Here is a 57,671-nt window from a genome sequence, read left to right on the forward strand (position 1 = left end):
GTTAATCTTATCGGACATAAAACCAATATTGACAGTACATATAAAATGTTATGATTTATTAAAAACGATAAATTAAATCATACTAATCATTATATAAAAAAGAATAGAAATACACCCAGCTGATGGAAACAAAAAACCGACCGGGACCGATGTGGCCCAGGTCGGCTTCTTCAATCTCAATGCAACTGCTTCCGCAGTTCCTCAATTTGCTCCCGGCTCAAGCCGGTCGCTTTCACGATTACGTCTACGTTGACGCCCTCAGCGAGGAGTTTGATTGCTACCTCTTTACGCCCTTCCTCGCGTCCTTCCTGACGCCCTTTTTGAAAGCCTTTTTCCAACGCTTCTTGCTCAACTTCCTGTACAAGCTCACGAACGACATCCGTCATCCTCATCGTCTCCTTTAGGAGTTGTTTTTGAGCATCAGTTAAATTCCGGCCGCTTAACCCCATAATCAACGCTGTTACGTAGTTTTGCTCAAAGGTATCCGGAATTTTCCTCGTTAACTCGAGTACCTCTTTAAATGCCTCATCACGAGGCCGTTTTTCAAAATGCATATGGAACGCAAAGGCTAAACGAACGCGGTCTTGTTCCGTCCAATCGCCGAAGTCCAAGTGTCGTTTTACGGTATCGAGTGCCCCGTCGCCATCGAGCCGGTTCAGAAATACGTTTTCGACACGGTATATGGCACTGCCAATATCGAGCGTATCCGGTCCAGAATGCACATCGCCGGTATATAGCACGATGGTCCGGATTTTGCGGCCAAAGCGCTCGGCTAAAGCCACGTCATATGCCAAAAACCGATATAGTGTAGTCTCACGACTCGACTGAAACTCAAGGTGCAAAATCTCCCCGGTCTCCAACTCGAACACGATATCCGTGAACTGCTGGCGTATCACGACTTCGTCCAATTCAGTCGGTAAGGCGCGAACAACCGGGGCATGCGAGATGCCAATCACGTCCAAGACACCGTCGGGACATGCGCCCGTCAAGTGCTTGGACAAAACGTCGTTTGCATTGCGCACACTTTTCATTTTCTCACCTGTGTCTCTCAGTATAATCCGAAGCTTTCCCGGTGTCATCGTATCAAACTGAGACTTCCAATAGTTGATCAGTCGGAGCTCACGGGCGGATAAAAGCCGTCCTGGGATACATCAGTGTCCCAGGACGGCATCACTTCGTTAGTTAGCTCATCCTGCGAATCTTCTGCTTCTCGAGCTTGTTCCATTTCACCCGGCGGAGATGCTGCATGAACCGGTCGAGAAACGCCTGTTCCTCGTCGTTAAGGCACCGATTTTGATACCCTCTTGCCTGACGAACGACTCCGTTTTTGATTTCCACCGTGCAAAGCGGAGTGTCAGGATCGGCCACGAGGCGCATAAGGAACAGATCCGTTTGCCCAGCTGCATACCGGGCAGCGTAGCTCCCGACGCAGTGGTTCAGTGCTTTCCCCTCCTCGAACAGCTCGCTGGTACTTCTGGCCGGGCGGATTAAGAAATGTTCATCCGCATAGCTGTACGATTCTAGCTCAGCCAGCCTTTCTTGGATCAGCTGATTGAGGTTTTCGTTCCGCTTTATCCACACTCGGCGCATCATTTTGTCGTGTGCTTCGCGCAGATTCGAGGGGAATATCACATGCTTCTCCGTCAAGGGAATTCCAAGTTCCTCACAGTTACGGAGATAGTCACGCCACTCTACCAAAGCATATGTCGCGCTATTGTAGACTTGTGATTTACGGATTTGCTTGAGAAGGTACTTCGCGATCTCGATTTCCGTACCCAATGCTCGCAGCTCCTCCAACTGCTGCCGATAGTATCTGTCGCTGAATTCCCTCAAAACGTGGGCGTCCATCGGCGACAGATCCCATCCGAGCTTTCTCCAGAAGCGGTAGCTGTACAGCGTCAGAGGTCGTACGGACGACGCTATCTGCTGCAACTGCCGCACTTCCGAGCGTGTCATGCGGAGCACCTTTTCGAGCGACTTTCCGCGCCAATTGACTACTCCATAGGTCTTTTCTCCATCAAGTTTGGCAGTGACTAATCCACTCAGCCCCAACTTGGTCAGGTATTCCACGCACGGGTATTTGGCAGCCAAGTCGAAGAACGTAAGGAGAGTGTAGTAGCGGTCTCGGTATTTTTCCCACTGGCTGTATTGGAGTGGTGTGCCGTCCACAGCTTTTTCGACGCTCTCCCATGAGCACCAAATGTAAATGCTGCGCCAATTCACCATTCCAGCAGGAAGCTGATGCACAGAGCGCATCTGCTTCCACTCGCCGGACCACGTACGTCGAAGCATCCTTCCGCCTCGACCTGGCTCGAACAAATACCGGGCGCGTGGCTCAAACTGAGTTTCGACGTTGTGGTAGTCTCCCGAGTAATCGCGCCAAGCGTAGTACCACGTGGCAACCACAACATGAGGGTCTATCATGGACTTTTCGTACCACACGATGTATGCATGATCGACCAGGTACTTACGTCCGCGGCCTCGTTGCTTGACAACGCATTCGGAACCGCAGTTGAGGCAGGCCGTTTTTTCGTTGTGCTTATAGGCCGCTCGTCCAACACCAAGTTGGTATTCCGCGTGGCAGTGTGTGCAGTACGCCATCTGTACCTTTCCAACACGCCACACGAACAAGTACCGACTTTCGAGAAACACGGTGTCTCTCGCGTACTCGATCAACGCTTGGCTAAGCCGTGCCGGGAAGTGAGCCAAGAACTCGTTGTAACCGTTCATTGCCACTCCCCTCCTTCGGCGTCACCAAAGAGCGAGAGCTGCGTCACGTCGGATGCGGCGGACTTTGCCGAGGTTTTTACCCGAGCAGCCGGTTTTGTGTTCCTAGCCGTGGGTGCCGTACGATTTGGTACTGCAGGTCTTGCAGGCGGTTGCGGCTCCGGCGGAATGTCGAACGGCTCGCCGTCCCAACACTCAAAGTATTGGAGGACTATTCCGTATCCGTCCGCGTCCGAAATCACTGCCATATTACCGACACACTTGGTTTCCGCATATCGTCTCATCGCATCGAGGCTCTTGAGGATGGTCTTGCCTTCGGCAAGTATCTTTTCTGCGTGTTCCGGGTGCTTTTCGAGGTGCGCCAACAAGTATTGCCCAATCATTTGTACATAGGGATGTTTCTCGTTGGCAGCCATCTCGGTCGTCAGTTTCTCAACAGCCTTTTCGTACATATCGGTTCGCCCCTTTGCCCATCCCCGATGTCACGGGGGATGGGCGAATTTAATCCCCGCGTGACTCGGGTTGGATGCAAAGGATGAGTGTTAGAGCGCGAACAACATGATTTGGTTATCCGCGACTTTCTGCTTTTTCACCCGCTTAGCCTTCGGCACCATACCCATCTGCTTACGCCAATCACCGTATGTGAGCGGCGTCTCAGGTTGTGTAGCAGATGTTTCGGGTGCAGGCTCAGGGCGCTCGGCCTTACTGTCCTCCACGTTGTCGGTCACCGCAAACAGTGGGAGTACCGTGACTTCCGCTGGCATTGCAGACGGCGCGACCGATTGCGAAGTCTCGACGACTTGCGTCGGATGCGATTCCTCAACCTCAGTCGGTTCAGGCACACCGGCCAGGCGACGAGTCTCGGATGCGAGCCGCTGCATGGCTTCGTGGATCTCGCGCTTGAAGCGTTCCTCCGCCAACATGACCACTCCGCTCGGAATGTCTTTGTCGGCGAGAGACTTCCACTTTTCCGCCAGGTCCTCCACGTCACCCAAGCAGTTCGCAATTGCATAAGTGGAAGCCGATTTTTCGTCCTGTTGAACGAACTGTGCTACCTCCGACTTGTCGAGACGGCCTTCCAGTAGCATGGCATGGCTTCGCTTTTGGAGCATGCGTTTGAACTGAACCATCTCGTAAGACCGGTTGTAGACATAGTAGAAGACTTTGCAGGTACGATGCTGGCCAATTCTCCAAGCACGGCGACTGGCTTGACGCATCGTCGCGATCTCGTCGGTGAACTGGTAGAACATCAAGGTCGGAAATTCGAGAAGATCAAGGCCCACTTCGACCAGTTTGGCGTTGCAGACCACCACTTCTGTGTCCTTCTCGACCGCCCGTTCCAGCCATTCGACGCGGTCCTCCGGCGATACGCTTGCTTGCAGGACCTGAACGCGGATCCCGTGTTGCTTGAGCACATCAGCTATGCGCCTGTCCTGTTGGACTTCACCGCTATAGCGCACGTACACCACACAACGGCGGTTTTGCGCGAGCTCCGCCTGGATGTCTTCGAGCAAACGCCGTTCTTTCGCGGACAGTTCCTCTGCATCGTAGGTAGGCTCAAACTCGACAAGTTCGTCACCTACCCGTACCTCTTGGGGCATGTGCGGTTGGTTCGCCGCATTGACCACGGCCGGGATGAACTTCGCAAAGGCTTGGCTGTTTCCCATGGCGTACTGCTTGCGCATTACGGTTTCTAGCGTGGAATGGAACGCCTGGTAGGTCAGGCTATGTTGCTCGTCCATGTCCACGAAAATCGGCCGTTCCTCCAGCTCCACCAGCGGCAGGCCCATGTCTCCAAGCTCCAGAAATACTGTCTTGTCCGCCAAGTGATTGACGAACAGCTTGGGCGACAGGCCCGGGATTTCTTTTGGTGGGTTGAGGATCACCTTGCGGGAAGTTGATCCGCCCGCGGATTCCACTTCGTCTTTTGCATATCGTCCGCGCTGCTCCATGGTGCCATACAAGTAAACGAACTTGTTAAGCGAACGATGGTCCAGTCCATCCGCCTTCATCTCATCCGGGCAAATGCGCCACAGCAGATGATAAAGGCTGGATGCTTTCCCATCGCTCAGTGTGCCTGTAAGACCCAGCACGCGCCGGTTGGCTCCAACGATTGCGCCCATTGCTTCTCCTTGGCCGGAGTTGTTCTTGTATTGATGCAACTCATCGACGATCACCAGGTCGAACCATCCGCGCAAGTACCGTTGGATAAACCAAGCCGGTTGCAGACGACGGTGTTTGAGCCCAGAAACTTGCTCGCATTCCGGCACAGTATCGCGCATCAGGTTGGCACCGCACTCCGTGCAGTGGTAATTTGTGACGGACTTCTTGAACATATACTGGGTTCGAATCTTCTTCCGGCCATCAATGCCCCTGCATTTCAAGGAGCGGACACCGGTTGCTAAGTCCTCGAACCCTAGTTTCCGTTCCGCGATTTGCGCGGACTCGTTGTCGTGTTTCCGCGCATCCTTCTCAGCGGTTTTCGTGTGCTTTTGTTGAATGCCACCGCAGTCTGGACAGAGCCAAACATCCTCTATGATCGCAGCTCCGGTGTAGTGGTCATTCCATTTGTTTTTGTCAGGAACGATCCACCGATGTTTGTAGATTAACGCCGGAGCTTTGGGCATCCCCAGCTTCGCGGTATCGCGTGAGAGCAGGACAAATTCCAATCGATCCTTTTGTCCGCGAAGAACCCGCTGATTCCGGTAGCGGATAAGGTCTTTCCAGCTTTCGATGACCGTTACCCGAGCTCCAGGCAGCGTCTTTCCGATCTCGTCCCGAACCCATTTCGGGATTGTAATCCCTGGCACGAGAAGCAACACCGCAAACCCGCGATTCGAGCGTTCAGACAACGCCTTTGCCGTCGCCAGGCTGATGATGCTCTTGCCGGTGCCCATGTCGGACGAGACGATGACGCCCTTGCTCTGCTCCAGACCTTTCAAAATCGCTTGGACGGTATGCGCTTGGGCCGGGAACGGAACACGCTTCATCTGCGCAATCGCTGGATCGATAGGACGATCTAAATCGTGCGCAGGAGTTGCCATCTCCTCAATCGTGGTCGCCAGATGCGGCGCGTACGTTTGGAGATAGTCGATCACGTGGTACTCGCCGTTCTCATCTGGCTGAAGCGCCTCAGAAAGCAGTGGTGCCTCTGTGATCCCTTCTGGAAGTTCGATGGTTCCTGTGGCAAGTAAGTTGCTCAGGATCTCCTTCGCTTTATCCTCGTTGAGTTCTTCGGACACTTCAAATGCGACGAGGTCGTGCCAGTAGGGCACGTTCGGATCCGTCCAGACATCGAGTGCCCGAACGAGTTCCTGCGAGTAGCAGGCTTCCCACACCGCGTCCTTCCAAGCGGGCACATACGGCAGATTGTAGTCGCCGGCAAACCGGCGTAGGAACAAGTCCGCCACGTCTCCGCCGTCCGGCACGATGATGAAGCGCGACTGCTCGGGTTCCAACTGTTCATCCACGGCCGACTTATGCAGGACAATCGCGTGTGTGAGCTTGCCGATCGGCCGCGTCACGAATCGATAGCCGTACTTGTCGGTGTAGATGTTGTCGGCAGTAAAGCTCCTCCGATTCTGCTTTAAACGCAGACGGCTGCCTTTGACAGCATGCGCGACAATGGCTCGCGCAGAGCTATCAAGATCAATCAGACCTGCAGCAATCAGATCGTCTCCGTTGCGTTGAGGATTCTGATTCCGGCGGGTTACGATGAAATGAGCCGCCGCTTCCACGTAATTTTTCTCATCGCTATACACAATGGTCTTCATTCTGTTCGCCCAGCATGCACCACGTCCGGGGGGCGCCCCGGTTTCGTGATGCACCGGGGCCTTCCCCCCTTTATGTGGTTTCGATGTACTTAATTACCGCTGGTAAGCAGAATCATGGTCTGGATGGAGGGATAGAATTCGCATCCAGTCTTCTTCGCGATATGCAACAGCGCGGAATCCCTTTCCAATTCGGAAGCTATACAGACGTTTTCCATTCGGGCCGACCTTTGAATAGATCAATTCCCATTTGAGACCTTTGTCTTTGTACACCTGATCCCAAGACATCTCGGATAGCTTTCTAAGCGTACCAAGTACGAGCAATTGTTCTGATTTCGGCAAAGAGAACAACCCTCGCTGGAACGATGGGTTATTGAGATCGAGCCGAACCCGCTCATTCTGCATCCCGGATCTGCCTCTCTAATTCATCCAGATCACTGTCTTGTGGCGGATTCTGTTCAGCCCAATCAATGGCTTCATTCAATTCATGTTGAACCTTAGGCTCCAATAACCATCGTTCATTATCTGGCACAAATTCGCCAATTTTAACAATGAACACACCAGGTTCAATTTCGTCCAACCATACCAATTTTCCTGCATATTCCTTACCAAGCGAAATCTGACCGTTGCTTCCAACAGTCTTGATCACGCCCACTTTAGCCATGATCCATCACCACCGTTATTTTCGTGCCTTAGTGCTGCACTATTTTGTGTTCATCATATGATGAGAACTATTTTATTGCAAATCTAAAATCGTTCCATCCGGCTGTACGGTGCGCACAGCCGTGACGTAGGATTCGGTGTCGACGATGGTCTCTGAACCGTCTTCGTTGCGAACCACTTCTCGGTTCACAATTTTCCGCGTCAATCCGACCACCATATGCCGATTCTCGCCAATTCCCACCGCACCGTTCAGTGCTCCCGCCGCAATCAGCGTGGCCATGTGTGTACGCCGAAATGGCAGGAGTGGACGGCGGAGTTTGGCGGTAGTGTCGGACGGCATGAGCATGTTGGCCGCGATCTGAAAGGCCTCGGATTGTGCGAGATCGAGCCGCAACTCCTCTTCGTCCAGGATGTATCCGCGGAAGAGAATTGGCGTTTCGATATTCTCCACAGCAGGCACTGTCCATTGCCGACCATCGGGTGCATCCAGGTACGGCATCGGCAGGTTCTCATCCTTGCCATAGGACAGAAGCTCATTCTTCGCTTTACGGTCCTCGTTTGATAGCTCTTTGGCCCTCGTGAGGTTCTTTGAGCGCCTACGTCCGAACACCACGACTTGGCGGAAGGCGGCATACTCTTCGTCGTCGAACCGATACACCGCAATGTCGGTGTATCGGAGCAACAAGACGTTCACCAGTTCCGAGCTGAGTACGTAGCGCGGGATAATGAACACCAGTACGCCGTCCGGAGCCAGGTACTTGCTCAGGTCCCGCAAGAAGATGAGCTCCTTGCGGAAGATGTCCGATTGAACCCCTGATTGAGAATCGTACGGTGGGTTCAGGTAGAGTATCTGCATGCTGGCAGGTTCAACCCTTGCCCGTTCATATCCGCAATGAACGACGTGGTGCAGCCGCTCCTTCGCCTTCAGAGCGCGTTGCCCGTCGAGCTCAATCCCGTACGTTACCGCATCCGATGGTGCTACAGCTGCGAGCGCCTCGCCTTCTCCACAGCACGGGTCGAACCAACGTGCCGGACCGGACGGAATAAGCCGCTTGCGAATCTTGTCCACCATGCTCAGCGGTGTGGGATAGTAGCCCATTTTGCTGATTCCTTCATATCTCATCTCGTCCCTCACGCCGTGCGTTTGGGACGAGAGGTTTCCCCTCCGTCCCAACGTGCAAGACGGAGGGGTTCACCTCCTTACAAGGTCTCTACTCCAACAGACTGCGCAGCAAGGTATAGCTGCTTATCCGTAGTCGCCAATGGGCACTTCAAGCGTTGTGCCAGTTCCAAATATGCCGCGTCATACGCGGTTAGGCCGTTGTCCAATGCCAAGCTTAGAGTTTTATGAAAAACATGGGACGCTGAAACCTCGTCAACCACGATTTCCAAACCCGACAATAGTTTCGTGGCAATCCGAATCTGCTCCAGGTTCATGCGGTTTCGCCTGTGACCGACAAGAAGTGCGTTGGAGACTTCCAACGGCCAGATTGCCGGTACGGTTGCGGTGTCCTGCTTGAACCTGTTCAGAATTCGTGCTGCATAATCGTTTGATTCGTCTGGAAAACACCAACTCAGAGCAACCGAAGCGTCCAAAACAAAGGTCATCAGAAGCGCCGCCCCTCTTCGATCATTTCTTGAATAGACGGCCCCTCTGAACTCACCATTTGCCGAAGGCGCTTGAACCCGTCCGCGATGTCATCCACAGACATTGTTTCATCCCGATATGGAACAATTTTCGCCACTGGTTTTCCACGTCGCGTTACCAAGATGGTTTCGCCATTCATCACTTCATCCAGTAATTCGGCTAAATGAGTTTTTGCTTCGTATGCTCCAACTTCTTTCATACGGATCATCTCCAATAAACCAGTCGTTACGACCAGTTTATTCGAAATGACATCTGTTAACAATCGTGTTTTATCCACCATGTCCCTCGCCTGGGCTTGGGACGAGAGGCTCCCTCCGTCCCAGGCATGCAGACGGAGGGATTCACCTCCTGTTTTTAGATCGCCTTGCGCAACTCCGGCGTCTCTTCCAATGCCCTGAGAATCCGATCCGCCGCCTGCTGAATCCTCGTCCCGCACGCCTTGAGGGCATTCACGGCCTCTTTCCCACTCCATCCGGCGATGTATCCGAACGAGTAGTCCGAGGTATCCAACCCCAACGCGTGTGCGACTACAAAGGCGGTAGATTCAGCCTCAAGCTCGATCCACGGCCGGCAGGATGCATCCAGGGGACCCTGGTTGTGCAGAATCCCATGTGCCCATTCGTGAATCAAGGTTTTTGCCTTGTGCGCCTCGGGCAATGTCTGAACAATCTCGATGTGCTGCGTTCGCAACTCGAATCGACCGTTTGCGCTGCCGAGGGACTTGACTTCACGAATCGGGAACGGGCAGGCCTTATGCAGCTTTCCGTACAGGTCACTCTCACCCGTGAGAATCCGCGGTCTCTCAACTTGCGGCAACGGCTCTCCTTCTGTTTGCGATACGTCGAACACGTACACGACACGATAGCCGTACAACACGCGCTCCGTGTCTTCATCATGTTGCTCTTTCTCTTGTTCCTCTTCGCTTGCCTGTTCCTCGTTCACCGGTTTTGCCTTGGTCTTACGGAACAACGGTGCGAAGATCTCAATCCCGCGCTCACCCTTTTTGACATAGCGGCCAAGCTCCTTCCACCGGTTGTAGCCGGCGACGAGGGTCGCATTGGGCCGCTGGATCATGATGAGCAACGTGTTTGCGAAGCTATATCGATGGAACGTCGCTTGGAACTGCAGAAACTTTCGCCACTCAGCACTATCGAGCAGTGTCTCCAGTCCTTTTTCCAAGCGTTCCATGGCAGCTTTCGTCTTCCCGTTCATTTCGACGCCCCACCCATCAACACCAAAGGGGGCGTCCCCTCTTGGTGCTGACGAGGGGACTTCCTCCCTTCGGATTTAGATTTGGTGGGCCTTACCTTACGCGCTCTTACGCTTACTGGTCGCAGACTGGGCCGGGGCATTCAGCATCGGAGCGATGAGACCCAACCCTGAGCCGTCGACCGGTTTTACCGTGAACGTCTGTTTGGCGTTCGTGAAGCCTGCCTCTACCAACTCCACACCCTCATACGACCGGAGCAAGGCAATCCAGTAGTGAATATTGCAGTGAATGATCATTTCTTCCCCCGTTTGCGTAGACGACTTCACGTCAACGGTGTCCGTTGCGTACCCATATTGTGCTGACTGGGTGAACAACACAACACGCTCGGGAGAAATCCGGAATTCAACTTCATGTTCCGTCTCGGACAAAACCGATACCCGTTCGCATGCTTCCAGCAACGCCTGACGGTCCACAACCACCTTGATGGGCGGATTCTGCGGGATGACGCGGGAGGTGTCGGGATAAACCCCTTCCAACCCACGCATGACCATGCGGTACATATCGTCATCCCAAGACACCGTGCAGGATGATGGGCCGAGCGTCAAAGTGACCTCTTCGTCATCATCCCGCGCCGGTAGAACCGCGACCAACTTGTCCAACAGGACCGCAGGTACTGGCAGGCTCCGTGGTTCTCCACTCACCGACTTGCACACTACGGTGTATTCGGCGAGCCGCATCCCGTCGGTTGCAACCGCGTGAATGCCTGTGTCCGACACGGTCAGGTTCACGCCGGTCAAGACAGGGCGAGCATTTCCTTCATACACTGCGTAGGTCGTCCGTCGAAGTAAACGATGCAGCTCAGGCGCCACGAGTACCACCGTGGTCGTGTCGTCCGGGTTATCGGTGTACGGAGTGAACAGATCCGGTTCGAGACCGGACAGCTCATACTTCGTCTTGCCGAATGCAATTTGAGCTTTCTTCTCACTGCTTGTGAGAGTGATCTGGTCCTTCGCCCTCTTGACGATCTCGAACAGCTCTTTTGCAGGAAGTAGGCATGCACCAGAGCCTTCAATGACGACGGGTGAGTCCGCCGCTTCCTGGTAGAGCGTTCGACGGATGGACATATCCAGGCTGCTCGCATATACGTCCACACGTTCTTCGTCCTTGTCCGCTTTGATGAGGATGTGCTTGAGTACCACCTTGTTTGTCGAGGTCGGCACAACACGAACCACATCACGCAGTACCTTTTCCAGTTCTACATGGTTAAACATCACTTTCATTTCGTTTTCCTCCTTTTGTTTGTCCGAAAAAGTTCAATGAAAAACCAGCCGAGTCCATGCGGGGTGCACTTGAGTAGGCACCTCCAAGACGTCGCCTGGTTGAATTCGTGAGACATCACGGATGTGGTTATGCTGAACAATGGCATCGACCACATACCGCGTATTATTGGATGTATTTTGTTTCTCGGCGATGGACCAAACGGTTTGCCCCGGTTGCACAACGACTTGTTTCCAACCCGTTAACTCAGGCGGAAGAAGTCGAAGCGTAAGGAGCATTTCGACTCCGGCTAGAAGAATGAGTCCAATCGCGCCGTATCCGATGTATCTTATGATTCGCAATGCCATCCCCTCCGTGGGTGTAGTTCACCCACGGAGGCCCGCCGCCCGAGGGTGATTATTCACCCCCGTTGGCGGGCGGGGTGGTTACTTAGTGAATGGACATCATTTCATCAAGGCTTGTCTTTGTGCCAGAAGGCAACGAAAGAGCCATTTGCTCCAACTTGCCAATCAGCAGAAGATCCCAAGCCTTGTTTCCGCAATGGTTGCAGACGATGGTGGGAACACCATCTATCACAACACCGTTCACGGTATCGAAAGTGTCCAATCGTTCCTCTGCTAACTGTCCGCATTTGGGACAATGGGCAGACTCCATGAATTGAATGGGTTCTTTGTAAGCCGCAACAGCTCTTTTTATCAACTCTTGTTTGTCACCGTTCGTCCACAAACGAGCTTTGATTTCTAACACGTTCCATACCTCCTCATTGAGGTTGGCTTTTAGAACTGCATCATTCAAATCTGGGTGCATCATAGGGATCGTTCTCCTTTCAGTTGCACCCATTATATCGAACATTCGTTCATTCCTTTTCTGGTTTCCAACACAATCGGATCGTGTAGGTTTCATCCCATAAATGTGGCGACTGAGACGGATCGTATACCGTTACAACGGTTAAAACTTTGTCCTTGGTATCAGTGGCGATCACCAAGTGCAAAGGCCTATAGACCGTTGGCGCAATTTTAGCGTAACCCAGCCAAAGCCACTTAGTTCCAGACTTTGTGCATGCAAAATGAATGCATTCCCCATTTTCAAATGCTTGGATTGCCTGCCACGGTGGGATATGACGTTGATCTTCCCGATCTTCGACATGGCGCGACCATTCTAACTTATATCCGCTACGCAGAAGTTCACGAAGCTCGTCGCCATGTTCTTCCGCATGTTTTATACCGCGCATCCAAGCTCGTGCTTTGCTTTGACATTCAGGATGTGAGCATGCCATTTTGCTCCCTCCCCGCAGGTCAACTTTCACCCGCGGGGCCCGCCGCCCGAGGGTGATTATTCACCCCCGTTGGCGGGCGGGGTTATCAAAGCTCTTACAATGCGTGCGTGTGTTTGTGTTTCCGTCGCACCGTGATACTGGTTTTCCACTCGTCCGCGGAGTACACAGTAATTACCGTGTTCGGCTTGGCAAGAACCACATGAATTGGTTTGCCATTGATGTCTCCACGCTTCATAACACGGGTTCCGTTCTCTTGCACGGTAACGCCGACCTGGGCGATCTGCTCAACTGCTTCAATGGGCAGCCGGCGTTCGATGATCCGTCGGACAGCGTGTCCGTTGAATACTGGTTTCATCAGGGTCATTCTCATGTGGTTTCACACTCCAATCGTCGATGTGCTCCCGGTATGCCGTGAGCGCGGCAGGGAGCGTGCCATCGAAGTAGTGTTTGAGTATCTGTTTCAGTACGTACGCGTCGTCGTCCGACCGGAAGAACGAGGGGATGGAGAACATTTGCATGTGCTTATCACCCTCATGCAACGGCCGAATCGCCTTCGCGTTTAACGATGAGCTGCGTGTCGGCAACAAACGCTGCGATAACTTGTCCGCTAAATGTCTCGCCGAACAGGTTTTGCACCGATTCGGCATTGTCGACGTACACGGGCATTTCTTCACCGCGGGCGAAGGCCAACACGCGCCCGATCTCGATGTCACACCGCACCTTTTCGGAGAAGGAGAGCAACCGGTACGGACGCCCTTTCCACTCGATGCGGAAAGACTCTCGAATCTCGCCGGTCTCCTTGTTCACGTCCATCAAATGGATGCGGACGTTCTTAAAGAGACCGTTGAGTTTCTCGTGTTGCGCACGGATGTACTCGAATCGGAACTCCTGCAACGCCTTGAGCTTGCTCTGAAGCGATTCGAGGTTTCGACGATCTTGCTCAATCATCGTACGCAATTCTTGCAACTTCTCTTTGGCAGTCTGGTAGCTTTTAAGAGCCACCGCATATTCCGCTTGCTTCTGACGTTCTTCATCGATCGCTGTCTCTACGCGTTCGATGAGTGCTTGGATCGAAGCCTCCAACTTTGGCCGATCCGGCAGAGCTTCAAGGCGATCCAACTCTGCCCGAACCTGCTTGCCTTGCTGGATGACTTCTGCCAGCCGCTCTTTGTATTCTCGCATCGCCTTTTCACGGACGGCCTGCACTTTATCCCCTGGAAGGCGCTGTCCGCATGCGGGGCAGTGAGTATCCACCTTTGGAGGATTCGACTTGATTTCCCGGTATTTTTGCTGGAGCCGAGTATGTTCCACCTTCAGTTCCTTCAACCGAGATTCGCGTACTTCCACTTGTGCTTCAAACTTGATACTAGCCCGCTTGGCCATTTCGTACCGCTGGCGATCTTCTGCGGAAACGAGGGGCTTAAACGGCTTTGGCGGTCCCTGTTCGAGCACGCTCGTGTATGCGCGCATTTCTCCTTCGGCCCGAATGAGTTCCTGTTCCAACTCATGGATTTCGTTGCGCACTTTTTTCGTGGCAACTTCGATGGAATCAATGCCCATGGCAAATTGGTCATGAGCGAGGAGCTCCGCGGATTCTGAAGACATCCGTGTCAGTACTTCCTCTTTGGGAACATCCGGGACACACTTGGCCAGAATGGCTTTTGCGTCTTTTGGCTCCAAAGAACTGAAGTACCCCGGAAGGAAAACCGACAGGAATTCAGAGACCGTTCCGAACATCCCTTCGATCTCCCCGGGCTTAGGCCGCCGGCCGTTCACCGTGAGCACGGAGGCTTTCTTTCCGGCCCGCGTCCGCGCGAGTACGATTTCCTTGCCCGCCGCGTCCACGAGCGTGACCGCGACCGACATGTCCTTGGCTCCCAGGCGCATCAGGCTTTCGTCTTGCTTGGACTTGCCCAGGATGTTGGTGCCGTATAAGCACCACACCACAGCTTCAGCCAATGTGGACTTGCCCGCGCCGTTGTGCCCGTGAATGGTGGTCACAGGGCCAAACTCGACAGTTTGGTGTTCGTAGCAGCGGAAATTCTCGAGGGTGATCGTCTTGATACGCATCGTCATCCATCCTTTCCGTGGATTTGTGGTCACACAAACCCACGGACGGTGCCGGGGCTTGTGTGACATGCCCCGCACACGCGTGCAGGAGGTTCAGATGCTTTTTAGAGAGGTGTCGTGTTGCTCAGATCGTTACCAAGGACGTTTCGTCATGCCAAAGGTCATAAATGAAACCGATCCCCTTGGCCGTAACTAACGTCTGCGTTACGTTGACGACTTTGTCCTTTCGAGTGGTACTGACTTCGCGGACCTTGAAATATCCGCGTTCAAGGTATTCCTGATACGGCAGGTTGTTTTTCATCAAGACCTTCTTCTCTCGCAGGAACTTAAACAGCCGGTTTCGGCCTGTACCCAGTGCTTTCGCAACCTGAGCGATGGTCTGAGCGTTAGCGCCTGACAGAAGTACGCCATACGCTTCCGCCTTCGGCGCGAGCTCTTGGACCTGTTCCTGCAAGCAAAGGCGATCCTTTTCTGTCTCAACGAGTGCCTCCAGTGCCTCCAGGTAGTTCGACGGCAGCTTGCGCCCGTCCACGTACATCCCGGGCTTCACGTACATACCCGTCTTGCGGATCTGAGGGAGCACCTCATGGACTACCCAGCGCTTGAACTGCTTGGCCTCCGGTTTGCGGCTGCGGAGGACCAAAGAATACAACCCAGGCTCGTTGACGACGGTCATTTTCTGGTTCCCACCAGGGGTACTCACAATATGAGTACCCTTTTCGTCATCATCCAAGCCGGCGACACCTCGGTCGACCTTTGCGATTCCAAGCACCTCGCAGACATCTTTCGCGACCCACCAAGGTTCTCCGTTGATCATGATCACTCGGACCTTCTCACTCTGGAAATTGAACTCCATGATCTCTTCCATTTGCATAACCTCCCCGTGAGTTGGGTTTTATGAGAACCACAAGCCCACGGGTAGCGCCGGGGCTTGTGGTGATTGCCCCGCGCGCTATGCGGGATGTAATGAAAAAGACCAACACAATCCAAGGGGAGTATCCCTTCTGGATTCCGTTGGTCTTCCTGAACGAACCGAGGTTCGTTTTCTATTACGTTGTTGGCCGAATGTCAACAGTCAGCTGACTTATTATGAGCCGCCCATTCAGGAAAGGCCTCTTCAAGTTTCTTAATGAGACTTGACACTCCACACGGCTAAAGCCGTGGGATTCTTGGGAGCATCCTCGCAACCGAAGATTCTGCCTTGCGGCTCCAAGCTATCCCCGTGTGTCCCACGGTTGAGTCCGCTTAGGCGGACATATTCAATAGTCGCAATCCTTCTCGAAGAATGTTTCTGGCGGCGTTCACATCGCGATCATGGTGTTCGCCGCAGTTTGCGCACGTCCACTCGCGTACAGACAAATCTTTTGTCTCAGAGTTTCGATATCCGCAATTGGAGCAAAGTTGGCTGGACGGAAACGACGGAGATACGACAGATATCTGTCTTCCGTACCAGACCGCTTTGTATTCTAACTGCCGACGAAACTCAGACCAACTGGCATCTGAAATGTTTTTCGCCAGGCGGTGGTTCTTCTGCATGTTTTGCACGCGCAGGTCTTCCAGACAGATCACTTGGTTCTCGCGAATGAGCCTGGTGGACAGCTTGTGCAGGAAATCCAGCCGGGCGTTGCGTACCTTCTCATGCAGCCTGGCCGCTTTCAGCCTGGCTTTCTCCCGGTTCTTTCCTCCGGACTTCCGCCGGGAAAGAATCTGCTGCCAGCGTTTCAGTTTCTCTTCGTGTTTTCTCAGATGCCGGGGGTTCGGGATCGTTTCCCCGGTGCTGAGAATGGCGAAATCCTTTAACCCAAGGTCGATGCCAACGGCGGTCGTCTCTGGCTTCAAGGATGGAATCTCAGTATCTACCAACACTGAGACAAAGAATTTGCCTGAAGGCGTTAAGCGCACCGTCGCAGAGAGAATTCGTCCTTGCACTTCGCGGGATTTGGCAAACTCCACCCATCCCACCTTCGGAAGCCGAATCCGGTTACCTTCGATACGGATGGTGGCTTTGTCGTCCTCTCGGCCGTTGCGTTTCGACGTATAGGACTGCTTCGGGTGTTTCTTGCTCTTGAAGTGTGGGTAGCCTTTCTTCTCCCGGAAGAACCGCTGAAAGGCGTCGTCTAGTTCTTCCACCGCCCGTTGCAGGGCCGTGGAGTCCACATCCCGAAGCCAAGAGTACTGCTGTTTCAACGCTGGCAACTCGCGCATACAGGCGTATTGGTTCAAGGTGGTGCCGTCCTGCTCGTAGACTTCTTTTCGACGGGCGAGGAAGTGATTGTATACAAACCGACAACAACCTATTGTTCGCCGGATTTGTTGTTCCTGCTCTTTCGTCGGATAGAGACGGAAGGAATAGGCTTTGTGCACCGAAATCACCAAGAAAATGGTACCATATCGCGCTTCATCCCACCCCTAAAGGAGTGGGCTTTCGCGCGCGTTTCTTGTAACTCTTAGCTTCGTTTCCCGTTATCCGTTGTAGAACAGCTTGTCTATCAACGGAAGTGAAATCAACCGAGACATAGGGTTTAACGTGCTCAGCAATGCCATTTCAAAGAGGGTAGCTCCTCTCGCACTATTGAACGAGAAGGGCTCCCTCCTTTCTCCTGGTTGTTAGAACGGAAAAGCAGCATCAGCGGCGTCCGTCGGCAAGTCGTCTGCAAACAGATCGTCCGCAAACGGATCGTCGCCATATGAATCTGACCCTGCTTGCGGTGCCTTTGCTGCCTGTCCTCCACGGCTGTTGCTCTTCTGTTGCTCGTGATTTTGCTGGCTGCGTTCAAGGAAGCGGACACTCTGTGCCACAACCTCGGCCACGCGCACACGCTGTCCTTCGCGATTCTCATAACTGCGAATTTGCAAACGTCCGTCCACTGCGGCCAAGCGCCCCTTGTGCAGGTACTGCGCGCAGTTTTCGGCTGTTTTACCCCATGTGACAATGTTGATAAAATCAGCCTCTTGTTCCCCGTTTTGGTTAGTGTGCATGCGATTCACGGCCAGGGTAAACGATCCGACTGCCGTACCGCTTTGTGTGTATCGTAGTATGGGATCGGCCGTCAGGCGGCCGATCAGTACAACACGATTAAGCATGTTCGGTTCTCTCCTTTAAGACACAATCGCGAAATCGATCAATTCCATACGGTTTTGCCATTTCTGTGATGGAGCCGTTCGGAAGCGAATCGCGGTGCCTTCCTTTATTGGCTTGAGTTGACGGACCAATTTCGGGTCATCCGTTAGAACCTCAAGGAGTTGCCCGTCTATCGTGGCTAACTTCGCTCTAACAACTTCCCGATTGGCTTGATTGCGGCGGCATTCTACTTTTGCCACAGCCGCAATGTCCTCGTCGGTGGACACATTCGTATCAGATTGCGCTGACGATGTATCCTCGTCAGTCACGTGATCAGTGGACTCACCCACGTCTTCCTCGTCCACCAAATTGGCATTGATGAACAAATCCTCAGGGAGTTCATTCTCAGGAATCGGTTCAACATTTGGAGTACTCGCCGCAAGAAGCGGTGTTTGTTTGAGAAAGTCTGTGAGGCGCAGATCGTCGATTCCAAGCGTTAGGACATACACTGTCTTGGATTTGCCATCTGGATTGACGACCTTTGGCACGATCCGCAATTTGAGCGGGATCATCGCGATGCGCCCACCCGTTAACGCTCGGATCATTTGAATGCTTCCGTTGAGATTCACCGTGCTATGGAAACTGGTCGTGTCAATCTGCCAGACTCCAATTCCAGGTACGTCTGGCAAAAAGAACTGAAGACGACCAAGCTCCTTGCACTTCCCTGCCTGATAGATTGGGCAGTCACGATACAGACACTGAATCTGTACCTTTCTGCCTTCTCCATCCGAACGGCGTGCGATTTCACCATCGCCCTGGCAAAACAGTTCGTACCGACCGTTTCCGCCTCGATAGGAGGACAACCACTGCGGAAAGAACTGTTCTGGGTCGTTGGACGGGAAGGCAATGGTGATCTCATCCGGTTTGTCGCCATACACGTCATGGAAGGCTTGAGCCGCCTTCTCGGACGTGGATTCGTCCGGCTTGACAACGAAATAATTCACAGCTTTGGGATATGATTTTCCATTATCATTTGTGGTCCGTACACCCAAGTGAATCTTGCCAACTCGATGAATACGCATAATGTCGCTGAAGCCTTTAATCGGCATTTGTGTTTCCCTCCTTCGCCCCTGAACAACAAAAAACGCCAATACGAAGCCAGCGTGCATGTGTCAGCACACTGTTCTCGTTGACGTTTCCTCGCCCGTTGGGGTGTCAAAAAATTTATGGTGCTTTTACTCGAGATAATCGAGAAGTTGCTCAGGGGTCAGGCTTGCTTGATGCAAAATCTCTTGTAAGGTCCCACGTTTAATGGGGTTATGATTGGGGACGACAACGACGTGCCCATTTGCGTTTTCCAAAATCACGTGAGAACCGGATTGGCGTTTTACTTCAAATCCGGCCTTTTTTAGCGCTGCCAGAACCTCGCGGGCAGACAGTTGTGGAAGCTTTGGCACTTAGTCCACCTCGATTGTAGTCAAGGTGGAAGGTGGCACATCTTCAACAGTCTCTCCCTTGTCCTTCATGTACTGAAGGTACAGGGCGATTGCATCTCGCGCGTTCGACACGGCTTCTTCAAATGTATCGCCTTCCGTAACGCATCCCGGAAGACCAGGAACAGTCACGACATACCCGCCGTCGTCTGGATCAGGCGTTAACACGACGGAGAAAATCCTTTTCAAGTCGAACACCTCCGTGCTGTTTCCTTTAGCACGAAGTATATCCGATATCGTCGACATGGTTCCAGCTTTCACCTCTCAACTTGTTCAAGCATCTGTTGCAGACGCTCGATCTGTTCTCTTTTAAACCTTTCGTGTTCCTTCCACTCGCGCCAAATCCAGTCGAGCTCCGCCTTACGATGACGCCGCCATTGCACGGGATCAATACCGCCAGGTGCAATGCGCCGCGGCGTACGGAGTGTGAATCCAAGCTCAGCCAGTTGGGCTTTGGTGAGGGTTTCAGCAGGGTGCAGCCGGCGTTTGGCTCGCTTTCCACTCTGCGGGTAGAGTTCCGCCTTCGCAGCCTCGAAGCTGATTCCTCGAAGCCACGCGTGGAACGCTATCACGCCGCCTTTTGCGCCACATTTGTGACAAAAGAACGTGTCTTTAACGGAGGATACGTACAGGTGAAACTGCCTGTTCGTATCGCCGCATACTGGACAGTGGGCCTTCCACTGGCCTGGGCGGTACGTCTTGAACAACTGGAGGTTGTTGCGTGAAGCAACTTCCTCGATGCTGATCAATCCGGACCTGCTTGACACGTGATGACGAATCTCAGACCCAACCGACACGACTACCCCCCCCAAGAAACTCAGACTGTACGTGCTGTGCGCAAATCTGTCTGTGATTCTAAAGGAGGTTTTTCGGCAGTTGCGGTCATTTCGAGGGCTTGTTGGACAGTTATCTTTGCGAGGTGCTCTCTGTGGGGATTGTCTCCGTCGCTCAGTGCACGAATGAGCTCCGAGACGTTGCGTGGTTTCATGGACTTTGGCATTTCGATCTCTCTCCCGATATTCTCCCCGCTAAGGCCGCCGGGGAGAAGTGTTTTCTCCCCGCGGCAGGGGATTCGGGATCAAAAAAGGCAAACGCAAGCCTCTCGAACATTGGTCAATCCAAGTTCCAGACGCTTTGAGCGTTTGCCTCTTAACTGCCCTAGAGCATAAATACCCTATGGCAGGATTCCCTTCTTACTTCTAAGTAGTTCTCGTTGCGTGCTCGTTGCCAATACAACTAGCGTTAGATTGTGAGCGAGTCGCATTTCAACGGTTGCGCGACTTACTGCGCCCTGTCACCGGCCGCGCTTGCATTTACGGAAAGCTGACAGGGGAGATTGAACATCTGTCCCTGAATACCGTCTCGATTTGTGAGACCGACTCATATTCAGGTAATCCTATCAAGACAGGCGATAGGAAAATGGTGTTGCAGCCAAAGACTAAACCGACACAACCAGAACGCCTCAACACGACAGTTACTGGAGTTGGCTATGGAAGTCGGCGCGAACTTCCACACCTCTCACCTAGTGAGCTCCAGAACTCCGGCACTCACCCACTTAGGGGCTTCAAGCGTGCCTTCAAATACCTTTGTGATACACTGATATCATACCTCACACTTTTTCTTACTGCAACCGCATTTTATCAAGATGTGCCGTAAGACCCCGAGCTTTAGCTCTGGGGATATAAGGCGCTCGCCGTTAGGCGAAAAATCGAGTACAATTACCTCATAGCCGCAGGGCCTGCGGTGTTAGCCTGTCGATAGATCGTGAGACCTGGGGGGAGTTGCTGGCTGCGGCTCAAACCGCGTAAGATCCCCACAATGGGGATCTTACTGGCGTTGACTTCCTCCCCACGGCTAAAGCCGGGGGATTCCAACGCTCACGCGCTGGATTTCCTGCTTCCTTGAGGCTTGCCTTAGCGTTTCGCAGATAGCTTACGCCCAGGTCTTACGGCCTCTCCACAGGCTAACACCGCCAGCCCGGCGGCTAAGATGTTCTGTGCAGCATTTACATCCCTGTCGTGTTTCTCTCCACATTCAGGACACGTCCATTCCCGAATGTAAAGAGGCATTTTAGGTATGATGTGGCCGCAATCAGAGCACCGTTTACTGGATGGATAGAACTTGTCAATTTTTACGAGTGTTCTACCGTACCAATCGGCTTTGTATTCGAGTTGCCGTATCAGTTCGCCCCACCCCACATCCGCAATGGCTTTTGAGAGATGGTGATTGCGAAGCATGTTCTTGACCTGCAAACTCTCCACGCAGATGACTTGGTTCTCGTTCACCAAACGTGTTGTGAGTTTATGCAGGAAGTCCATGCGCCGATCCGAAATCTTGGCATGGATGCGGGCAACTTTGATACGAGCCTTTTCCCAATTCCGAGATCCTTTCTGTTTGCGCGACAGGCTTCGTTGCGCCTTGGCCAGTCGTTTCTCGTCCTTACGGAAGAAACGAGAGTTGCCGAACTTTTGTCCTGTAGAAAGAATCACGGAATCCAAAAGGCCCAAGTCAATTCCTACTTGAGATTGAACAGGCGCTTTCGGTTCAATCTCTTCTTCAACCAAGATAGAAACAAAATACCGTTCCGCCGCATCTTTTGTGATAGTGACTGTAGAGGGTTTACCAACAAAGCGGCGTGACCATCGAATGTCAAGTGGATCAGACATCTTGGCGATCCAAAGGTTTTGACCATCCCACTTGAACGCAGAAGATGCGAATGTAGCAGACTGTTTACCACGTTTCTTGTGGAATTTCGGGTACTTGGTACGGCCTTCAAAGAAGTTGAGAAAGGCGCGATCCAAGTGCCTCAATTCTTGTTGAAGCGCTACACTGGATACTTCATTGAGCCATACCGTCTCAGGTTGCCGTTTCAATACCGTCAGTTGAGCAGACAAATCCTTGTAATACAAACGTTTCCCTTCGTTGTAATAGGCATCTGTTTTGAGACGCAAACCCCAATTGTAGACATAGCGAACACAACCAAACGTCTTGGCGAGGATTTGCTTCTGCTCTTCTGTTGGGTAGAAACGGTATCGGTAGGCTCTTTTCTTCAGCATACTTACATTATATCGCATTTCGTGTAACTGGAACATATATTCGCCTTGCGGCGAGCGCCTTATATCCCCAGAGCTAAAGCTCGGGGTCTTACGGCGCGTCATGATAATCAAGCTATCCCCTGGGCTGTCTCGTTGAAGCAGGAACCCCAACTCGTGAGGGTTGGAATCCCCTGGCTTTAGCCCTGGGGAGGAAGGTCAACGCCTCAACTCCTTGCGAGAACACAGAGAAGGATTCCAGACACAAATCCGACGGACCACAACCAACGCACGGGCGTAAGAATGTCACTCGTGACCGCGTCCAGCGCAAATACTACCCAATGCACTTTGAAAACACCTCGCTCGACGCAAAATATTGAGCTGTCGATTAAATCGCCGAAACTGATAGATTAAGAGCGACGGCAACTCATTGATCCGTCGCTCGCTTTTGAATCATCGACTTATCCTCAGACAAATTAAGCAACCGGTTCTGGCACCACATCTAGCACTGTCCCAATCAGGACTTTTTCCTCGTCGTTATGCCCGGTAATACGAAGATTTACCCAAGTCCCTGTTCTTAACATTTCACGTTCCCCACCTCGCCGGAACCGGACATTTACGCCGTCATGTAGTACGGCATACCCATTTGGGCCACGCAAAACGCGAACTTGAGCAAGCACATTGCCTCCACGAACGTATTTCCCTTTGTGCAGATCATACGGATTTTCCATTGCGTCTTTCCGAGAAACGACAATGGTATTTCCGGAACGCTGATCCGTAACTTTAACAGTGACCATTTCTCCGATCTGCAACTCTCGAGGTTTGACGACATTAAAATCCACCAACGAAAGCGGCAACCATGTCGGGAAACCTCCTACATTTACCATGTATCCGCGAGGTAATCGTCTGTAAATCACCCCTGTCCAGGTTGTTCCTGGCGTGATTTTCGACACATTCGCATTCTGCATGGCTTCTTGGGCTCTCTGCCGTGAAAACAGCAGAATGGGCCGTTCCCCGGTACCCGGATTAAATCTGTCCGGCATGACTGCAATGTACCGATTGTAATAACGGGTGAATCGATCTGCGCTTGGTAAACCCGACTCTGAAAGCGGGACATGGCCAATTAGAGGTCCAAACCGAATCATCAGCGATTCTTCCTCATGCCATTCTTGCCCATCCGCCTTATTCAAGTAATACTTGATCCGTTCGGAACCGGTTACGAGGGCTTGTACAACCGTATCGTTGCTACGCCAGGACATAAACATCATCAGAGCGTGTTCGTCGCTATCAAACTGCTGGGGATTGATCCGCGCTCCTTCTGCAGTGATGTTCAGATAAACTGGAATTCCATCCATATTCATTTCCCCCTCTGCTCAAACTTGCAATTTGGCTTCCCATGTCTTCCCGTTGAACCGCACACCTAGCACCTTTGAGTACCCTAATTTTCGACAGTGATCTTGCGCCCGACGAAGCGCCACGTTTGCCACGTTTGCCAGTTCCTTTGCTTGTACTCCATCTGGCGGCGGTACCTCGTAGAGGATCAGGGTGACCCGATATTCCGCTCGCACACCGTCCATTCTTGATTCCACCCGAACCACGGGGTTTTTCGTGACTTTTGCCTGTTTGTGAGCAACCACTCGGCGCAAGATTCGTAGCTCCTCTTGCTCCGTCCTCTCCAGGACTAACGCCCCCTTTCTAGTGCGCTGTGCAAGCTCATTGTCCGCCCAATGTTTCCGCCCAAAAATGCAAAAACGATGCAAGTTTCTCCTACAACATGTGCGACCATGCCACGGCACCCAGAGTACCCAGTAGAATATACGGTGCCACCGCTATCCTTGCTCTTTGTCGTCTGATTACAGGTAACAGAAAACGCATGAGCACGAGCGCGTTGGTGACCGCAAAGGCAAGTAGAACCACGGAGGGGCCAAAAATGGCCCCAATCATGCCGTATAAAAGAGTGTCTCCCCATCCCATGCGAAGGAATAAAGAGAAGGTCGCCCCCAAAAAGAGCCCTAAGGCAATCCCGGCCAAGGACCACCACAACCCACGCCAACCACCGAATACCACCGCCAATACCATCCCGGAAGTTCCGCCCACTAATACGACAGGTAGCGAAATGGTGTAACTCATCCGGTCTTCCACGGCGGCCACGCCCAACGCAATCAAGCCGACGAGCACGGTAAGCACAAACCTAAGCATGAGCGAGAGCTTCCTTTCGGACGAACACGTCGTAATGCTTGCCTTGATATACCGTTTTCCAGTCCGGCGATGTCTTCAACAGTTCCACTAGTGGCGCGCTTTTGTTCATCAGAACGTAATCGACTCCCTTCGCCCGCAGGTCCCTAAGCGTCCCGGGCCTCGCGTATTCCGAATCGTAGTAGGTCTTCATGACTCCATTTGATAGGTACAATTCGGTTCGTCCGTCCACACTGGCTGGCACACCTGCAGCTTCGAGCGTGCCTCCGAGGTCATAGTCGTTCCACAACCGCCAGCTTGGGTGTTCTCGGTGGAGTTCTTCAACAACCTGTACAGCTTTTGGATATAACACCGGCGCCGCATGCGAACGCAGGGTGCCATGCACAGTAAGACCTTCCCGCACAAAAAAGCCAGTCATCCCAAGCACCAATCCGAAAGCCAATGGCCGACTCCAAGCCTGAAAGGGGAGCCTCGGAAACGATGCGCTTGGAGCCAAAAACCAAGGCAAGGCGATCAGGAAATACGAGCCGAAACGAACGGCGTGTAAGAACATCACGAGAATGCCCACAGACCACACAGTCCGGAAGAAGCTCACAGGCTCCTTGGAAGACAACCGGGCGACAATACCCGTACCCAGTGCGACGATGGCCGCGGCGGTATACCACTCAGTCGCTACGGGTGGTTGCCATTCCATGATGTATTGAGAGACATGGGACCTTACTGACAACCAGACTGTAAAGGAGTACAAGTGCCAGTCCTGCGGGTTGAACAGGCTCACCACAATCAGCCCCACAGCGGTTATCAGCAGGGGTCGAGCTTGTCTCCTTTGCGGCCGATGACGAATCCATCCCCAGTCCCAGTCCGGTATGAGATCGGCCACACCGGCCCACACGACCAACCCAATGCCAAGAATGAACGAGCCATGTAGGTTCACCCATGCGAGCATCATTGGCAACAACCAAACGAGATGGCGTACCTTTGCATCGTCGCGGAACCGTTCCACCTGCATCACAAACAGCGCAAACAGCAGATAGGAGAACGTTTCCGCTCGAATCTGATCCCAAGGCAGGGAGAGAACTGCCAGTACAAAGGCGATGACACGCGGATACGCCGCGCGGTGACGTTCCAATAGCTCCGCCAATGTCCACCAGGTGCCTGTGGAGATGAGTGCCATCATGCCAACGACACCGCGAATCCCGAGCCAATGGTCAGCTAGGTAGAGTAGTACCTCGCACCCCCACTCTTGCGGCGTCCATGCTTGTCCATAGGCGGTCCAAGTCCAATAATCCTGGTGGGGAATCTGATGGTGTACAACGATCCACTCTCCGATGAGATTCGACCAAATCGGATCCTCGATGGAAAAGGGAATGTTGTACCATCCCACGAATAGGGCCAAAAGAGCCGCCCCAAAGGCAGCTCTTCTCAACGGACGACTTACCATGCGGCACGCCCTTCTCGAAAACGAGCCGGGATGTGTGGTTTATTATGGGACGTGTGCCCGTCGACTCCTATCGCGATGGTTTCCTCCGCTTTTTGCGGTTCCACCTTCGGTTTGGAATCGAACACCGAGGCATTCGCCAGTGTCGGTTTTTCCGCGGCCTTAGTAGGTTCCTGGGTCCGCTCCTCAGATCCTTGTACAGGCGGCTCTGGGGCAGATGAGGATGCGTCTGGCTTGGCCAAACTGTGATCCGTCCCCGTCTCGGGATGAACCTTGGCCTGTAGTGAAGAAGATGTTACAGGCTGTCTGTCCAGATTCCGACTCTCGTCAGCGATGTGAACCGTAACGGCCTTCAAACATCCTCTGGCATTGGCCCACTGTGCGTCCTTCACGAACACCTCATGGGGGTGAAATCCGGCCAATGCCTGACCGAGCGCCTGTGCCCCACCCCCGATCCAAAACACGGCGCGCACTCGGTTGCGTTTCGAGCCCCACAAGTCAGCTACTTGGGACTGAATACTGCGAGCGAGGGCCAGTCTCGCTTCGGTCACTTCGTCCTCGAAGCTCCACGTCCGGTTGTTGTAAAAAATGGAACCTCGCTCCAACGCCCGGTCGGCCAGATCCGGCTCCAGCATCTCTCCGGTCTTCGTTTCAAAGGCCCGACGAATGGCCACCGTCAAGTCCCTGGTGCCATGAGGGAGAGTGCCGGAGAGTTCTTCATGAATCAGCATCTCTGAGCCCGATACCTCGATCACCACCACGTCTGTGGTGTCTCCGCCGATGTCGACCACGGCGATGTATCCGTCCTCGTCTGCGAACTCTGGATGTTCCGGCGCCAAGGCGTAAGCGGCCACCAAGCTCTGGGGATAGGTCTTCACCGATCGGATCGTGAGGTGTTTTCGTTCTCCATCCACGATCTCGAGATCCTTTTGCGCCCCCTGGAGTCGCGCGGCGAAGTCCGACTGGACGACAGGATATTGGGAGTACGGGAAGTCAATCACCAGGTCCACCGGTTCTTCCGGTCGGGCGAGGAATCCCAGCGCCGCCCATACCAGCACCTCCGCAGATTCACTAGCAAACCGGTCTCGTCCGAATACGTACTCCGGCAAAGCTCCAAATCGCTCCGCCATCTTGCCGACGTACACATCTCTCGTCTTATCGTCTTCAAATAACCTCACTTGAAGGACATCCTCAGGTTTTGACGGCTTGCCGGAAAGAGAGTACACAGTCCGGCGGCGGCCGTTGGCCACTACAGACCGGAACATCACCTTATCTCCTGTCTCTGACATGGCCTTCACGTACCGATTGCCCAAGTCCACTGCGATCTTCATGGTTTTATCCCCTCCAATTCTTGCTGAATACCTGACTCCAATCCTTGACTTGGTTTTGTGGAAGTGGCCCCGGAATCTCTACCACCTGGCCTTTACTGTTCAAGACGTACGTGTCCGGTACTCCCGTGATCCATTGGTCTGCTGGCTGGCTGGTCTGAGACGACACCAAGGTGTACACAGGTTCAGTCAGGCCAAGTTTTTTCATGACTTGCTGGACCTTTTGGCCGGCTGTTTGGAGCGACTCGCCCTTCTGCGGCCAAGTCACCACGACATCAGGCAGATTCGCATAATTGTGTTGAGTTGACAGTTGAGAGAGGATGTCCGTATCCCAGTCGGAAACGAACACGATTGGATGGTCTTTAACGCTAAGTGTCAAGGACTTGCCATTGAGATCTCGAACAGGAACCGCATAGTATTTCTTAGCCGATCCAGACTTTAAGATGCGTTCCCGTTTTTTCAGAGGCCACGGTTTTGGGCTTTTTGAAGTGGACGAAGCAGATGAAGTGGGCTGTGCTTTCATTTGAGGCGGTGCCGGGGCCGGTTTGTGACTGCCACTGGCGGTAAACCCGAGCACCGTGCCCCCACCCAATAGCAGGACGGCCATCCCGGCCAGAGCAGCAATCTTGGTTTCCTTGCGCATTCCTTTGCATCTCCTCTCCGTCGAACTCCTTGTCAAGCCCAGTATCGCAAAGCGACGGAGAGGAAAAATGCAAAATCGATGCAGGATTCGTCGTGCTGCTCCTCACCGGTTGACCCAGACAAACCCAGACCAGCTCTTCCCGGGATACAACAACCGCTGGCCGAAGCGGGGAGGGAACCGACCACACCAAGCCTCTTGCAACAGGTGTTGCACGGCATGGTAACCTACCCGCCCAAAACCGCCCGTGTAGGTGACACCGGAAATAGCGAACTGCCGGGATCGCTCGGCACAATGAAGTGTGATCCTTTCAGCATCCCGTTGTGTCCGACGTATGATCTCGCGATGATCGGACTCAATGGCCTTGAACGCTTTTGGTGATACATGCACCTCATAGAGATCGCCCCCGGGGGTGTACCCTGTGAAGCGGCATACGCGGGAACGCAAGGCCGGATGCAGAGGATAGCACGCCAATAGGGATAGCGTGTAATGTTCCATGGCCCGTGCCCATGCCACCTGAAGCATGAAAGCCAGGAGAAGAATCACTCCCATACTTGCGAGGATTGGTTCTTGGACGGTCGACGGCGCGAACAATGAGACACCCTCGAGGACTGGCACAGTTAGCAAAAGTACGACTCGTCCGCGAACGCGCAACATCAACCATTCCAAAAAAGCCATGACGTTGTACAAGGGGCTGTACACGCTAAACAGAAGCGACAACCAGCGGGTCAGCCTGTCGAACCATTGGGCTTCGGCGATGAGATTCCCTTGCTTTAACCGTGAAGCGGTTGACTTGTACATCGCGGTCACCTCTTTTTCTAACTCACTGTTTGCCCCTGGAGTCCAGCCACCGGTGACACAGTCCACGTAATGGGTGGCGGATCCGGAAACGCAGTGTGACCCAATAGACCGACTATCAAATCTGTCGCTGCATAAATACCTTGCGGGGTGTACGATACCGTGACGGTGTACTGAGCATGAGCCGGGGAAGGAAAGGACACCTCAGCGCTTTGCACCTGAATGACTTGATCCAAACCAGCTTTTTGTTCCTGGTCCTGAAATACTTGATTCGCTATGGTAGTTGCCTGACTCACATTTACGTCAGAAGTGAACCCGATTCCGTTTTGTTCCGACACGGTACTGTACTGTGCCTGCGTGGCAGCACTGACTGCTGCCGCTTTTGCTGCGTCGTATACCAAATTGTGCACATGTACCATTTGATAGGTATCCACGGCAAACCAGATCGCAAACAGGGTCAAGGGGATGGAGAACAGCGTGTAGACTACTGTGTCCTCCAGATCCCCGCGAAGTCTCTTTCCCTTCATATAGCTCCTAATATGCTTCAGCCGTAAACGGCACTTGTGTCCCGTCACTGAGCGTCACCACCCCGCTTGTGTCGTCGGCACTAGCAGCCTGCACCTGCACCTCGTTGGCAGAAATCTGTGTTTGATTGGAGAGCCCTGTGCCTGTCACCACGCAGTTGGTCAAGTCCTTCCCGAAGATATCAATGAACTGGCCACCGTCCGCAGTGGGATACATGACAGCTTGGAGATGTTGAGTGTCATCTGACCACGTTACGCTGAGATTGTTGCTCAGCGCGATCGCCTGGTCGATTTGGCCCTCCGGACCGTAATAGGCAATATAGCTGTGAGAATCGGGAGTTCCACTGTTGACCTGAAAAGATGCGGTATCTCCGGATCCTGTCCAAGTCAGATACTGATCATCCGTTGCATCGTAGATTCCCACTCCATTGGTTCCGTCTCCCGGGATCGAGCTGCTGGCAACCAGCAGGATGGAAGTTCGAGTCGGGTTGACAGCAGAAGTGTAGTTGACATCGCTTTGTCCACTTTGTTTCCAGCCTAATTGCACGCTGTATTGGGTTGTGCCGGACGGATTGGCCACAAAATAGTACGTCGTGGATCCGTTCGCCGTATTCACGGTGATCTCACAGTTGTCACCGGGACGGATGACCTCGGTGCCTTTATCAAAGTTCTGAATGCCCGAGATCTTGATTTCGTTGTCCTGCCAGCTGCTGTAGGTGATCGCAAGTCCGCTGGTTACCGGGCCTGCCTGCCATCCCTGGGTATCGTCCTGAAAGGTGAGAAAGTCGCCCATAGTGGTCCCAGGAACCCCGGCCGGCGGAGAACCGAATCCCTGGCCTTGGATGTCCATCGTCAGATCCTGCCCGGAAACCTGCAAAGTAACGCTCGTGATTCCGATTTTGCCGGGAGGCGAATCGGTCAACACCGCATGCAGACCATTGTGAGCGTAGTCGAGCGCCTGAACCCCACCACGGGTGATCGGTATCGTGAGATTCAGCCCGAAGTTCCTTTCCATCGCGCCAAAGACGGGCATATGATAGGTGACCGCTACGTTCACTTCCTGGTTTTGATCCGTCTTTGTCACCGAGACGTCCGAATTGGGATCAAACAGCCCCCCGGCTGAGGGGAGGGCTGCCTCGATGTTCTGCACCACGGCTTGTTTTACGGCGTCAGTGTCGCTGGTAATCGCGGCCGTTGACAGGCCTGCGGAAGCCGCGGCTTCCACCACGTTGGCGGTGTGCTCAAACATGAGCAAAAACAAGACCCCGACTAACCCCAAAAGGGTCACGAACGTCCAAAACACGCGTGTGAGCAGGGTATTCACGGTTTTTCACCACCCTTCTATCTATTGGGAATACGGCACCCATTCATCCGCCACGCTGCTCACGGTCACGGTCTTGGTGTCCGTTACAGGGAGGGTCGGTCCGGCGAACCCAAACATACGGACAATAGGCCCAAACACCGGAACTTCATAGATAACGGAGATTTTCTCCTGCCCCTGCCCCAAGTCCACCACCTGGATATCTTGCGCTGGGTCGAACAGCACCGTCCCATCGAGTTGAGTCGGCATCTGACTTTCGATGACGGTCTGGGCTTCTTGTACCACGTCCGCGGATTCCGATCCGGTTTGGGCCATTTGTGTTGCCTGAAAACACGCGGTATCCACCACGGATACCGCGTGCGCCAACGGGACACCGATGACAAAGACCAGGACCACCACCACTAACCACAAGCCTAACGTCAGCATCTTGGTCAGAAAATCGTCGTCCATGTGCACCAACCCTCTCCGAGGTCCCCCGGCGAAATCCCGGGGGATTCCCGGCCGGTCCCAATCTCTTGGTCCCCTTTGATGCGTTAATTCGTCGGGAAGCTGAAATTTTGGGACACTGTGTTCAAGCTGGAGCCAACGGCACCCTTGACCAAACTGATGGCCTCAGGACCAAACACCAAGAGCACCGCTGCGATGACGGCCACGAAAATCCAGGCCTTACCCGTCATGTCCTCAAGGCTGGCAGGCAACCGTCCCTCACAGACAACCCACCGGAATACCTGACGATTGAAAAACCCCTTCATAGCTTGCACCATACGTAAATTCCTCCTACATTAGGGAATTTGGAAACGAGACGAAACCGTATCGACACTCGAACCTAAAACCCCTTGAACCACATGGATTGCGACCGGGCCCAAAACCAAGACAATCGCCACAAGTATGGCCAAAAACAACCAGGCCCTTCCGGTGATATCCTCGAAAGTGGCCCGAAGGTGATAGAAATCACATTTGCCCGGCCGCATTTTTCACCAACCCCCATACAAAGAGCATGACATCCAGGATGAACGGACTGACAAAAAACAACATGAACTTCATGTACACAGCCGTTTTCGTGTTGCGTTGCTTGCTCCCAAGACGCAGAGCATCTTCATGATTGATCTCCGAAATCGCCTGACTCAGGGTCTCGGAAATCTCGGCCCCGTGCTTAGCGCCTTGTTTGAGCGCTTTCGCCACCACCTCCAATTCCTCACTCGGAGACTGCTGTGCAACAACCTGCATAGCCTCCTCGAACGTCATCTGGCTCATCAGAGATCGGGCATCGTGGACAATGCGACGTAGGTGACCTTTGAGGTAGCTTTCCACCAGACGCAAGGCCTGTACATTGCTTAATCCGGCGTTGACATAGATTTTTAGCAGCAGAATCATCAACCGCATTTCCGCCGCGATGCTCTTTGCCACCGCCTTGGCCTTGGCCCGAACCTGCAAAACCGGGTACAAGAACGCGATGATCCCTAACAGCAGGGCCAGCAGCCAGCTTCCTGTGAACACCCGGATGACTGCAACTGTACCCACACCGAACAGCCACTGTTGTTGTTCGAGTCTCTCCGGGGTACGCTTGGAACCAGCCTGTGCAAGCCAACGGGCATAGCGGGGATGGAACCACGCCAAAGGCCATTTCCTGGGCCGATCCCGAGCCCGGCCGCGGGCTTCAAACGCATCCCGGGTTCTTCTCTGCATGCGCCGGCGTTGCCATTGGTTCTCCCACAGCCACAACAGCCCGGCTGCGAAGATCAGCACTCCCACCAAAATCGCCGTCTGCAGGACATATCCCTCCTTTCATCTGCGTCAAGACTTCACGTCTCCAGCGTCTCAGAAATTCAGCGCAAAAAAATGCAATTTCGATGCAACCTATCCGTCGAGATTGGTCGTTTTCGCCACTTGGGAGACCCCGACAAACGACGAGATCAGTGTGATGAAAAGACCAATTTGCATGATCCCGTGGATGTGCAGAGGCCGGTAGCCCACTGTGGCCACCGCGACAATGGCGAGAAATAATCCAATGGCTATCAATCGATAGATAGATATCTCCGAAAGGATCGCATTTTGCGTCTGTATTTTTTCGGCTAATGCTTGTCTGGTATCTCGCCACAGGTCCGGAAGTGAAGCATTATAACGTTGACCTTCATACGTGAGCACCGCCAAGGTTTCAAATTCAGGAATGTGCAATTCTTGCGCCCGAATCATCATCGCTTTTGCCACACTCATGTCTCCCGGCGCCCTTCCCAGCTCGTTGATATACTTAAACTCGCGACGGATCATGGGGGATGTCGTTTCTCGCTCGATCTCCTCACAGGCGTCCTCAATGGAACCTGTGTGCAGGACGTGGATACCTGGGTTTATGACATCCATCAAGAGACGCTTCCGCAAATTGACCACATAGCGATTGGACAATTCCGCCACAATCTGACGAGGCAAAAGCACGAGAAGGACGACCATTGTAAGTCCCAACCATAGGGGCACTCCAAAAGCCAGACGGCTGATCCCGATGAACACCAGTCCTGCGATGGGTACGTAGCGCGCGTAACGGTAGACGTCCACCTTCAGGCCAATGCGATTCAGATCGGTTTGAAGAGTGGTGAGGTACCGTTGCCAAAAGGAAGTCTTTTTCTGAACCTGAAGCAAGTCCCCGAAGAACTGTCGCGTACGAAGCAGGACTGCACGCTTCTCTGCAGCTCTTGCGCCCCACCAAAACACTCCAGACAAAAAGATTAGGGCTCCCACTGCCAGCGCCGTCGGCACCATGAACACCTCCCTTCGGTTAAAAGTCTTCTTCTCCCGGTTCTAACAAGCTCTCCGGGATATCGATCCCGTATTTGTACGCGCGGTCCAGCATTCGGTCAGACAGCCCGTGAAACACCACTTTCCGAGTTCGGTACTGGCGCTCAAATACCGGCCGCCAGTACACACGGTTGATATCCGCCTCCTCGACTTCGCCAATGGTTGTCACGAGCCGTCTCGCCTGCACCGACCCGTCGGGGTGCTTGGTCTTGACCAGCTCGACCGAAATCAACTGCTGAAAGGAGGCTACAAAAAGGTCCAGCGCTCGCTCGTATTTGGGGTTTTCCCCAGAGGACATGAGCATGTTCACGTACACCTGGATCATCTTCTCAGGACTCGTTGCATGAATCGTGGAAGAAAACAGCCCAGACGTCATCATGGCCACATCCGTCGCCCGCATCGCCGCCGGTCCGTCTCGCATCTCGCCGACAATGGCGTTTTGCGGGTTCATGCGTTTGAGGTCAAAGAGGTTTCTCTCGATGGTGATCTCTCCTTTGCCCTCCCCATTCGCCTCCTGGGTCCACATGCGCCCGTAAAAGCCGCCGAGCACCTTGGCATCCGGCGTATCCTCCAATACCCAAGTCAGTTCGTCCTGCGGAATGTAAGCCATCATCGCGTTTTGCAAGGTTGACTTGCCTGTTCCGGTGGTGCCACCCACCAAGAAGGAATCCCGAACCTGAGGGATCAGCGCGAGGTAATCCCGCATCCGGGGCGTAAACATACCGGTCTGTTGAAGCTCGTCGAGCGTCCAAGGATGTCCGAAACGCCGAATCACGAGAATGGGTTCGTTGCGAAACAGCACGTACTCGCCGTCGCACCAGGTGGAAAACCCACAGGCCTTGTCCCGGTAGAAAATCCGGGACCCGTCCGGGAAAATCGCGTTGACGCTGGGTGCTGACAGATCGAGCTGGAAGTCCGCCCCCAGTTTGCGTTCTACGTAACGGCGCAGGTCTTCGGCGGTTTTGAAGTGTACGCGGTTCCCCCGGGCATCCACCAGCCACTTGTTTTGACCGTTCTCCTGGTACAGCACTCCGTAGGTACCAAACACCCATATATCGGTAACGTCCGTGTTGTGTTCGTCCATCACGGGCTGCAAGATCCCGTGATGGTACATCTGAAGGATGACTGCTTCAATGGCGTCGTGGGCCTTCACCGGTAGGCGCTCCACGTCACCCTGCTGAATCGCCTTGGTCAACCGGGCCCGCATCTCATCCTCACTCGGATTGGTCCGCAGGTAATCCAGGTCTCGATAGGCGTACTCCAGCAGAATTTCCTGTTGACGCTCCAACAGTGAGGCCAGGTCCTGGTGGCCGTTTTTGCTAGACTGATAGTGCTCACGAATGGTTCTCGCCTGTTCAATACGCTTGTCCAGTTCAACGGGATTGTTTCGGCGCAGTTCAGCTAAGAGGTCAGGCTCTTGATCTTTTCTCCAAGCGCTACTGCTCAATGTGTTGCACCTCCCGCACTGGCATTCGACGGATTGGACGTATTCGAGCTTGACAACGTTTGACTCGTCGCTTGGCTCGATGTCTGGCCTGTTGTGTTGGTTGTTCCATCGTTCTCTGGCGAGATTGAAGACGAAGAGCTACCAGCCCCTGTAGTGGATGATGTACTTGTCGTAGCTTCCGCGTTTGCCGTACTGCTATTGGCTGAGTTGCCTTTCTGATGTTGAGAAACCATCAGCACCTGTACACTCCCTCCCGATATGGCTTGTTCCATGGCCATGTACTGGGATTGGGAGATGGTCATGATGAGCATCTCGTTTTGATTCTGGTTGTTGCTTGTACCAGAATTGTTCACCGTCTGGTTATAACCGGTGTTCGAGAGCACATGTACGTGGTCTGCATGTAGCACACTGCCATTGGGACCGGGTGCCGCCAAATCTACGTAAGTCCCGGGTGCGACGTAGGAATCTATCGAGCCAGGCTTGTAGGATAGGCCAAATGTGACCTGGCCGGGTTGAGATGTGGCATCCACCATTCCCTGCATCGAATTCGCCTGGCTAAACATCCCCATCCGCACTTGTGACCCCGCCAAAATCCCCAGTGTAGTCATGCGTCCGTTCACCTGGCTGGCTGTGTGGACCGCGTCTGAGGACACAGCAGCTGCTGGAATGTACTGGACGGAAAAGTCCTTCGAAGTCACGAAACTGTAGGGCGGTATGTTGTGCGTGGCCACGAGCACGGGTTCGGTGCGCTGTGCACGATAAACCGCGTAACCGCCCGTGACCGCCGCAGCCGCCAATAAGACCACGGCGGTAATGCGCATGACTTTCGGTTGGTTCAAGCTGTGTCATCTCCTTTCTGACCGCTCCTGAATACCACTCAGGAGTGTGCAACCTTGGCAGTCTTTTTCCCGCCCCCAAACAGGCGTGCGAAAAACCCGCCACGGCTTTTGTCTTGACTTTGTGCCGTCGCTACAGCTGGGAGATTTTGAGACACCTCTCGCAGCTCCGCCAATTGAGTATCGAACCACGGAATGACCGCTTTGGAATACTCGGCGTTTTTCTTCTCCAGCACAATCGCCTTGTGATTCTCCCGGTACTCGTAAAAACGCTGGTCCTCCGGAATGATGAGGGATAGCGGCATATTCAACTGGCGGCTGATTTCTTCCATTTCCACGTCCCAGTTCTTGCCCAGATACGCTCGGCTGATAATGACCCGGATGCGCTCCCGAGGCACCCCGATCCGCATCGCGGGATTCGTAATAAGGTCCAGGGTGGCCTTGTAATGCGGGTATTGCGCTGCATCATGCAATCCGATGAGAATCAGGCGATCCGCCTCCTGCATCATGGTGACGATGGGATCCGCCCACATGGATGGGCTGTCCACCAAGATAAGGTCAAAGTACGGTGCAGTCTGGGTGAGAATCCAGGACAGGACTTCCGTCGAAATGACAGACACCTTGGCCGCCGCCGCGATCAGTGAAAACCCGAACGCCGGGTGATGCTCGACACTATCCAGGACGGCCCGCTCCGTCAGGTGAGCATCGGGATTTTGTTCCATCAGGTGCTGCCAATGCGCGACGTTCAATTCCCCCTCGGCATCAGCGAGAGTGCCAAACACCCCATTCGGATCCAGATCCACCACCAGCACAGACAGGCCCCGCTTGGCGGCATACGCGGCAAAGTTGAATACGAATCCGGTCTTGCCCGCACCACCCCCGGTGTTACGAAGGGGTCCGATGGCGAAGATTCTCGCTCTCCGGCTCCGCCCCCCACGAATCTCTTGCCGGACTGTGTGGCGCGTCGTTGGGATCGGCTCCTGGGTGCCCCGTGACGTTGGGGGTTCCAGGGGCTCCGATGGTTCCGATGGAACCGGTGAGCCTGCCGGAATGGAGGAATATGCCGATACCTGTGATGCGGGAGAAGTTGATGACTCGTTCCCCGCGGCCTTTACCTCACTCCCAACTGACTTTCGAGAGAGTGTCAGGACCGGTTTTGATTTTGGAGTTCCCGAACTTTGTACCGAGGGCTTCCCCGGTGATTGCAGAGACAAAGCGGGACGGGTGGATGCTTTTCTGTCGCTGGAAACCCTGGTTTGTGGCCCCCGTTCCGTAGACAGATTCGATTCCGCCTGTGAAGAGGAGGGCATTTGTTTCGCAAGCGATGTCTCGCTCGGTTCATTGTGCGGCTCCAGCTTTTCCGCCTGTTCTCTCAGAAAGTCGAGCAACTGCGCGTCGGATACCATGTCCCGAACCCGAGGGAAACGCCGCCGCAACTGCAGGGTGACGCGCTTGGCCACGACACAGATAGGAATCCCCCATTCTTCCTGCAGCTCCCGCACAACATCTGGGCCCTGTCCTTCATCTACTATCACCAAATCCGGGTGAATACCCGCGAGTTCCAATAGGGAGCGATAGTGCTCAGGACGATAAGAGGCAAGCATCTCAAGTCGCTCCTGAGCCGACAGGGAATTATCCAGCAACACGATCTGCAAAGTCTCCACCTCCAAGCAAAGCATCTTTTAAGCGCTCCATGGCAGAACGAACCGGTTCGGAGAAAGTCAAGACCGGAAGACCCTGGGCCACAGCTGCGCACTGCTCTTCCTCGTAGGGCACAAACACCAACTTCGCTTCTGGCCAGAAGACTCGAAACTCGTCTTCATCAAAGGGGAGACGCTTGGGCGTTTGATTAATCACGACCACGTCCGCCGGCACGCCCTCCAAGTACCGGCAACGGTGAATATCCGCCGTGGTCACCAGCACCCGCAGAGTCTCTGTGGCAAACTCGTGATCGAGAGTGGACAGATAATCCTGCAAACCCATATCCATGACCACCGGGTCAACAAACCGGGCCGCTGCCGCCGCCACCTCACGCAGATCCACCGTCTCATCCCCAAACGGATTGCGGGTGTACACGGCCAAATCTTCCCGAAGTAAAGCGGGCTTCAAAGGAGAAATCAGCGAAGCCGCTTCTTCCTCGTTCTCGGCACAAAGCCAGGTTGTGAGCGCCGGCCGGAGTCCGGCTTCCACATAGTTCACCGCTGCCGATTGAGCCAAGGTACTGGCAAGGTTCAGTCCTACGAACGTCGTCCCGCACCCAGGTGCGCCCGATATCACGATGCAACGAGGACATCCAGGGCCTTGACCTGAAGATGGGTGAACCGGAGCCCCCATGATCGTTTCGGCTACGGATTCGGAGGACGTTTGAACAGCCTTCACGTTCGCCTGCCAGGTCGATAGGCATTCCGTGAGCCACTCCTCCAGTTCTTTGGGGTCTAATTCCTCACGGAAAAAGGTCTGCACGCCTAGACCTTCTAAAGTTTCTAAGAAGCTCAGATCTCCACGAGGCGTTCCCAGGTACAACAAGTGCAGGCCGGTACTCACGAGACCTTGAATTTGCTCAATAATGTCGTTATCCGTCTGTTGTTCTGAAAAACGGTTATCGGATAGAATCGCCGCGTGTTCAGACAATCCCGTCAGCGGAAGGGTCGCGAGATCATCTGCAGTACCTAGCTCCAACTGAAAACTTTCGGCCAAAGGCGCGAGAAACTCCTCAAATCCATCAATGCCACTCAAGTCGAATAAGGTCATCAGTCCGCCTCCTCTCGTAAACTGGCCTGCAGCAGACGCCTGGCACCTTCACTGCGTCCGCGAAATAAAAAGTATCCTTCGTCTTCCTCCAAATCCTCGACGTCTACGTCGCTCAAGTGATTCAATCGAACCCATTCGTTCCATGCGTCGTCGTTCGGTACACCCGCCAACACAATTTGGGTGTCATAGAAGCTTGACATTCTATCCCATTGAAGCGGCTGAAAACGGTCGGCGATGAGCCACACGCCGTTCTCACGCATGCGCTCCAGAGCGCTCTGCAAAGCGTGTTTTTCTGCGTCGGTCAGAACCCGCACGTCTCCTAGATGCACCAGAACTACATGCGGAAACCTGGATGTCTTTTTGAACACATAAATCAGGTCCAAGGTTTCCAGAAGATGACTCAGCGACGGAACTCGTACTGTGATTGGTACACGCAAGTTAGCCATGGCATTCAATTCAACCATCGACCATTTCCCGCCCAAAAGATGGGGTGGGCCAAGATCCGAGCCTTCACTCAGGTCGAGCAGAACGAATTTCCATCCCAGCCGAGCAAACATCTCAATCTGCTTCCGAACCCACACGATTTTGTATGGATTGGATTGCGGTGCTACAAGAAGCAGATTTTCGCCTTTGGCGTGGCGATAATGCAGCTCTATCGCCTGCATCACAGGTGAATAACACTCGTGAGATATCATGTTGGTTCCTCTCCTTCGGAGGACTGCAATATCATGCGTGTATTCCCCCTCTTTGAACTCGTCATTCGTTTTGCGATGCATCTCCAGCATGTCAAACATCGGGCGTGAAAAAATGCAAAAACGATGCAATGTGAAAGGAGCTCGTTTACGAGCAAACAGAAGAAAGGCGGCATAAAGACGAAGGGAAGTAGGAATATTGGAACGTACAGTTCAAGAAGAAAATAGAGGATGAGCGGGCGATGTTGACTTGTGGAAAAACCCGCTCAAGATCATTGCACATACGCCATAATGTCGTTGAAGAACCGCTTGACCCCGAATGCCCAATGGGGATCTGTAGCATAGATCCCCCACGGATTTCGAGGATCGTTGATCCAGAGAATGGCGTCTTCTCCCTTCGGGGGTGGCACGGATAGCTTGTGACGAACGGTGTCCGCAGCGATGTTGGCGGCGTCCGTCAGTGTGGTGTTGTACACCTGCCAGCTGTAGAACACGTTGAACGGATTATTCCGGATCAAGTCGGCGTCCGGGCCAGGCGGAACAAATGCTTGCTCTTGTCCGGTAATCGCGATGAGCAATGCCGGATTGACATCGTATCGCCGAGCAGCCGCACAGATGGTGGCAATGTCGCTACGGGTGAATGTGGATCCCTGCTGCCGTACATAGGCATAGAGTTTATCAATGGGCAGATTCTGATAACGAAGATTCTTGGGAACCACGTGTTCTCCGACATCCAACTGTATAGCAAGGATCCGTTCTTGCTCTTCGGTTTGCGCTTCAAGCTGCTGAATCTGGCTGTTTGTCAGATTGAGCCCATCCTGTAGCTGTTTTTGCTTGGACACCAGCGACGCGATTCCACGACTCGCTAGCACCAAGGACTTCTGCTGCCGCTGCTCGAGCTGGAGTTGAGCTTGTTTCATTTGGAGCAAGCGATACCCTTTTTGAATCAATGCATTGACATTCTGCTGTTGTTGGGCTTCATCCGCTCGCAGTTGCCGTTGCAGTGCCTGTATTTCCACGACTGACTGATGTTCCTGCTCCGTCACCGCGGAAATGGTTTGAACGCGGCTGAGCAAATCGGACCAACTACTCGCATTAAAGAGAACCTCGATGAGAGGGACATTGCCGTATTCGTAGGTCGCCCGCAGCATGGAAGCGACGTTTTCGCGGGCGTGCGTCAACTCGTCCTGGGTACGTGCCATCTGTTCATACAACTGTGCCACTTTTTCCTGCAATGTTTTGATGTCCGATTGATTCTGGTCGATTTGTTGAGAGAGCTGAGAGACCTCCTGGCGCGTTTTGTGAACTTGCTGCTTCAGACGCTCCACTTGCTTGCGTTCTTGAGCGAGTTTCTTCGCGTTTTCATGGGCGACCTTTTGCAGGTGGACCATCTCTTGTTGCTTTTTACTCAGCGTACTGGCGTACACTTCTGTACCGAGGCTGCCGGTCAGTAGGCACGCGGCAGTTGTAGCTGCAGCAAGTTTTAGCAACATACTCGACCCGGCAGTTTCTCTGGTCACTTCAACTTCCCCCTTTAGCTTGTCATTTTTGCAATAGGAATTCCATTGCGCTTGTAGGTTTCTGATTGTGCTTGTGGCATGGTACAACCTGTCCTTACGAGCGTGAATTTGCCCGCTTGGGGACTCGATCAGCTAGGCGCGCACCCGGTGCCCGCAGGCCGTACAGACCCACACCTTGCGGTTTCCCGCCATGCGCAGCTGCATGGGTTCCCCGTCCAATGGACAGTGGGTATGTGGGTCGATCTCCCCCACCTTGACGTGGCGTGGTGGTGCACCCTGCGTGGAGCGGCGCAAGGATTGGCGGGTCAATTGCTCTCGTTCCTGCCACGGGATCTCCACACGCGCTGGTTGAAGCTTTTCGGAGTAATCTTGTTCACGGCGCAGAGTAAGACGTGGCCGGGTGAATTCACGGGTCTGCGTTCTCTGTTGAGACGATGTCTTTGCGCGCCCTGGTTCCTGTCGGAAGACGGACTTTGAGCTCAAGCTGTCCGTGCGGATTCGGAGCTGGGGGCGAACATATGCGTTGGGCTTTTCTGCCGCCGGTGTGTTTGTCCGCTCCGCGTCGTCGGGATGGGTGTTCGTCCTCGTGTCATCGGGGTGGTGCCCAAGCGAGTCTTTTTGGACTTTCTCCCCGCCCGGCAATCCAGGTGGGTCCACGTCTATCGTCCTAGCGTGATCCACCCGCGTCTTCCGTGGTGCATATACGTCCCTGCCCAATGACACCCCCCACCGATACACGTATAAGGTCTGGTTCCCCAAGGTCAGCAACGGCCACTTGACCCGCGCAACCGTGTCAGCCTTGGGATATACGGACACGGGCCTGGGGTGTCGCGGACGAACAGGTTTTTTCACGGTTCCGCCAGCGACTTGTTTCATTAGGGAGCGATTTTCTCTGGGCTCGGTGATGCGCATGCGCACCGGGTTTTGGCCTTTCCGCTCCTTGACACCGATGTAGATCACTTCATTTTCCGTGAGACCGTAGCGAATAAACTGGGGCGAAAAACGGTCTACCCACTCTTCCTGTTCCGTTTTGGTGACTAAAGGCTCGCCCCGGTCCCGGCCCAGTCCGCCCATGCGGATCTGCCGAGTAGAGGTGTTTATCTTAATCCGTTTGATCCGCCCACATAGCTTGGAGACGGCCTGGGCATCATCCGCGCCCAGGTTCGAGAGATACACCCAGTGGCGCGTTGACCCCTCCATTGTCTCTAGGTAACCTTTCCCGACTTGCTCCATTTGTGCCCTCGACTGCATAGCCATGACCATCGAGTGGCAGTGTTTGCGGCCTTGAGTACGAATCTCATTGATGGACCGGGTGGCATACGATGGATACTCGTCCACGTAGGTGTACACTGGCGGTTTGTCGTTATCCTTGCCAGGCCGGTTCAACACCGCCTGTTGTAAGAACACCAGCACCATGCGCCCCACCAGCTTGCCGGTTTCCGTTTGTCCGGTGATGACAGAAAGCAGCTCACCTTTACGGCCATGCGGGGCACCTTGTTTCCAGGCCTTCAGGTCTTCGGCTTTCGGCCTGGCCCACTCTGGCGGGTCGATCCAGGTCTCGAAGTCAAAATTCGGCCGTCCCGCCGAGGCCGCCACTTCCGTACCCAACAGTTCCTGCACGTACTGACTGGAGATGAGCACACGAACCTTTCCGCGGAGGCCCCGGATGATGTTCTTGTACGCTTCCGCGTTCTTGCCGGTGAGACTTCCGCCAAACTCGTTGATGATGCTGGCGGCTGCACGGCGTAACATCACTCGCTGGGGTTCGGTAAGCTTGGGCCAAACCACGGTTCGGATCCATTCGGCCCGTGGTTCCGGCAGAGGCTGATCCAGCGCGCCCTGGGCCTCGTGATCCGCAACCATTTGAACCCTCGTCGCCTCCGTGAACAACTCGTCCATCTGTACGAGATACCGGTCATACCACCCGATCATGTCGATCTCTACCGGGTTACCCTCGTCGTCAAAGCCGTGCAGGAACTTGTACAGCTGCAGCGAATCCGTCGTCGCTTGAGCAGCCATAATGTCGAAGAACGCCTCTCCCTTGGCACGATCGCCGGTCTGTTCGTTCAGCACCACGTTGACGTTGTTGATGATCGCGTCAATGTCGTTGCCAGCCAAAGGATTGAACCGGATGTTCGTGGTTTTTCCCTCTCCCACCTGACCATCAATGATGTGGATCCGCCGCACCGTAAGGCCGAGCTTCTCTGCGTAGCTCTCGATGCTTGGTTCTGGCTGGGGCGAGATCCAGACCACATTAGCCATGACCCCGCGGGCCAGGGCCTCGAGGTCTTGATAGATCATCGGCTTCATCGTCATGAAGGTCTTGCCGGAACCAATCGGGCCGATAATGCCCATGTTGAGAAACCGGTCCTTCGCGCCAATGACCACTCTTTTACCCGCACCCTTCCCGGCGTCCGGCAATCCAGGCTCCGCCTCGCCGATGACCGTCCCGATGGTCACATCCGGAAAGGTATAGGTGTCTTCCCGACCGCCGCCTTTCGTAATGGGCTGCGTGAGCGAGACCCACAGACGGTTTAAGGCGTATCCGAACGAATAACCCGAGGCACGTACCATGCCCCAAACAAGCAGTACAATAAGAGCCACGACCAACAACACTGCGACCAGCCCATAGTTAGGGCCATGCACCGGCAGAACCGGTAGAGCCGATTCGTGATGGTGCGAATCCATCATCGGCATAACCACCCACGTTTGGTGAGGGTGTTTTGCCATAACGTCATTGACGCCTTGGTACAAGGCATACATCCCGTACCCAGCCGCACCCAATAGTCCCGCCAGAAACAGCCACCTACCGGCGCGCCAGGCGGAACTAGCAAACAGCAGAATCAACAGGGCGGGCACCAACAGAAGCAGCGGGTGTGACACAAAAGGTTGCAACGAAAACGACAGGTGCGGAAAAGGCAAAGGACTTGACATGTCCGCACCCTCAGTCCCCGATAAGCTCCCGACCCAACAAATCCAGCAGATGATATTGCCCCACTGGTTCTACCGCCGTGGCAAAGTAAAGCATGTTGGTACGCTCGTCATGTTGAACAAAGTAACGCCCCACCAGTTCCTCCCCGCGCCGAGTGATCTGCATGGTCCAGCGATCCCCCGGCAGGGTAGCCATCTTCCCCACCGGAACAAAGTGCAGTTCTCGCTCTCCAAACCGAATGTGTAGCTCTCCATCCGCCCGTTTGGTCTCCCAGACCTTGGCTACGCTTTCCGCCGGATACGACGCCAGTTTTTCCTCAACTGTATGGGTGATAAGTTCGATGATGTTGAAAAGCTCCTCGCACAATCCGGAAAATCTCTTTTCCATCAGAGCGTCCCAGGCGTCCGCTTCCACCTGTTGCTGGACTCGCTTGGCTACCGACTCGACCAATTCTTGAATATCCATCACGCCCCACCTCCGACGTCCATTTTGAGGTGGACTTCAGCTCGGAAAATGCAATTTTGATGCAAGTTGACGTATCATACAGGTAAATAACCGTTTGAAAGAAGTGAGTATCCATTGCCACGTCCACCTAAACGCGACGAGGAAAAACGGACACATCGACTTACGGTGTACCTCACCGAGGAAGAGCGGGAGATGCTAGGTCTATTGGCCGAACGGGAGAACCGGCCCATGACACAGGTTCTGGTCTTGGCGATGAAGGAGTATCTCTCGAATCGACTCAATCCACCCGAACCACTCAAGAAAGCGATGTGGGAGCGAATCATGCGGGAGGAACGGGTATGGCTCAAGGGATTTGTCTGTAGAAACGGCCACCCCTTCTGGATTGAAGCAGCAGAGCCGATGCAACCTGACATCTGCCCGGTCTGCCGAAGTGAGCGACAACTTGCTCGAACGTGGGAAGGAATCATTCAGCGCGGACACGAAATATACAGGTAAAAAACGTTGGTTGTAAATCACCGATATACAATTTCTATTAAAAAGTCTCTTTTTGTAATTTTTGTTGCTTTTATGGGCATCCTGCTATTGTAGCCTCGTAGAGGCGAGATAGGAGGTGCTCATATGGATTGGCGGACAGTTTTCCAGGACTTCGAGAACCTCGACCACGAACAAAAACTGGAGCTCTTTCGGGCCATTCGAAGCGCTCTGTTTCCGGACACCCCGCAACCACTCGCAGCCTTAGTGGGCGAACTCCGGGAAGCTCGCTTTGCCGAAGCCATCACGTGTCCACATTGCCAAAGCCAATCTGTGAAACGCAACGGAAAGTATCCTGGTACAATATGGATGAATAAGGCGGAAGACTTGGTGTTCTTGAAGGGCCGCCCGCACGACATAAATAGCGCTGGCGCTATGATTCTACTTTTCATAAGCAACAATCTTTGCGAAAAGAGCCAAAAAAAAAAAAAAAGACATCGTCTCTATGACGACGTCCTTGGGGGAAAAGGGTTTCTACATAATTACATCACAACAAAATTCGACATGCAACTTTTAACCTGCGGATTTCTCGAACTTAAACCACAACGGAGACAATGCACAAACAAGCTGCAACCACTCCAATCAAAGAATCCATCAATCCACCGGTACGTATCAAACGTATCCCTTGACGTTCATTCCACGGCCACAAAAGTGGTACGCCGCCGGCTACGCTGTCCGCCACCAAGTGCAGGACGTATCCCACTGTCAGCCCCCACGCCGCGACGGATAGTGGGACGCCATGCATCTGGCCGAGAGCATCCAGCACAGTGAATGCTCCAGAAACCAACAAGGCCGCGCCTAGTAAGCTGTGCGTGAACGTCCGGTGTTCGGTGAACATCGCGCCCACGATCCAAACCGCAAGGAGAATCGACCCGAGCATCGGGATCGTACCATGCACCGCGAGAAACAGCAGTCCTGCGCCGGTAATGCCAAGACCAATCCTGCGTGCAACATTACTGTTGGCGCCCAGGGCGAAGCTCACCACTATGGCTAGTGCCCACAATACCCAGTGTGTCTGCCAATGCATGAGGAAAAGGAGCGCGGCCATGAGTACGAACGCCACGACCTGCCCCACCCGCTCCACTTTGCGCGCGGCGAGCGAATTTCGCTGGTCGAGGTCGGGGAGCAAACTCCCGACAACGGCTGCGACGACGAGCAATGCTTGGACAACAAGCGCACCGGAGGCCGCTTGCCATTCACGGCCCTGTGCGAAATTGCGTAAGGCGTCCCAAGGCGCATGCACAATGAAGGGTGCGACTGCAACGGAAGCAACGGCCCCGATGGCCATGTGTGTTCGTCCAAGCATATTGCAAACAGCCCCTTTCAACAAATACGATAACAGGCTGACGAGGGGCAGATAGCGCAAATTCGATGCAACTTTCTAGAACCAAGTCTGCATTGACGTATATTCTTGCTGTGTTACACTAAACATGAAAAGAGAGCCGAAGGCGGCATCCTTCGACTCCCGGGCACCGGCGCCTTGAGCGTTGTCCCTGCCCAACAGATTTGAACGTTAGGCAAGTGACCGCCCCAATGGCGCTAACCGATGGGGGCGGTCACTTGCGTTTTATGGCAAGAACCACGGCCACGACGAGCGACAAAAGCGCTACGATGAACGATCCGAATTGGATCATCAACGACAGCGCAGCAGCTACACTCATGGCCCCACCCCCTTCCCGGTATGCCGGGCAGGGAGTGACCCCCAAGGAAAGGTGCTTGGATACAGTCTATCAGATTTCGTGTATCTGAGAGAGGAGATTCAAGAAAAAACAGAGGAGTCCGCGCCGCCGGCCCCTCCTTCGCCGAACGGCAATGGCAGCCACGCATGCTGCCCTACCCGACTTGCAGTATACACATTTATCACCGCAAAAATTGGCGGTTGTGCTACCTATTTTGCGTCCACTAGCTGCATCTGCAACGTTTTTTGCCCATTCCATTCGTTGTCTCCCACTTTAACGAGCAGATGACGGTGACTCGCTGTCCTCCACTCGTCTACCTCATTTCCATGCCCAAACGCCAGGACTGGATACGTTTGGCCGACAGAGTCCCGAACCCATACTTTGAGGTGCTTGCGTTCGGCTCCGATTGCCTGTGCGGTGACGATTTGAGCATCGCGCACAAAGAACACCGGCTCTGGATTGCCTTGCCCAAACGGCTCCAATAACCGTAGGTCGTCGACCAACTTGTACGAAAGCTCATCTATGGCCAATGGCGCGTCACAGAGGATGTGTGGATCCAACTCTACATCCTCGAACCAGTTTCTTTCTATTGCGTACCAGAACGATTGCTGAAGCCGATTCAGGTCTTTGGTGTGTAAACTGAATCCGGCCGCAGCTTCATGCCCGCCGAAGTGCGTGAAAACATGGATGTGTTCTTGTACGTCTGCCAAAGTGCGATATAGGTCAAAGTTCGGAATGGCCCGCCCAGACCCCTTCGCGTTTTCACCATCGACACTAATGCAGAGCGTGGACTTGTGGAAACGCTCGGTGAGTCGGCCGGCCACAATGCCAATCACACCCTCGTGCCAGTGTCCCGCTACAACTAGCCCCGGCTTGTCCAACCAGTTCGGATGCGCTTCGATTTGCTCAAGTGCCTCTCTCTCCACTTGGTCTTGTAGTTGTTGCCGTCGCTGGTTGTATGCATTAAGTTCTTTGGCAATCGCCCGTGCCTCACGCTCATCCTCTGCGAGGAACAGCTCTACCGCTCGCTTGGCATGGGCAAGTCGGCCGACTGCGTTGATACGCGGTGCGAGCCGGAATGCCACGTCCGTAGAGGATGTGTCACCATTGACACCCGCTACGTCCATCAGCGCTGTGATACCGGCTGACAAGCGCAGGTTCATGCGAGCTATACCTTCACGTGCCAGAACGCGGTTCTCTCCGATAAGTGGCACCTGATCCGCAATCGTTGCTAGGCCAACCAGTTCCAGCAATTCTTCCGGAAATCGTCCTAGAAGTGCTTGGGCAACTTTAAACGCTACGCCCGCTCCACACAGGTCATGAAACGAGTACATCGACCTCGGATACGCCGGATGCACAACAGCGTAGGCATCTGGAATATCACCAATCTGGTGGTGATCGGTGATGATAAGATCCACGCCCAGCTCGTTCGCCGTGGCAGCTGCTTCAAATCCCGTGATACCAGTGTCAACCGTGATGACGAGCGTGATACCATGTTCTGCGGCAGAGCGCACAACATGCGCGTGCAACCCGTATCCGTCCTTGAAACGCGATGGAACAAACCAGGCCGGATCTGCGCCAAGAGACCGAAGTGCCCGTACCAGAATGGCCACACTCGCCGTTCCGTCGACGTCATAATCCCCGTACACTAGGATCTTCTCATGGCGCAGCACAGCTTCTTTGATGCGCGCAATTGCCCGTTCCATGTGGTGCATGAGGAACGGATCGAGCAGTTGCGCTCGGTCTGGACGCAAGAAGCGTGCTGCCGAATCGATTCGCGAGCAATTTCTCGCAGAAAGAATGCGGGCCACCACTGGATGGATACCAAAGTGGTCTGCCAGTATCGCTGCCGCGTCTAGGTCAGCCTTTTGGCCGATCCATTTGCGTTTCAACTGAACTCGCGTTAAATTCATAGAAAATTGGGCGCGGAAACCCACTGCTTTAGCGGTGGGAGGAAGCGCCCCTTCCTCCTTTCTCTGTCCCTCGCTATATTCTATAATATTAGCGAAAGGATGTGATTTGATTGTACGCGACACAAAAGAACCAAATTCGTGGTTTAAGCAAGCGTGAATATAACGCCTTGCGTCTTTTGTGTCGGCTGTCAAAGAACCTATACAATGTTGGCCTTTACAACGTGCGTCAGTATTACATCCAAGAACGCAAGCATCTTCGATATGAGTCGAACTATCATTATTCAAAAGAAAACGATAATTACAAGTTGCTCAATACCGATGTGGCACAGCAGACGTTAAAAGTAGTTGATCGTTCGTTCCGTTCTTTCTACGGGCTAATCAAGAAAGCACGAAATAACGAGTACCGTTTCCATGATGTCAAGTTGCCGAGGTACTTGCCGAAAGACGGATACTTCCCGTTGATTATCCCGCGCATTCGCGTGAAAGATGGATTTCTTTATGTGCCCATGTCTCTTGAATTCAAAAAAGAACATGGTGACATCAAGATTCCTTTTCCTGAACGTCTTGCGAATAAAATTATCAAGGAGGTAAGGATTCACCCGAAATACAATGCTCGCTTTTTTGAGATTGAATATGTGTACGTTCAAGATGAAGAACCGAAAACCGTAGACCCTGATTCTGCACTTGCAATCGACTTTGGGTTAGACAATCTTGCAGCGTGTATTGATACCAATGGGGCGTCGTTTTTGATCGACGGTAGACCTCTCAAAAGTATCAACCGTTGGTACAATAAGCGAAATGCAAGATTGCAAAGCATCAAGGATTTGCAAGGTATTAAGGGTACAACCGAACAGCAAGCACGTTTGACGATGTATCGCAACAACTACATTCGTGACTACCTAAACAAATCGGCACGTTACATCGTGAACCATTGCATTGAACACTGTATTGGTAAAATTATTGTTGGTGTCAACCCTGAATGGAAACAAGACATCAACATCGGTAAACGAAACAACCAAAATTTCGTTCAGATTCCGCATTGGTCGCTTCGTTGTAAACTCGAAGGACTTTGTCAACGCTACGGAATTCAATACGTTGAGCAAGAAGAATCCTACACGTCGAAAGCGAGTTTCCTTGACCAAGATGACCTTCCAATCTACAATGCAGACAATCCGCAGCAATACACTTTCTCTGGAAAGCGTGTGAAACGCGGATTGTATCGCGCGTCAGACGGACAATTAGTGAATGCCGACATCAATGGAGCGGCTAACATCTTGCGTAAAAGTAACCACAGACTCAACTTTGAGCGAGTGGCTAGAGGGCTTTTGGCTAACCCTTTGCGAGTAAAACTCTCGTAGTTCCTCGCAAGAATCCCACGGCTTTAGCCGTGTGGAGTGTCAATGCCCCACGGCCTTTGCCGATTCCGCATACGCGCGGAATCGTTCAATCCGCCTAGACAGCCACACTTTTCCGTTGTCTGTAGCCAAGACCTTTCTCCACTGCTCGGGATTGAAGTTCTTACACAGCGTCTTGATTCTCCTTTTTGCAAATACCTTCGCCAATGCATCCGCGGCCATGCCCCGGGTCCACGTATCGTCATAACGAATGCGATACTTATCGAGCACATACTTCTGACGTGGCGACATCGGTGCGTCTCGCCACTCTGCGTCCTTTTGGATGAGTTTCGAATTGAGCAGCTGTAGAAATCCCTCAGCAATCCCTTGCGCGTATTCGAGTGGCACAGGTCTGTCATGCAGCGGCATGAACTTTTCGTTGTTGAGTTCCAGCACCGGCCAGTAGTCATCGCCGTCACGATACAGATATGCCCATCGCGAGTCTTCGAAGGATATAGCAAACATATCCTGAATCTGTTGCCAACGATACCGTGCCCGATTGGCAAACAGGTTAATGGCTTCAGCCACCTGTTGGGCCTTCTCTTGCTTCTTCCGATTCGTTTCTTCTACACGGATGAGCCATTCGGTTACGCTTTCCCCGTTCTCCATGACCATTTCATCCGCGTTGGAATCCACAACTGTGGCGGTATGGCTGTTTAGCTTACGCTGTGTTTTCATGAGGCGTGTGAAAGTTTGCAGCGACTTATCCTCACTTGCACCAGTCAGATCCAACACAAGCGCATCAGTTTTGCTGGGATGGAGACGCAGGGCTCGGCCTACCATCTGCGTATAGAGCGCTTGGGAGCGGGTAGGTCTGGCGATGACCACCGCGTCCACATCCGGTTGGTCGTAACCCTCAGTGAGAATTTGACAGTTGACGAGCACCCGCAGTCGGTTCTGCGCGAATGCCTCTAAGATGGAAACTCGTTCTTCGGCCGACATTTTGCCGTCCACTGCCGCACACGCCATTCCTGCAGCCTGAAATCGTTCCGCCAACGCTCTCGCATGTTGGACATCCACCGCGAATACAAGACATTTGCGTCCAGACGCATGGGTTTGGACAGCGTCCACAACGGCATCAAGCGCTCCATCCACGTTCATGACGTACGACAGATCCTTCGCATTATAATCTCCACCTGTTGTACGAATGGCGCTAAGGTTCAGTCCTGGAACCTCAACCTTAATCCCGCGCACATCCGCCAAGTATCCGTCCATGATCATCTGGAGGATTGTGCGCTCATACGTCAAATGCTCGAACACGTCTCCAAGCTCCGTCTTGTCCGACCGCGACGGTGTGGCCGTTACGCCAAGCAAAGGCGGCCCATCTGACTCAAACACTCCAAGTTGTGTGAGGACGCCAAGCGCCCCTTCCGCACGGCTGTGGTGGCATTCATCGTAGATGATGAGCCCAGGTTGCGGAATCTTTCTCCCCGCAACCAGTGTCTGTGTTGACGCCAAAAGCACCATTCCCAGTTGCTCGTTGCGCTGGGCTTGAATTCGGCCGATCATGGCTTCAGGCCAGACAAAGTGAATTTTTTGTTCTGCCTGGTCGAGCAACTCGGAACGGTGGGCGATCACAAGGATAGGCTTTTCTGCTGAAACATCTTCGTAGAACCGTCGGGCAATCGCCCCGAATACTACCGTTTTGCCCGCGCCCGTAGGCAGGACAATCAGTTGACGACGATGGTTAGAGAGGGCGTCGAAAAACGCCTCAACAGCCTCTTTTTGATAGGGACGAAGCTGAAGTTTCATCATCGTAATGACGCCCCCTTTGTGGCTTTGTGCTACAATATTGCTCGAATCATACCCTGTCTCCAGCCGCCATATAAGGCGGCTTTTTCTACACCGTTATCCTCGACGTCGAAGGAAATACAAAGCGAAAACCACTAACGCAATTAGAACAATGACTGTAAACGGAAGGTGGCGTACCAACTGATACCCAATGCCCCAACCCATTCCGTGTACGATAGCTCGACCGAATACGTGTCCAAGGTGAGAATAGGAATATGCATGAGAATACGAATGGAAATATACAGGGTGATATCGCATATGTCCGTTGCTCCTTGTTGTTCCATGCCATCCCATTAGGGATGGCATGATTGTTTTGCCGCCATTTACGCTCTAACGACTGTCTTCAGTTCTTTTCCGGCCTTAAACGCGGGTGCAAGACTGGCAGGAATTGTAATTGCTTCGCCTGTCTGTGGATTCCGCGCGCGCCGCTCTGCTCGTTCGCGAACCTCGAAAGTTCCAAACCCCGTGATTTGCACCTTCTCCTTCCTCGCCAGCGCTTCCTGAATCGAAGCGAACACAGCATTGACGGCTGTATCGGCGTCTTTTTGTGAGAGCCCTGTTCGTTCTGCGACCTTGCGTACAAGTTCCGATTTCGTCATGACACAACCTCCTAGATATTCTTGATTACAACTCCAGTGTAACATGTATACATCTCATAAATCGGTCTGTTTTACACCGTTTTTCACTGCTGCAAAACCCTCACATATCGCGATAACTCCACTGGTTCACCGCCGTACTGCTGGGCGGCCATGAGATACAGGTTCTCCTTGGCGCGAGTGATCGCCACGTAGCACAGCCTTGTTTCCTCGCGCAGCCCCGGACCAAACATGGACTTCCGGTGGGGAAGAATCCCCTCTACGAGATCCACCACGAATACCGTCCACCACTCTAGGCCCTTTGACTTGTGAATGGTCATCAGTTGAACCGCGTCGTCCTTAGGTTCCTTGGACTTCTCAATTACCCAGTCCACATACCTCAGAAACTCAAGCACAGTCTTATACCTTTTTGCTGACTGAATCAACGAATCCACCCACTTGACCGGCTCGTCTGCGTCTTGTTGGCGCACCACCGTCGCGTGCGTGTCCACCAGCCAACGTAGGGCCTCTGCCGGGCTTTCGTATCGGCTCAACTTTTCCACGGTCTCGCGGAATTCGTGGCACTTGGGATGAGCCATCACTGCGTCCCAACCGCCGGCTTTCACTTCCTCAATGACCTGTCTGGAAATAAAGCGCTTCGGCCGATTGAGCAAGGGCAGCCATACGCCTGGATCGGAATGGTCCTGTGTGATACGGAGGTAATTCAGCAAAGTCTTTACGTCATGGTTTTCATAAAAGTGCTTGTCCCCTACGACTTGGTACGGAATGTCGTGTTCCGCCAAGAGTTCTTCATACACACGGGACTGAACGTTGGTCCGATACAGTACCGCGTACTCGCTCCAGGGAATACGCGGATAACGTTCATGCAAACGCGAGATTTCCTCGGCAACAAATTTAGCCTCGCCCCAGTCGGATTTCGACGTGATAATTTCAGCAGTGGAGGTGTCCTCTGACACCTGACGAGCCGCTTGAACACGTTTGTCGATCTGGTGGCCACGGTTTAAGGCAATCACTTGCCCAGCGATGTCAAGGATCAGGTCGTGCGATCGGTAGTTCATGTCGAGCACAATCTTTTTGGCGTCCGGAAACTGTCTGTGGAATTGGAACATCAGATCCGGGCGGGCGCCGCGAAACCCGTAGATGGACTGAAAATCGTCACCAATCACAAACAGATTGTGAGTGTACCGAACCAACTCCAGCAAAAATAGCCATTGTGCGAGATTCGTGTCCTGAAACTCGTCCACAAGCACGTATCGCCAGCGTCGGCTCCATCGGTCACGAAAGTTCGGATCTGACTTGAAGAACCGCAGGGCGTATAACAACATGTCATCGAAGTCGAGAATGTGCTGCTCGGCCTTCAAGGCCTCGTAGGCGGAATACACCTTGGCCAGAACTTTATCATCCACCTGCTCCGGCATGAGTGCTTCAGCTTTCGCCCGGGAGATCTCTGTTAAGGCATCCTGTGCGCTTTTATACAGGGGACCTACGCCATACGGGTTGACGCGACTGGGTTCGTCCAGCACGCTTTCCATCAGCCAGGTTGGATCGGTTGCCACCTTCCAGTCGTCTTTGCCCAGCATCGATTTAAGCATTCGATAAGCAACAGAGTGCATCGTGCCGATGGTCACTTGTTTGGCCGCTTCCCTACCTACTACGTCCACCAAGCGTATTCGCATCTCTTCCGTCGCCTTACGAGTAAAGGTACAGGCAAGAATGGCACGAGGGACAACACCACTCTCTATGAGGTATTGGATCCTGGCAATGAGCACAGCAGTCTTGCCAGACCCAGCGGCCGCGATGACCATGCAGGGCCCGTCCTTGTACCGAGCAGCTGCTTGCTGGGCTGGGTTCAGTTCTTGAAGTGTAGGCACGTAGAAGGTGCTCCTTTCCCAGTTTGCATAAACCGTTTCTACGGAATCGGTTACTATTTGACGTTCCGTAATTCGCGTCTCTGGGGGTACACGCAGAATGTGCGTGGAGAAGCGCGGACAATCCGGGGAGTGTTTCCCGTGTGGGTTGGTAACTAGACAATAGGCTGGGGGTTGTATCTGATAGCGCCGAATATGCATGGGCACCGGCCGCTCGGGTTTACACATACACAGAAGGGTGGCATTCGCGCTGTAGAGTCGATGTAATACACTCTGCACATTCGTGCCACCCTCGGCTAATTCTCCATATTCCAAGCGCGTTATCCCGGCCTCCGTCTTGGCCTCAATCCACGCCACGCTCATCCGCCTCGCCCCCATCTCCCATTGTGCACGAGACTGGAGGCTGAAAAATGCAAGTTTGATGCAATCTCAGTTTGTTCACCGACTGATTCGCGCGGAAACCCCTGCCTTTAGGCATGGGGAGGAAGCGCGTTCCCTTTCGCATTGATCGGTCAGTGCTATAGTAGAGTCATTCTCCATCCACTACTTTTAAATTCTATTTTAGAAGGCTATCCGTAAAACTGTGTTGAAATAGAATTTTAAACTTCCAATTATTCAATTGGTTCTCCATCTCGTGTCGGAACACAGGTAAATTCAATGCTTGGCATTAACAACACTTCATTTCCGCATGTAGGGCAAGTTATAAGATGGTCGCTATCTAACTCCTGCTGTCCGCCTAAAACTTCATCGTGAGAGTGCTTTTCTCGGCACCATGGACACTTCCAATAATCAACAGTTTTTGTTTGTTTCAATGGTTTTCGAGTTTTCGCCACAGAAATTCCTCCAAATCAAACTGGAAACCAAAATCAATATATCAACACGCTTTTACGAAGACCCTTTAGAACTAAGGTTGGCGTTAGAACTAAGTATAGAATAAGCTGTAACCTTGACTCTAACTTAGTCACTTCGGTACCATGAATACAAATTGCCTTTAGGAGGCGTACAGATGGCTGTTACTTTGTCCTTCATGCTGCAGAAAGGCGGCGTAGGTAAGACGACAACCATGGGAATTATGTCGTTCTTGCTCGCTCGAATGGGCAAAAAGGTCCTGGCCGTCGATATGGACTCACAGGGAAATGTTAGCACGTTACTGTTACAACGAAATGTATACACTTTCTCCAACGAGACAATTCTTGAGGCAGTTGAGGACCAAGACCCGCGCCCCTACATTGTTCCGTCCGTTGAAATCCCCAACCTTCATGTTATTCCAGCGGATGATCTTCTTGCGATTTATGGGCGACGCATCTATGAGATTCAACGAGAAGAGCAAAGATCTGTTCCACCGCTTTTATATCTCAAACAAACCTTGGATGTAGTGCGAGACGAGTACGATTATATCCTAATTGATTGCCCTCCCAGCTTAAATGAACAAACCCTTTCGGCATTGGCTGCCTCAGATTGTGTCGTGACGGTTCTCCAAGCGGAGGTTTATGCCTATCAAGCACTCACGCGTTTCTTTGAGACTTTATTTCATGTCAAGAAGAACGTTAGGCCAGACCTCGTCATGCTCGGTATCGCCGTCGGCTTAACAGACCGATACACTCTGCAAGACACGATTTTGGACGAATGCCGAGATGAATATGGTGCCCTGATATTCAACACGGTGATACGCAGACTCGCCAGAGTTGCCGAATTCGCCACATTGGGCATCTCTGACGCACGAAAGGACCAAAAGACCGCTCTCACGCAATACGAAGACTTGCTAAAAGAAATTCTGGACCGTATCGACTCGGGATTCTACGACAACTCCATCTACTTACGAGCCCTTCAGAACAGGTTGTATTACATCGATGGCAAATTGCAAGAAACTCTTCCAGAAGTTAAACGTATCCGTTTCGAAGGACTGCGCGATGAGACGCTTCAGCACATCGAGATCGCAAAGGAGTGGGTGTAATAATGGCCAGCACGAGAGACAAGCTTCGTAATCGCTTGAAAGCAGAGAGGCCGCGCTCTCCCTACGAATCTCTCTTCGACGGAAACGATGTTACAGACATATCGAAAGATGTGTCAAAGAAAAATGATCGTACCAAATCCACTGTTACTACTGACTCCAAGTCTGGTATCGACTCTAGGGTTAACTCTAGTTTTAGTTCCAAAGTAGAGTTCAATAATGACGGTAATGATAACTTTAGTTCTAATGCCGATACTACCGCTCGCGTTAATTCTGGTAGCAATACTGATGCCGATACCAATAATGATTCCGATGCCAGTGTCAGCGTTGGTTCAGTGACTAATACTAAATCCGACTATAATGTTGACATTGATCCTAAAGCTGACATGGATACCGAATCTAGTGATGGTCCTTCTATCGATTCAAGTTTAGATATTAGTTCTGACGTCGGCATTAGTTCTAAGTTGCGTAATGATACCAACTCTATATCTGATAATATTTCTGATAGTAGTTCTGGTAGTAGTATTGAAATTCGAGTTGAATCTAATTCAAATTCTACTTCTAGCCCTAACCTTGCTTCTACTACTAATGCCCGTTCTGATGTTGACTCTAACTCTAGTTTTGGTTCTAAATCTGAAGCTAAATCTCCATTCGGAGATCCAGAAGCTGCACAACAATACGTCGAGAATTACTTGAAAGCCGCGGCACAAAATCTCATAAGCGTTCGCAATGGACGCGTTGTGAAGATGAAAAAAACCGATACTTACACACATACAACATTGTATTTGGATAAGGCAATCCAGCCGCGACTCGAGCGTTATCTCAAGCAGACTGGGATCGACAAGTCTCCCTTCATCAATGTGGCAATTAGTTTTCTCCTTGATCATCTTAGTGTGAAGTGACGCACCAACGCACTCCGGCGCCGGGAGGCCCCGACGTTGCCCGTGGAGCGATGACTCCCGCGCCGAGGCAAATTCGAATCTGTCCCCGAGATGTCGGACGGTTGCGCGCCTCTATTGCAAAATTTAAGGCCGCCGCAGCCAAACGCCAATAGAAGAGTCTAACAAAGTCCAATAAACATAGAAGGCTCAGTACCGGCCACTGACGTTCTGGGTTTAGTATAAACTGCGGACGTCTCTCTAATCTGTGGCAGGGGTCGAAATTCAGATTTTCAAGCACTCCAGAATCGGCGACAGAGCAGAGAAGAGCCATAGAACGAAGTAACCCCCCGGATTACCAGAGGGTTACTAACCAGCTACGCAGGATTAAGTTTGCCTTTATAATACCACGGTGTGAATAAAGTTTCAATCGGCAAATCTACAATTTCATCGAATTTGGCGCGGCGCGGATACCCCTGTCTCTAGGCATGGGGAGGAGCGCCGCGCTTCCTCCCTTCAAAAGCCGTATTGATATCCATCTGCCTTGTGCACGATCTCGCAGTACCGATGCGAAATCCCATCCACAGTGCCTACACGAAAAACGGCGAAACACGGCCGCTTTGCTCTTCTTCAGAAGCTGTCTGGCCCGTGCTGGGTGACAGGGCATCAGCGGGTTTCGATGATTGTCCAGTACAAACACACGGTTTTGCTTACTCATGGCAGTTACCTGCCTTTCTCCCCGATTGGGGGTCACGTTGGCCTCGCCCGGTTATCCCGGCTTGTCATGCCCGGCATACTGGCTTCCACCCCGTATGCCTGTTTAATGCCGGACGGCAGGGCCTGGAGCTGGCCTCGCACCCCAGGGTGCCATGACCGGGATAACGTCTGCATGAGGGGCTGTTCCCTCTCATGAGGGCTGTTGACGTTCTCCCCAGCCCTAAAGGACGGGGATTCTTTCTCGCTCATCGCGAGCTACGCGGGTGCGCAGGTGCGGATGCCACCGCACTCCCGTGGGGGACGCCATCGCCCCGACTACTGGGCCGAGGCCCAGATACTTGCGCCGAATGTTTACCGCTCCAACGCCATCTCGATGGAAACGGAACCCGCAGGTCGGACAAATATACACTCGTCCCTTCGGTTTATGGCGACAACCACAGCGTGGGCATT

At 53.1% G+C, this 57,671-nt stretch carries 55 protein-coding genes (1 of these 55 running past the window's edge); 5 read left to right on the forward strand and 50 right to left on the reverse strand.

Translation table 11 applies throughout. The annotated features are described in order from the left end of the window. Positions 1 to 176: 176 nt before the first annotated feature. From ASH01S_RS11580 to ASH01S_RS17975, 37 genes are all read right to left on the reverse strand, one after another. Positions 177 to 1,031 carry an RpnC/YadD family protein gene (locus ASH01S_RS11580; RefSeq protein ID WP_067928435.1) on the reverse strand — a complete coding sequence of 285 codons (855 nt, stop codon included), beginning with the start codon at positions 1,029 to 1,031 and terminating at the stop codon, positions 177 to 179. Positions 1,032 to 1,182: 151 nt separating this feature from the next. Further along, positions 1,183 to 2,730 carry a PcfJ domain-containing protein gene (locus tag ASH01S_RS11585; RefSeq protein ID WP_067928265.1) on the reverse strand — a complete coding sequence of 516 codons (1,548 nt, stop codon included), beginning with the start codon at positions 2,728 to 2,730 and terminating at the stop codon, positions 1,183 to 1,185. Continuing rightward, on the reverse strand, positions 2,727 to 3,179 hold the full coding sequence (locus tag ASH01S_RS11590) for a Cas9 inhibitor AcrIIA9 family protein (protein WP_067928269.1): 453 nt from the start codon (positions 3,177 to 3,179) through the stop codon (positions 2,727 to 2,729). The genes ASH01S_RS11585 and ASH01S_RS11590 overlap by 4 nt, the downstream gene beginning before the upstream one ends. Before the next feature lie 90 nt (positions 3,180 to 3,269). Next, the gene (locus tag ASH01S_RS11595; RefSeq protein ID WP_067928273.1) at positions 3,270 to 6,500 is read right to left on the reverse strand and encodes a DEAD/DEAH box helicase family protein; all 3,231 of its coding nucleotides are present in this window, start codon (positions 6,498 to 6,500) and stop codon (positions 3,270 to 3,272) included. 391 nt (positions 6,501 to 6,891) lie between these two features. Further along, on the reverse strand, positions 6,892 to 7,161 hold the full coding sequence (locus tag ASH01S_RS11605; protein WP_083517085.1) for a hypothetical protein: 270 nt from the start codon (positions 7,159 to 7,161) through the stop codon (positions 6,892 to 6,894). 72 nt (positions 7,162 to 7,233) lie between these two features. After that, a complete protein-coding gene (locus ASH01S_RS11610) occupies positions 7,234 to 8,283 on the reverse strand; it encodes a DUF6094 domain-containing protein (RefSeq protein WP_067928281.1) in 1,050 nt (349 codons plus the stop codon). Positions 8,284 to 8,360: 77 nt separating this feature from the next. Then, positions 8,361 to 8,768, reverse strand: coding sequence for a type II toxin-antitoxin system VapC family toxin (locus ASH01S_RS11615; protein ID WP_174520729.1), 408 nt, complete (start codon positions 8,766 to 8,768; stop codon positions 8,361 to 8,363). Next, the gene (locus ASH01S_RS11620) at positions 8,768 to 9,085 is read right to left on the reverse strand and encodes a type II toxin-antitoxin system Phd/YefM family antitoxin (protein ID WP_217996320.1); all 318 of its coding nucleotides are present in this window, start codon (positions 9,083 to 9,085) and stop codon (positions 8,768 to 8,770) included. The genes ASH01S_RS11615 and ASH01S_RS11620 overlap by 1 nt, the downstream gene beginning before the upstream one ends. A 77-nt stretch (positions 9,086 to 9,162) precedes the next feature. Then, complete coding sequence (locus tag ASH01S_RS11625) at positions 9,163 to 10,020, reverse strand: ArdC family protein (protein WP_067928286.1); 858 nt, start codon at positions 10,018 to 10,020, stop codon at positions 9,163 to 9,165. 96 nt (positions 10,021 to 10,116) lie between these two features. Beyond that, a complete protein-coding gene (gene dnaN / locus ASH01S_RS11630; protein ID WP_067928289.1) occupies positions 10,117 to 11,298 on the reverse strand; it encodes a DNA polymerase III subunit beta in 1,182 nt (393 codons plus the stop codon). A gap of 427 nt (positions 11,299 to 11,725) precedes the next feature. Beyond that, positions 11,726 to 12,106 carry a hypothetical protein gene (locus ASH01S_RS11640; RefSeq protein ID WP_067928297.1) on the reverse strand — a complete coding sequence of 127 codons (381 nt, stop codon included), beginning with the start codon at positions 12,104 to 12,106 and terminating at the stop codon, positions 11,726 to 11,728. A gap of 46 nt (positions 12,107 to 12,152) precedes the next feature. Next, positions 12,153 to 12,572 (reverse strand): DUF4258 domain-containing protein, encoded by a 420-nt coding sequence (locus ASH01S_RS18530; RefSeq protein ID WP_157067107.1) that lies wholly within the window; start codon positions 12,570 to 12,572, stop codon positions 12,153 to 12,155. Positions 12,573 to 12,666: 94 nt separating this feature from the next. Then, a complete protein-coding gene (locus tag ASH01S_RS11645; protein ID WP_245629042.1) occupies positions 12,667 to 12,942 on the reverse strand; it encodes a DUF4258 domain-containing protein in 276 nt (91 codons plus the stop codon). Between the two features lie 161 nt (positions 12,943 to 13,103). Then, complete coding sequence (locus tag ASH01S_RS11650; protein ID WP_067928302.1) at positions 13,104 to 14,642, reverse strand: AAA family ATPase; 1,539 nt, start codon at positions 14,640 to 14,642, stop codon at positions 13,104 to 13,106. Positions 14,643 to 14,766: 124 nt separating this feature from the next. Further along, entirely contained in the window at positions 14,767 to 15,510 is a 744-nt protein-coding gene (locus ASH01S_RS11655; protein WP_067928305.1) for a phage antirepressor, read from the reverse strand. Between the two features lie 377 nt (positions 15,511 to 15,887). After that, positions 15,888 to 17,006 carry an IS200/IS605 family element RNA-guided endonuclease TnpB gene (gene tnpB, locus ASH01S_RS11660; RefSeq protein ID WP_067928444.1) on the reverse strand — a complete coding sequence of 373 codons (1,119 nt, stop codon included), beginning with the start codon at positions 17,004 to 17,006 and terminating at the stop codon, positions 15,888 to 15,890. Positions 17,007 to 17,249: 243 nt separating this feature from the next. Further along, positions 17,250 to 17,726, reverse strand: a complete 477-nt coding sequence (locus ASH01S_RS11665) for a single-stranded DNA-binding protein (protein ID WP_067928308.1) — start codon at positions 17,724 to 17,726, stop codon at positions 17,250 to 17,252. Between the two features lie 15 nt (positions 17,727 to 17,741). Then, positions 17,742 to 18,812 carry a recombination directionality factor gene (locus tag ASH01S_RS11670; RefSeq protein WP_067928311.1) on the reverse strand — a complete coding sequence of 357 codons (1,071 nt, stop codon included), beginning with the start codon at positions 18,810 to 18,812 and terminating at the stop codon, positions 17,742 to 17,744. 126 nt (positions 18,813 to 18,938) lie between these two features. After that, complete coding sequence (locus tag ASH01S_RS11675; RefSeq protein ID WP_067928314.1) at positions 18,939 to 19,160, reverse strand: type II toxin-antitoxin system HicA family toxin; 222 nt, start codon at positions 19,158 to 19,160, stop codon at positions 18,939 to 18,941. Beyond that, the gene (locus tag ASH01S_RS11680) at positions 19,161 to 19,385 is read right to left on the reverse strand and encodes a type II toxin-antitoxin system HicB family antitoxin (protein ID WP_067928447.1); all 225 of its coding nucleotides are present in this window, start codon (positions 19,383 to 19,385) and stop codon (positions 19,161 to 19,163) included. Between the two features lie 68 nt (positions 19,386 to 19,453). Further along, positions 19,454 to 19,945 carry a CHC2 zinc finger domain-containing protein gene (locus tag ASH01S_RS11685; RefSeq protein WP_067928450.1) on the reverse strand — a complete coding sequence of 164 codons (492 nt, stop codon included), beginning with the start codon at positions 19,943 to 19,945 and terminating at the stop codon, positions 19,454 to 19,456. 1,164 nt (positions 19,946 to 21,109) lie between these two features. Then, on the reverse strand, positions 21,110 to 22,354 hold the full coding sequence (gene tnpB / locus ASH01S_RS11695) for an IS200/IS605 family element RNA-guided endonuclease TnpB (RefSeq protein WP_217996321.1): 1,245 nt from the start codon (positions 22,352 to 22,354) through the stop codon (positions 21,110 to 21,112). A gap of 350 nt (positions 22,355 to 22,704) precedes the next feature. After that, positions 22,705 to 23,583 carry a hypothetical protein gene (locus ASH01S_RS11700; protein WP_067928319.1) on the reverse strand — a complete coding sequence of 293 codons (879 nt, stop codon included), beginning with the start codon at positions 23,581 to 23,583 and terminating at the stop codon, positions 22,705 to 22,707. 412 nt (positions 23,584 to 23,995) lie between these two features. Next, positions 23,996 to 24,427, reverse strand: a complete 432-nt coding sequence (locus tag ASH01S_RS11710) for a prepilin peptidase (RefSeq protein WP_067928324.1) — start codon at positions 24,425 to 24,427, stop codon at positions 23,996 to 23,998. Further along, the gene (locus tag ASH01S_RS11715; protein WP_157067108.1) at positions 24,420 to 25,865 is read right to left on the reverse strand and encodes a hypothetical protein; all 1,446 of its coding nucleotides are present in this window, start codon (positions 25,863 to 25,865) and stop codon (positions 24,420 to 24,422) included. The genes ASH01S_RS11710 and ASH01S_RS11715 overlap by 8 nt, the downstream gene beginning before the upstream one ends. Next, positions 25,859 to 27,193 carry a ParM/StbA family protein gene (locus ASH01S_RS11720; RefSeq protein WP_067928330.1) on the reverse strand — a complete coding sequence of 445 codons (1,335 nt, stop codon included), beginning with the start codon at positions 27,191 to 27,193 and terminating at the stop codon, positions 25,859 to 25,861. The genes ASH01S_RS11715 and ASH01S_RS11720 overlap by 7 nt, the downstream gene beginning before the upstream one ends. A gap of 4 nt (positions 27,194 to 27,197) precedes the next feature. Next, positions 27,198 to 27,833, reverse strand: coding sequence for a thioredoxin domain-containing protein (locus ASH01S_RS11725; protein WP_067928333.1), 636 nt, complete (start codon positions 27,831 to 27,833; stop codon positions 27,198 to 27,200). A gap of 102 nt (positions 27,834 to 27,935) precedes the next feature. Then, positions 27,936 to 28,631 (reverse strand): hypothetical protein, encoded by a 696-nt coding sequence (locus tag ASH01S_RS11730; RefSeq protein ID WP_067928336.1) that lies wholly within the window; start codon positions 28,629 to 28,631, stop codon positions 27,936 to 27,938. Positions 28,632 to 28,648: 17 nt separating this feature from the next. Further along, complete coding sequence (locus ASH01S_RS11735; RefSeq protein WP_067928339.1) at positions 28,649 to 29,155, reverse strand: hypothetical protein; 507 nt, start codon at positions 29,153 to 29,155, stop codon at positions 28,649 to 28,651. A 7-nt stretch (positions 29,156 to 29,162) separates the two neighbouring features. Further along, complete coding sequence (locus ASH01S_RS11740) at positions 29,163 to 30,476, reverse strand: hypothetical protein (RefSeq protein ID WP_067928341.1); 1,314 nt, start codon at positions 30,474 to 30,476, stop codon at positions 29,163 to 29,165. A gap of 21 nt (positions 30,477 to 30,497) precedes the next feature. Further along, on the reverse strand, positions 30,498 to 30,923 hold the full coding sequence (locus ASH01S_RS11745) for a hypothetical protein (protein ID WP_067928344.1): 426 nt from the start codon (positions 30,921 to 30,923) through the stop codon (positions 30,498 to 30,500). An 83-nt stretch (positions 30,924 to 31,006) separates the two neighbouring features. Then, a complete protein-coding gene (locus ASH01S_RS11750; RefSeq protein ID WP_067928347.1) occupies positions 31,007 to 31,237 on the reverse strand; it encodes a hypothetical protein in 231 nt (76 codons plus the stop codon). Positions 31,238 to 31,424: 187 nt separating this feature from the next. Further along, a complete protein-coding gene (locus ASH01S_RS11760) occupies positions 31,425 to 32,225 on the reverse strand; it encodes a type II secretion system F family protein (protein WP_157067109.1) in 801 nt (266 codons plus the stop codon). A 105-nt stretch (positions 32,226 to 32,330) separates the two neighbouring features. After that, positions 32,331 to 33,221, reverse strand: coding sequence for a hypothetical protein (locus tag ASH01S_RS11765; RefSeq protein ID WP_157067110.1), 891 nt, complete (start codon positions 33,219 to 33,221; stop codon positions 32,331 to 32,333). A 19-nt stretch (positions 33,222 to 33,240) separates the two neighbouring features. After that, positions 33,241 to 34,707: an ATPase, T2SS/T4P/T4SS family gene (locus ASH01S_RS11770; RefSeq protein ID WP_067928362.1), complete on the reverse strand. Its 1,467-nt coding sequence runs from the start codon at positions 34,705 to 34,707 to the stop codon at positions 33,241 to 33,243. Then, entirely contained in the window at positions 34,704 to 35,546 is an 843-nt protein-coding gene (locus ASH01S_RS11775; protein WP_067928363.1) for an SAF domain-containing protein, read from the reverse strand. The genes ASH01S_RS11770 and ASH01S_RS11775 overlap by 4 nt, the downstream gene beginning before the upstream one ends. Before the next feature lie 38 nt (positions 35,547 to 35,584). Continuing rightward, a complete protein-coding gene (locus tag ASH01S_RS17975; protein ID WP_306302862.1) occupies positions 35,585 to 36,949 on the reverse strand; it encodes a CpaE/TadZ family protein in 1,365 nt (454 codons plus the stop codon). Between ASH01S_RS17975 and ASH01S_RS19275 the strand changes: the two genes are divergently transcribed. Beyond that, positions 36,854 to 37,111 carry a hypothetical protein gene (locus ASH01S_RS19275; protein ID WP_067928370.1) on the forward strand — a complete coding sequence of 86 codons (258 nt, stop codon included), beginning with the start codon at positions 36,854 to 36,856 and terminating at the stop codon, positions 37,109 to 37,111. The genes ASH01S_RS17975 and ASH01S_RS19275 overlap by 96 nt on opposite strands. Before the next feature lie 64 nt (positions 37,112 to 37,175). Here ASH01S_RS19275 and ASH01S_RS11790 read toward each other — a convergent pair whose 3' ends face one another. The 5 genes from ASH01S_RS11790 to ASH01S_RS11810 all read right to left on the reverse strand — a co-directional run bounded on the left by ASH01S_RS11790 (position 37,176) and on the right by ASH01S_RS11810 (position 43,903). Further along, on the reverse strand, positions 37,176 to 38,240 hold the full coding sequence (locus tag ASH01S_RS11790) for a CpaE/TadZ family protein (RefSeq protein ID WP_157067111.1): 1,065 nt from the start codon (positions 38,238 to 38,240) through the stop codon (positions 37,176 to 37,178). 53 nt (positions 38,241 to 38,293) lie between these two features. After that, positions 38,294 to 39,079: a hypothetical protein gene (locus ASH01S_RS11795; protein ID WP_157067112.1), complete on the reverse strand. Its 786-nt coding sequence runs from the start codon at positions 39,077 to 39,079 to the stop codon at positions 38,294 to 38,296. Between the two features lie 179 nt (positions 39,080 to 39,258). Further along, on the reverse strand, positions 39,259 to 40,506 hold the full coding sequence (locus ASH01S_RS11800; RefSeq protein ID WP_067928379.1) for a murein hydrolase activator EnvC family protein: 1,248 nt from the start codon (positions 40,504 to 40,506) through the stop codon (positions 39,259 to 39,261). A gap of 132 nt (positions 40,507 to 40,638) precedes the next feature. Continuing rightward, complete coding sequence (locus ASH01S_RS11805; RefSeq protein WP_067928382.1) at positions 40,639 to 43,440, reverse strand: type IV secretory system conjugative DNA transfer family protein; 2,802 nt, start codon at positions 43,438 to 43,440, stop codon at positions 40,639 to 40,641. Between the two features lie 10 nt (positions 43,441 to 43,450). Then, the gene (locus tag ASH01S_RS11810) at positions 43,451 to 43,903 is read right to left on the reverse strand and encodes a hypothetical protein (RefSeq protein WP_067928385.1); all 453 of its coding nucleotides are present in this window, start codon (positions 43,901 to 43,903) and stop codon (positions 43,451 to 43,453) included. A 228-nt stretch (positions 43,904 to 44,131) separates the two neighbouring features. Here ASH01S_RS11810 and ASH01S_RS11815 point away from each other — a divergent pair, with 228 nt between their 5' ends. Continuing rightward, positions 44,132 to 44,398 (forward strand): hypothetical protein, encoded by a 267-nt coding sequence (locus tag ASH01S_RS11815; protein ID WP_157067113.1) that lies wholly within the window; start codon positions 44,132 to 44,134, stop codon positions 44,396 to 44,398. 571 nt (positions 44,399 to 44,969) lie between these two features. Here ASH01S_RS11815 and ASH01S_RS11820 read toward each other — a convergent pair. From ASH01S_RS11820 to recJ, 3 genes are all read right to left on the reverse strand, one after another. Beyond that, entirely contained in the window at positions 44,970 to 45,740 is a 771-nt protein-coding gene (locus ASH01S_RS11820; protein ID WP_067928390.1) for a metal-dependent hydrolase, read from the reverse strand. Positions 45,741 to 45,990: 250 nt separating this feature from the next. Then, a complete protein-coding gene (locus ASH01S_RS17980) occupies positions 45,991 to 46,095 on the reverse strand; it encodes a putative holin-like toxin (protein WP_157067114.1) in 105 nt (34 codons plus the stop codon). A gap of 227 nt (positions 46,096 to 46,322) precedes the next feature. Continuing rightward, positions 46,323 to 48,149 carry a single-stranded-DNA-specific exonuclease RecJ gene (recJ, locus tag ASH01S_RS11825; protein ID WP_157067115.1) on the reverse strand — a complete coding sequence of 609 codons (1,827 nt, stop codon included), beginning with the start codon at positions 48,147 to 48,149 and terminating at the stop codon, positions 46,323 to 46,325. On the opposite strand from recJ, the gene ASH01S_RS11830 reads away from it, so the two are divergent. Then, positions 48,137 to 49,384 carry an RNA-guided endonuclease InsQ/TnpB family protein gene (locus ASH01S_RS11830; RefSeq protein WP_067928396.1) on the forward strand — a complete coding sequence of 416 codons (1,248 nt, stop codon included), beginning with the start codon at positions 48,137 to 48,139 and terminating at the stop codon, positions 49,382 to 49,384. The genes recJ and ASH01S_RS11830 overlap by 13 nt on opposite strands. Positions 49,385 to 49,423: 39 nt before the next feature. On the opposite strand, the gene ASH01S_RS11835 is transcribed toward ASH01S_RS11830, so the two are convergent. From ASH01S_RS11835 to ASH01S_RS11850, 3 genes are all read right to left on the reverse strand, one after another. Further along, positions 49,424 to 51,175: a DEAD/DEAH box helicase gene (locus ASH01S_RS11835; RefSeq protein WP_245629043.1), complete on the reverse strand. Its 1,752-nt coding sequence runs from the start codon at positions 51,173 to 51,175 to the stop codon at positions 49,424 to 49,426. A gap of 359 nt (positions 51,176 to 51,534) precedes the next feature. After that, positions 51,535 to 51,810 (reverse strand): non-specific DNA-binding protein Hbs, encoded by a 276-nt coding sequence (gene hbs, locus ASH01S_RS11845; RefSeq protein ID WP_067928400.1) that lies wholly within the window; start codon positions 51,808 to 51,810, stop codon positions 51,535 to 51,537. An 83-nt stretch (positions 51,811 to 51,893) separates the two neighbouring features. Beyond that, positions 51,894 to 53,678, reverse strand: coding sequence for an ATP-dependent helicase (locus ASH01S_RS11850; protein WP_245629044.1), 1,785 nt, complete (start codon positions 53,676 to 53,678; stop codon positions 51,894 to 51,896). Between the two features lie 1,003 nt (positions 53,679 to 54,681). On the opposite strand from ASH01S_RS11850, the gene ASH01S_RS11855 reads away from it, so the two are divergent. Both ASH01S_RS11855 and ASH01S_RS18535 read left to right on the forward strand, forming a co-directional pair. Continuing rightward, entirely contained in the window at positions 54,682 to 55,629 is a 948-nt protein-coding gene (locus ASH01S_RS11855) for a ParA family protein (protein ID WP_067928406.1), read from the forward strand. A gap of 2 nt (positions 55,630 to 55,631) precedes the next feature. Beyond that, a complete protein-coding gene (locus tag ASH01S_RS18535; protein ID WP_157067116.1) occupies positions 55,632 to 56,528 on the forward strand; it encodes a hypothetical protein in 897 nt (298 codons plus the stop codon). A 415-nt stretch (positions 56,529 to 56,943) separates the two neighbouring features. Here ASH01S_RS18535 and ASH01S_RS19510 read toward each other — a convergent pair whose 3' ends face one another. Together ASH01S_RS19510 and ASH01S_RS11870 are read right to left on the reverse strand one after the other, a co-directional pair. After that, positions 56,944 to 57,222 carry an RRXRR domain-containing protein gene (locus ASH01S_RS19510; protein WP_083517091.1) on the reverse strand — a complete coding sequence of 93 codons (279 nt, stop codon included), beginning with the start codon at positions 57,220 to 57,222 and terminating at the stop codon, positions 56,944 to 56,946. 219 nt (positions 57,223 to 57,441) lie between these two features. Then, positions 57,442 to 57,671 carry the 3' end of an RNA-guided endonuclease InsQ/TnpB family protein gene (locus tag ASH01S_RS11870; protein ID WP_245629047.1) on the reverse strand. The gene runs 991 nt beyond the window's last position, so only the last 230 of its 1,221 coding nucleotides appear in the window; the start codon falls outside the window, past its right edge; its stop codon occupies positions 57,442 to 57,444.

This window comes from Alicyclobacillus shizuokensis NBRC 103103 (assembly GCF_001552255.1).
GTDB classification, from domain to species: domain Bacteria; phylum Bacillota; class Bacilli; order Alicyclobacillales; family Alicyclobacillaceae; genus Alicyclobacillus_G; species Alicyclobacillus_G shizuokensis.

Coding starts and splice junctions, on each gene's coding strand:
- ASH01S_RS11665 (WP_067928308.1), bottom strand. CDS start 17,726: ATGCTTAATCGTGTTGTACTGATCGGCCGCCTGACGGCCGATCCCATA.
- ASH01S_RS11585 (WP_067928265.1), bottom strand. CDS start 2,730: ATGAACGGTTACAACGAGTTCTTGGCTCACTTCCCGGCACGGCTTAGC.
- ASH01S_RS11710 (WP_067928324.1), bottom strand. CDS start 24,427: ATGCTTAGGTTTGTGCTTACCGTGCTCGTCGGCTTGATTGCGTTGGGC.
- ASH01S_RS17980 (WP_157067114.1), bottom strand. CDS start 46,095: ATGAGTGTAGCTGCTGCGCTGTCGTTGATGATCCAATTCGGATCGTTC.
- ASH01S_RS11725 (WP_067928333.1), bottom strand. CDS start 27,833: ATGCGCAAGGAAACCAAGATTGCTGCTCTGGCCGGGATGGCCGTCCTG.
- ASH01S_RS11805 (WP_067928382.1), bottom strand. CDS start 43,440: ATGTCAAGTCCTTTGCCTTTTCCGCACCTGTCGTTTTCGTTGCAACCT.
- hbs (WP_067928400.1), bottom strand. CDS start 51,810: ATGACGAAATCGGAACTTGTACGCAAGGTCGCAGAACGAACAGGGCTC.
- dnaN (WP_067928289.1), bottom strand. CDS start 11,298: ATGAAAGTGATGTTTAACCATGTAGAACTGGAAAAGGTACTGCGTGAT.
- ASH01S_RS11650 (WP_067928302.1), bottom strand. CDS start 14,642: ATGCGTATCAAGACGATCACCCTCGAGAATTTCCGCTGCTACGAACAC.
- ASH01S_RS11625 (WP_067928286.1), bottom strand. CDS start 10,020: ATGAACGGGAAGACGAAAGCTGCCATGGAACGCTTGGAAAAAGGACTG.
- ASH01S_RS11820 (WP_067928390.1), bottom strand. CDS start 45,740: ATGCTTGGACGAACACACATGGCCATCGGGGCCGTTGCTTCCGTTGCA.
- ASH01S_RS11855 (WP_067928406.1), top strand. CDS start 54,682: ATGGCTGTTACTTTGTCCTTCATGCTGCAGAAAGGCGGCGTAGGTAAG.
- ASH01S_RS11735 (WP_067928339.1), bottom strand. CDS start 29,155: ATGAAGGGAAAGAGACTTCGCGGGGATCTGGAGGACACAGTAGTCTAC.
- ASH01S_RS11655 (WP_067928305.1), bottom strand. CDS start 15,510: ATGGAAGAGATCATGGAGTTCAATTTCCAGAGTGAGAAGGTCCGAGTG.
- ASH01S_RS19510 (WP_083517091.1), bottom strand. CDS start 57,222: ATGAGTAAGCAAAACCGTGTGTTTGTACTGGACAATCATCGAAACCCG.
- ASH01S_RS11810 (WP_067928385.1), bottom strand. CDS start 43,903: ATGGATATTCAAGAATTGGTCGAGTCGGTAGCCAAGCGAGTCCAGCAA.
- ASH01S_RS11730 (WP_067928336.1), bottom strand. CDS start 28,631: ATGTACAAGTCAACCGCTTCACGGTTAAAGCAAGGGAATCTCATCGCC.
- ASH01S_RS11795 (WP_157067112.1), bottom strand. CDS start 39,079: ATGCTGGAGATGCATCGCAAAACGAATGACGAGTTCAAAGAGGGGGAA.
- ASH01S_RS11595 (WP_067928273.1), bottom strand. CDS start 6,500: ATGAAGACCATTGTGTATAGCGATGAGAAAAATTACGTGGAAGCGGCG.
- ASH01S_RS11580 (WP_067928435.1), bottom strand. CDS start 1,031: ATGAAAAGTGTGCGCAATGCAAACGACGTTTTGTCCAAGCACTTGACG.
- tnpB (WP_217996321.1), bottom strand. CDS start 22,354: ATGACGCGCCGTAAGACCCCGAGCTTTAGCTCTGGGGATATAAGGCGC.
- ASH01S_RS18530 (WP_157067107.1), bottom strand. CDS start 12,572: ATGGCATGCTCACATCCTGAATGTCAAAGCAAAGCACGAGCTTGGATG.
- ASH01S_RS11645 (WP_245629042.1), bottom strand. CDS start 12,942: ATGAGAATGACCCTGATGAAACCAGTATTCAACGGACACGCTGTCCGA.
- ASH01S_RS17975 (WP_306302862.1), bottom strand. CDS start 36,949: ATGGTATCCGACGCGCAGTTGCTCGACTTTCTGAGAGAACAGGCGGAA.
- ASH01S_RS11605 (WP_083517085.1), bottom strand. CDS start 7,161: ATGGCTAAAGTGGGCGTGATCAAGACTGTTGGAAGCAACGGTCAGATT.
- ASH01S_RS11590 (WP_067928269.1), bottom strand. CDS start 3,179: ATGTACGAAAAGGCTGTTGAGAAACTGACGACCGAGATGGCTGCCAAC.
- ASH01S_RS11835 (WP_245629043.1), bottom strand. CDS start 51,175: ATGATGAAACTTCAGCTTCGTCCCTATCAAAAAGAGGCTGTTGAGGCG.
- ASH01S_RS11720 (WP_067928330.1), bottom strand. CDS start 27,193: ATGAAGATCGCAGTGGACTTGGGCAATCGGTACGTGAAGGCCATGTCA.
- ASH01S_RS11745 (WP_067928344.1), bottom strand. CDS start 30,923: ATGGACGACGATTTTCTGACCAAGATGCTGACGTTAGGCTTGTGGTTA.
- ASH01S_RS11715 (WP_157067108.1), bottom strand. CDS start 25,865: ATGGTAAGTCGTCCGTTGAGAAGAGCTGCCTTTGGGGCGGCTCTTTTG.
- ASH01S_RS11815 (WP_157067113.1), top strand. CDS start 44,132: ATGACACAGGTTCTGGTCTTGGCGATGAAGGAGTATCTCTCGAATCGA.
- ASH01S_RS11640 (WP_067928297.1), bottom strand. CDS start 12,106: ATGATGCACCCAGATTTGAATGATGCAGTTCTAAAAGCCAACCTCAAT.
- ASH01S_RS11750 (WP_067928347.1), bottom strand. CDS start 31,237: ATGGTGCAAGCTATGAAGGGGTTTTTCAATCGTCAGGTATTCCGGTGG.
- ASH01S_RS11615 (WP_174520729.1), bottom strand. CDS start 8,768: ATGACCTTTGTTTTGGACGCTTCGGTTGCTCTGAGTTGGTGTTTTCCA.
- ASH01S_RS11670 (WP_067928311.1), bottom strand. CDS start 18,812: ATGCCGATTAAAGGCTTCAGCGACATTATGCGTATTCATCGAGTTGGC.
- ASH01S_RS11700 (WP_067928319.1), bottom strand. CDS start 23,583: ATGGATGGAATTCCAGTTTATCTGAACATCACTGCAGAAGGAGCGCGG.
- ASH01S_RS18535 (WP_157067116.1), top strand. CDS start 55,632: ATGGCCAGCACGAGAGACAAGCTTCGTAATCGCTTGAAAGCAGAGAGG.
- ASH01S_RS11610 (WP_067928281.1), bottom strand. CDS start 8,283: ATGAGATATGAAGGAATCAGCAAAATGGGCTACTATCCCACACCGCTG.